55 protein-coding genes and 2 tRNA genes (1 of these 57 running past the window's edge) are annotated in these 56,810 nt (G+C 64.3%); 23 read left to right on the forward strand and 34 right to left on the reverse strand.

The window, feature by feature from the left end; translation table 11 throughout:
* A partial coding sequence (locus tag KBA48_RS11215; protein ID WP_292906262.1) for a hypothetical protein occupies positions 1 to 195 on the forward strand: 195 nt, incomplete at its 5' end.
* An 8-nt stretch (positions 196 to 203) separates the two neighbouring features.
* On the opposite strand, the gene KBA48_RS11220 is transcribed toward KBA48_RS11215, so the two are convergent.
* The 4 genes from KBA48_RS11220 to KBA48_RS11235 all read right to left on the reverse strand — a co-directional run bounded on the left by KBA48_RS11220 (position 204) and on the right by KBA48_RS11235 (position 3,208).
* Positions 204 to 1,016: an ABC transporter substrate-binding protein gene (locus tag KBA48_RS11220; protein WP_292906264.1), complete on the reverse strand. Its 813-nt coding sequence runs from the start codon at positions 1,014 to 1,016 to the stop codon at positions 204 to 206.
* A gap of 293 nt (positions 1,017 to 1,309) precedes the next feature.
* A complete protein-coding gene (locus tag KBA48_RS11225) occupies positions 1,310 to 1,450 on the reverse strand; it encodes a hypothetical protein (RefSeq protein WP_292906266.1) in 141 nt (46 codons plus the stop codon).
* 192 nt (positions 1,451 to 1,642) lie between these two features.
* The gene (locus tag KBA48_RS11230; RefSeq protein WP_292906268.1) at positions 1,643 to 1,894 is read right to left on the reverse strand and encodes a hypothetical protein; all 252 of its coding nucleotides are present in this window, start codon (positions 1,892 to 1,894) and stop codon (positions 1,643 to 1,645) included.
* Between the two features lie 60 nt (positions 1,895 to 1,954).
* Positions 1,955 to 3,208, reverse strand: coding sequence for a bifunctional alpha/beta hydrolase/OsmC family protein (locus KBA48_RS11235; protein WP_292906270.1), 1,254 nt, complete (start codon positions 3,206 to 3,208; stop codon positions 1,955 to 1,957).
* Between the two features lie 77 nt (positions 3,209 to 3,285).
* On the opposite strand from KBA48_RS11235, the gene KBA48_RS11240 reads away from it, so the two are divergent.
* The 9 genes from KBA48_RS11240 (at position 3,286) to KBA48_RS11280 (ending at position 9,968) form a co-directional block, all read left to right on the forward strand.
* Positions 3,286 to 3,927, forward strand: coding sequence for an NUDIX domain-containing protein (locus KBA48_RS11240; protein ID WP_292906271.1), 642 nt, complete (start codon positions 3,286 to 3,288; stop codon positions 3,925 to 3,927).
* Positions 3,928 to 4,049: 122 nt separating this feature from the next.
* Complete coding sequence (locus KBA48_RS11245) at positions 4,050 to 5,051, forward strand: cysteine synthase A (protein ID WP_292906272.1); 1,002 nt, start codon at positions 4,050 to 4,052, stop codon at positions 5,049 to 5,051.
* A 16-nt stretch (positions 5,052 to 5,067) separates the two neighbouring features.
* Positions 5,068 to 5,796, forward strand: a complete 729-nt coding sequence (locus tag KBA48_RS11250) for an alanyl-tRNA editing protein (RefSeq protein ID WP_292906273.1) — start codon at positions 5,068 to 5,070, stop codon at positions 5,794 to 5,796.
* A gap of 16 nt (positions 5,797 to 5,812) precedes the next feature.
* The gene (locus tag KBA48_RS11255; protein WP_292906274.1) at positions 5,813 to 6,220 is read left to right on the forward strand and encodes a DUF1801 domain-containing protein; all 408 of its coding nucleotides are present in this window, start codon (positions 5,813 to 5,815) and stop codon (positions 6,218 to 6,220) included.
* Positions 6,221 to 6,247: 27 nt separating this feature from the next.
* Positions 6,248 to 7,102 (forward strand): 3-mercaptopyruvate sulfurtransferase, encoded by an 855-nt coding sequence (gene sseA, locus KBA48_RS11260; RefSeq protein ID WP_292906275.1) that lies wholly within the window; start codon positions 6,248 to 6,250, stop codon positions 7,100 to 7,102.
* Positions 7,103 to 7,230: 128 nt separating this feature from the next.
* Positions 7,231 to 7,857 (forward strand): N-acetyltransferase, encoded by a 627-nt coding sequence (locus KBA48_RS11265; protein WP_292906276.1) that lies wholly within the window; start codon positions 7,231 to 7,233, stop codon positions 7,855 to 7,857.
* A complete protein-coding gene (gene metC, locus KBA48_RS11270; protein WP_292906277.1) occupies positions 7,854 to 9,059 on the forward strand; it encodes a cystathionine beta-lyase in 1,206 nt (401 codons plus the stop codon). Before KBA48_RS11265 ends, metC begins: the two co-directional genes overlap by 4 nt.
* Positions 9,056 to 9,490: a phosphoribosyl-AMP cyclohydrolase gene (gene hisI, locus KBA48_RS11275; RefSeq protein ID WP_292906278.1), complete on the forward strand. Its 435-nt coding sequence runs from the start codon at positions 9,056 to 9,058 to the stop codon at positions 9,488 to 9,490. Before metC ends, hisI begins: the two co-directional genes overlap by 4 nt.
* A 106-nt stretch (positions 9,491 to 9,596) precedes the next feature.
* Positions 9,597 to 9,968: a hypothetical protein gene (locus tag KBA48_RS11280; protein ID WP_292906279.1), complete on the forward strand. Its 372-nt coding sequence runs from the start codon at positions 9,597 to 9,599 to the stop codon at positions 9,966 to 9,968.
* Positions 9,969 to 10,019: 51 nt separating this feature from the next.
* On the opposite strand, the gene KBA48_RS11285 is transcribed toward KBA48_RS11280, so the two are convergent.
* From KBA48_RS11285 to KBA48_RS11315, 7 genes are all read right to left on the reverse strand, one after another.
* Complete coding sequence (locus KBA48_RS11285) at positions 10,020 to 10,274, reverse strand: hypothetical protein (RefSeq protein WP_292906280.1); 255 nt, start codon at positions 10,272 to 10,274, stop codon at positions 10,020 to 10,022.
* Between the two features lie 167 nt (positions 10,275 to 10,441).
* Complete coding sequence (locus tag KBA48_RS11290; protein ID WP_292906281.1) at positions 10,442 to 12,328, reverse strand: flagellin; 1,887 nt, start codon at positions 12,326 to 12,328, stop codon at positions 10,442 to 10,444.
* A gap of 568 nt (positions 12,329 to 12,896) precedes the next feature.
* Positions 12,897 to 12,973 (reverse strand) — tRNA-Arg (locus KBA48_RS11295).
* A 15-nt stretch (positions 12,974 to 12,988) separates the two neighbouring features.
* Positions 12,989 to 13,294 (reverse strand): ETC complex I subunit, encoded by a 306-nt coding sequence (locus KBA48_RS11300; RefSeq protein WP_292906282.1) that lies wholly within the window; start codon positions 13,292 to 13,294, stop codon positions 12,989 to 12,991.
* Positions 13,295 to 13,332: 38 nt separating this feature from the next.
* A tRNA-Pro gene (locus tag KBA48_RS11305) sits at positions 13,333 to 13,409 on the reverse strand.
* Between the two features lie 79 nt (positions 13,410 to 13,488).
* Positions 13,489 to 14,394: an EamA family transporter gene (locus KBA48_RS11310; protein ID WP_292906283.1), complete on the reverse strand. Its 906-nt coding sequence runs from the start codon at positions 14,392 to 14,394 to the stop codon at positions 13,489 to 13,491.
* A 127-nt stretch (positions 14,395 to 14,521) separates the two neighbouring features.
* The gene (locus tag KBA48_RS11315) at positions 14,522 to 18,334 is read right to left on the reverse strand and encodes a LamG-like jellyroll fold domain-containing protein (RefSeq protein ID WP_292906284.1); all 3,813 of its coding nucleotides are present in this window, start codon (positions 18,332 to 18,334) and stop codon (positions 14,522 to 14,524) included.
* A gap of 253 nt (positions 18,335 to 18,587) precedes the next feature.
* Here KBA48_RS11315 and KBA48_RS11320 point away from each other — a divergent pair, with 253 nt between their 5' ends.
* Entirely contained in the window at positions 18,588 to 21,455 is a 2,868-nt protein-coding gene (locus KBA48_RS11320; protein ID WP_292906285.1) for a TonB-dependent receptor, read from the forward strand.
* Between the two features lie 80 nt (positions 21,456 to 21,535).
* Positions 21,536 to 22,669: an aldose epimerase family protein gene (locus KBA48_RS11325; RefSeq protein ID WP_292906286.1), complete on the forward strand. Its 1,134-nt coding sequence runs from the start codon at positions 21,536 to 21,538 to the stop codon at positions 22,667 to 22,669.
* Here KBA48_RS11325 and KBA48_RS11330 read toward each other — a convergent pair whose 3' ends face one another.
* Together KBA48_RS11330 and KBA48_RS11335 are read right to left on the reverse strand one after the other, a co-directional pair.
* Entirely contained in the window at positions 22,670 to 24,163 is a 1,494-nt protein-coding gene (locus KBA48_RS11330; protein WP_292906287.1) for a CYTH and CHAD domain-containing protein, read from the reverse strand.
* Between the two features lie 134 nt (positions 24,164 to 24,297).
* On the reverse strand, positions 24,298 to 24,834 hold the full coding sequence (locus KBA48_RS11335; RefSeq protein WP_292906288.1) for a histidine phosphatase family protein: 537 nt from the start codon (positions 24,832 to 24,834) through the stop codon (positions 24,298 to 24,300).
* 136 nt (positions 24,835 to 24,970) lie between these two features.
* Between KBA48_RS11335 and KBA48_RS11340 the strand changes: the two genes are divergently transcribed.
* Positions 24,971 to 27,169, forward strand: coding sequence for an RNA degradosome polyphosphate kinase (locus KBA48_RS11340; protein ID WP_292906289.1), 2,199 nt, complete (start codon positions 24,971 to 24,973; stop codon positions 27,167 to 27,169).
* 46 nt (positions 27,170 to 27,215) lie between these two features.
* Positions 27,216 to 28,715: a Ppx/GppA family phosphatase gene (locus tag KBA48_RS11345; protein WP_292906290.1), complete on the forward strand. Its 1,500-nt coding sequence runs from the start codon at positions 27,216 to 27,218 to the stop codon at positions 28,713 to 28,715.
* A 30-nt stretch (positions 28,716 to 28,745) separates the two neighbouring features.
* Here KBA48_RS11345 and KBA48_RS11350 read toward each other — a convergent pair whose 3' ends face one another.
* The 7 genes from KBA48_RS11350 to flgB all read right to left on the reverse strand — a co-directional run bounded on the left by KBA48_RS11350 (position 28,746) and on the right by flgB (position 34,384).
* Entirely contained in the window at positions 28,746 to 30,926 is a 2,181-nt protein-coding gene (locus tag KBA48_RS11350; RefSeq protein WP_292906291.1) for a response regulator, read from the reverse strand.
* Between the two features lie 80 nt (positions 30,927 to 31,006).
* A complete protein-coding gene (gene flhB, locus KBA48_RS11355; RefSeq protein WP_292906293.1) occupies positions 31,007 to 32,086 on the reverse strand; it encodes a flagellar biosynthesis protein FlhB in 1,080 nt (359 codons plus the stop codon).
* A 15-nt stretch (positions 32,087 to 32,101) separates the two neighbouring features.
* Positions 32,102 to 32,866 (reverse strand): flagellar biosynthetic protein FliR, encoded by a 765-nt coding sequence (fliR, locus tag KBA48_RS11360; RefSeq protein WP_292906295.1) that lies wholly within the window; start codon positions 32,864 to 32,866, stop codon positions 32,102 to 32,104.
* Complete coding sequence (fliQ, locus tag KBA48_RS11365; protein ID WP_292906297.1) at positions 32,866 to 33,168, reverse strand: flagellar biosynthesis protein FliQ; 303 nt, start codon at positions 33,166 to 33,168, stop codon at positions 32,866 to 32,868. The genes fliR and fliQ overlap by 1 nt, the downstream gene beginning before the upstream one ends.
* Before the next feature lie 22 nt (positions 33,169 to 33,190).
* The gene (gene fliE, locus KBA48_RS11370) at positions 33,191 to 33,499 is read right to left on the reverse strand and encodes a flagellar hook-basal body complex protein FliE (RefSeq protein ID WP_292906299.1); all 309 of its coding nucleotides are present in this window, start codon (positions 33,497 to 33,499) and stop codon (positions 33,191 to 33,193) included.
* Between the two features lie 34 nt (positions 33,500 to 33,533).
* The gene (flgC, locus tag KBA48_RS11375; RefSeq protein ID WP_292906301.1) at positions 33,534 to 33,947 is read right to left on the reverse strand and encodes a flagellar basal body rod protein FlgC; all 414 of its coding nucleotides are present in this window, start codon (positions 33,945 to 33,947) and stop codon (positions 33,534 to 33,536) included.
* Positions 33,948 to 33,979: 32 nt separating this feature from the next.
* The gene (gene flgB, locus KBA48_RS11380; RefSeq protein WP_292906303.1) at positions 33,980 to 34,384 is read right to left on the reverse strand and encodes a flagellar basal body rod protein FlgB; all 405 of its coding nucleotides are present in this window, start codon (positions 34,382 to 34,384) and stop codon (positions 33,980 to 33,982) included.
* 421 nt (positions 34,385 to 34,805) lie between these two features.
* Here flgB and KBA48_RS11385 point away from each other — a divergent pair, with 421 nt between their 5' ends.
* Genes KBA48_RS11385 through fliP form a run of 4 tightly spaced genes read left to right on the forward strand, consistent with a single transcriptional unit; the run spans position 34,806 to position 36,471 of the window.
* Positions 34,806 to 35,054 carry an EscU/YscU/HrcU family type III secretion system export apparatus switch protein gene (locus KBA48_RS11385; RefSeq protein WP_367273832.1) on the forward strand — a complete coding sequence of 83 codons (249 nt, stop codon included), beginning with the start codon at positions 34,806 to 34,808 and terminating at the stop codon, positions 35,052 to 35,054.
* On the forward strand, positions 35,051 to 35,398 hold the full coding sequence (locus KBA48_RS11390; RefSeq protein WP_292906307.1) for a hypothetical protein: 348 nt from the start codon (positions 35,051 to 35,053) through the stop codon (positions 35,396 to 35,398). The genes KBA48_RS11385 and KBA48_RS11390 overlap by 4 nt, the downstream gene beginning before the upstream one ends.
* Positions 35,399 to 35,719 carry a flagellar biosynthetic protein FliO gene (locus KBA48_RS11395; protein WP_292906309.1) on the forward strand — a complete coding sequence of 107 codons (321 nt, stop codon included), beginning with the start codon at positions 35,399 to 35,401 and terminating at the stop codon, positions 35,717 to 35,719.
* Positions 35,716 to 36,471: a flagellar type III secretion system pore protein FliP gene (gene fliP, locus KBA48_RS11400; protein WP_292906311.1), complete on the forward strand. Its 756-nt coding sequence runs from the start codon at positions 35,716 to 35,718 to the stop codon at positions 36,469 to 36,471. Before KBA48_RS11395 ends, fliP begins: the two co-directional genes overlap by 4 nt.
* A 52-nt stretch (positions 36,472 to 36,523) precedes the next feature.
* On the opposite strand, the gene KBA48_RS11405 is transcribed toward fliP, so the two are convergent.
* Positions 36,524 to 37,372: a MoxR family ATPase gene (locus tag KBA48_RS11405; RefSeq protein ID WP_292906313.1), complete on the reverse strand. Its 849-nt coding sequence runs from the start codon at positions 37,370 to 37,372 to the stop codon at positions 36,524 to 36,526.
* Between the two features lie 99 nt (positions 37,373 to 37,471).
* Between KBA48_RS11405 and KBA48_RS11410 the strand changes: the two genes are divergently transcribed.
* A complete protein-coding gene (locus KBA48_RS11410; protein WP_292906314.1) occupies positions 37,472 to 37,657 on the forward strand; it encodes a hypothetical protein in 186 nt (61 codons plus the stop codon).
* Positions 37,658 to 37,659: 2 nt separating this feature from the next.
* Here KBA48_RS11410 and KBA48_RS11415 read toward each other — a convergent pair whose 3' ends face one another.
* The 11 genes from KBA48_RS11415 to KBA48_RS11465 all read right to left on the reverse strand — a co-directional run bounded on the left by KBA48_RS11415 (position 37,660) and on the right by KBA48_RS11465 (position 49,780).
* A complete protein-coding gene (locus KBA48_RS11415) occupies positions 37,660 to 37,887 on the reverse strand; it encodes a DUF2283 domain-containing protein (protein WP_292906315.1) in 228 nt (75 codons plus the stop codon).
* Positions 37,888 to 38,165: 278 nt separating this feature from the next.
* On the reverse strand, positions 38,166 to 40,829 hold the full coding sequence (gene alaS / locus KBA48_RS11420) for an alanine--tRNA ligase (RefSeq protein ID WP_292906316.1): 2,664 nt from the start codon (positions 40,827 to 40,829) through the stop codon (positions 38,166 to 38,168).
* Between the two features lie 116 nt (positions 40,830 to 40,945).
* Entirely contained in the window at positions 40,946 to 41,815 is an 870-nt protein-coding gene (locus KBA48_RS11425) for an alpha/beta fold hydrolase (RefSeq protein ID WP_292906318.1), read from the reverse strand.
* A 33-nt stretch (positions 41,816 to 41,848) separates the two neighbouring features.
* The gene (locus tag KBA48_RS11430) at positions 41,849 to 42,781 is read right to left on the reverse strand and encodes a YdiY family protein (protein ID WP_292906320.1); all 933 of its coding nucleotides are present in this window, start codon (positions 42,779 to 42,781) and stop codon (positions 41,849 to 41,851) included.
* Positions 42,782 to 42,799: 18 nt separating this feature from the next.
* A complete protein-coding gene (locus KBA48_RS11435; RefSeq protein WP_292906322.1) occupies positions 42,800 to 43,279 on the reverse strand; it encodes a Dps family protein in 480 nt (159 codons plus the stop codon).
* A 235-nt stretch (positions 43,280 to 43,514) separates the two neighbouring features.
* Positions 43,515 to 44,117, reverse strand: a complete 603-nt coding sequence (locus KBA48_RS11440; RefSeq protein WP_292906324.1) for an EF-hand domain-containing protein — start codon at positions 44,115 to 44,117, stop codon at positions 43,515 to 43,517.
* A gap of 92 nt (positions 44,118 to 44,209) precedes the next feature.
* Positions 44,210 to 44,965, reverse strand: a complete 756-nt coding sequence (locus KBA48_RS11445; protein WP_292906326.1) for a 5'-methylthioadenosine/adenosylhomocysteine nucleosidase — start codon at positions 44,963 to 44,965, stop codon at positions 44,210 to 44,212.
* The gene (locus KBA48_RS11450) at positions 44,962 to 45,393 is read right to left on the reverse strand and encodes a response regulator (protein ID WP_292906328.1); all 432 of its coding nucleotides are present in this window, start codon (positions 45,391 to 45,393) and stop codon (positions 44,962 to 44,964) included. Before KBA48_RS11450 ends, KBA48_RS11445 begins: the two co-directional genes overlap by 4 nt.
* On the reverse strand, positions 45,390 to 48,044 hold the full coding sequence (locus KBA48_RS11455) for a PAS-domain containing protein (protein ID WP_292906330.1): 2,655 nt from the start codon (positions 48,042 to 48,044) through the stop codon (positions 45,390 to 45,392). Before KBA48_RS11455 ends, KBA48_RS11450 begins: the two co-directional genes overlap by 4 nt.
* 57 nt (positions 48,045 to 48,101) lie before the next feature.
* Positions 48,102 to 49,442: a tetratricopeptide repeat protein gene (locus KBA48_RS11460; RefSeq protein ID WP_292906332.1), complete on the reverse strand. Its 1,341-nt coding sequence runs from the start codon at positions 49,440 to 49,442 to the stop codon at positions 48,102 to 48,104.
* The gene (locus KBA48_RS11465; protein WP_292906334.1) at positions 49,436 to 49,780 is read right to left on the reverse strand and encodes a hypothetical protein; all 345 of its coding nucleotides are present in this window, start codon (positions 49,778 to 49,780) and stop codon (positions 49,436 to 49,438) included. The genes KBA48_RS11460 and KBA48_RS11465 overlap by 7 nt, the downstream gene beginning before the upstream one ends.
* Positions 49,781 to 50,043: 263 nt before the next feature.
* On the opposite strand from KBA48_RS11465, the gene recA reads away from it, so the two are divergent.
* Entirely contained in the window at positions 50,044 to 51,084 is a 1,041-nt protein-coding gene (gene recA, locus KBA48_RS11470; RefSeq protein WP_292906336.1) for a recombinase RecA, read from the forward strand.
* Between the two features lie 52 nt (positions 51,085 to 51,136).
* On the opposite strand, the gene KBA48_RS11475 is transcribed toward recA, so the two are convergent.
* Positions 51,137 to 51,982, reverse strand: coding sequence for a phytoene/squalene synthase family protein (locus KBA48_RS11475; protein WP_292906338.1), 846 nt, complete (start codon positions 51,980 to 51,982; stop codon positions 51,137 to 51,139).
* A 206-nt stretch (positions 51,983 to 52,188) separates the two neighbouring features.
* Between KBA48_RS11475 and KBA48_RS11480 the strand changes: the two genes are divergently transcribed.
* From KBA48_RS11480 to hpnE, 3 genes are all read left to right on the forward strand, one after another.
* Entirely contained in the window at positions 52,189 to 52,815 is a 627-nt protein-coding gene (locus tag KBA48_RS11480; protein ID WP_292906340.1) for a superoxide dismutase, read from the forward strand.
* A 167-nt stretch (positions 52,816 to 52,982) separates the two neighbouring features.
* Entirely contained in the window at positions 52,983 to 54,737 is a 1,755-nt protein-coding gene (locus KBA48_RS11485; RefSeq protein ID WP_292906342.1) for a squalene/phytoene synthase family protein, read from the forward strand.
* Positions 54,738 to 54,745: 8 nt separating this feature from the next.
* Positions 54,746 to 55,990 (forward strand): hydroxysqualene dehydroxylase HpnE, encoded by a 1,245-nt coding sequence (hpnE, locus tag KBA48_RS11490; RefSeq protein ID WP_292906344.1) that lies wholly within the window; start codon positions 54,746 to 54,748, stop codon positions 55,988 to 55,990.
* Between the two features lie 4 nt (positions 55,991 to 55,994).
* Here hpnE and KBA48_RS11495 read toward each other — a convergent pair whose 3' ends face one another.
* Positions 55,995 to 56,810, reverse strand: the 3' portion of a protein-coding gene (locus KBA48_RS11495) for an amidohydrolase family protein (RefSeq protein WP_292906346.1). It continues 480 nt past the right edge of the window; only the last 816 of its 1,296 coding nucleotides appear in the window; the start codon falls outside the window, past its right edge; the stop codon is at positions 55,995 to 55,997.

A 56,810-nucleotide genomic window follows, 5' to 3' on the forward strand; every position in this document is an offset into this window, starting at 1 on the left:
TCGGTCGCGCATGCTAATCATCCTGGACACTACGGATATCAATGTTCACGACGTGCCTGGATGTGCCAGAATCCCAACGTCGTTTACGTCCCTTACACAGCCAAAACCGCTCCGGGTATTTCCATAATCCATATTATCGATCTTTCCATTGTAGGCGCGGTGGATTCAATTTTGGAGTGCGGCTTTCCTCTGTGATCGATGGGTCAGGGATTGGGCCGGCGATCAAGGCCCCAGCCACCCCAACTGCCGGGCGTGCTGTATCGCCGTTCCACGGCACCGGCACGGCCATCGGCGATGATGGCATCCAACGCCTTCTGCATGCGGGTCACCATGGCGGCGGGTACTTTTTTGTTACAGGCCAGAGCACCGGTGGACCGGGTCAGGCGCATCACCATGCGGACCGGCATATCGACCTGACGCGCCTGATACGGGGCCGCCCAGGCGCCACCCGCATAAAGATCAGCCCTGCCATTGAAGATGTTGCCAATTTCTGCCGCCCCTTCCGCCGTGACCAGGGTCACGTTGGGCACGTCGCGCGTTATCTCCCGCAGGTGTTTTTCCAGGGCGCCTCCGGCCTGCACAGCGATCCGCAGGCCGGTCAGATCGGCCGGCCCGCTGATCCGTCGCTGAAAGCCAAGCGGGGCGAACAAGGCCCAGCCCCCTTCCATCAGCGGTGCCACCCATTGGTAATTGGGCCGTCTTTCATCGGTCAGGTTCATCAGAAATATGCAGGCATCGGGACGCTGGTCCACGGCGGCAACGGCGTCCGGCCATGGCATGATGCTGATGTCATGGGAAATGCCGGCATCCTGCATGATCAGCCGCACCTTGTCAGTCGCCAGACCGATCAACTGGCCGTTCAGCGGGTCGAGGAAATTCACCGGCGGGTTCGGTTCAGTCACCAGGAACAGGGTGGGCTCCCCCTTCCGGCCTTCCGCCAGGGCCAGGGTCGGCGCGACCAAACACAGCGCTGTCGCCGTCAGTCCCGTTGCCAACCGCCCTGACAGACCGCGCACCGAAGCCAAATCTCTATACCCTTTCCGACATGCACAGGCGATAACGCCGCCCGCATGGAAATAGTACGCCTCAACCTGCGTTCTTACGCAATGGTGAAGTCACGACCTATGACGGGCTTCATATAGCGAATTATATACAGACAATCGTGTGCAGACTACCCACAACAGCTCTATCTGTGGCGCGAAACATGGACTCATTCCCCCTCCCCTGTTAAGCAGCAGGAGTGTGCGATACATCCATATATTAGTTAGTCCTGATACGTCATAATCCAGAATGTCAGGCGACGGTACCTTCACCGATCATCGTAAATCGTTGATGTACCGGGCATATCCGGTTCCGGCACCTCGCGCACGCCCGTATTGCGCTGCCATTCCCCGCACCAATCGGTGAAATTGGTGATGGGTGTGGCACCCGACGGGAAACGATCGGTCACCACGGGCGGGTACCGCCGGCAAGAACCCTTCGGTCCCCGTTCACGCACCCCATGCCCCACCCAGAACCGGCAGCTATAGCAATTGTCACTGCGCCGCAAGATCGCCCTCACCCTTCCGCCTCAGGACCCGCATTCTAGTCCCTGTTGACCAGGTTGCATAGCATGGGCCGGGCTTGAAGCCTGGGCGCTGCCTCAATCAGGCTTGCGGTGTGTGCCATCGGGATCGGCCGGTGTATAGGGCGGATCGGGAACACCGGCTTCCGGCAGGGGCTGGTCCTGCGGCTTGCCCGGACGCAGATCCTGCCGGTGCTGCTGGTAATAGGTCTGGATATCGGCGTTCAGGCTGTCGCGGCGGGCGGCACTATCCGATCCCGCCGGGGCGGCGCGCAGCCGCTGATATTCCTGAACCGCGGCTTCCAGTTCATCGTCACTGCGGATCGCCATTTGGGGCCTGCCTTTGTTTCCATCACCGGGAAAACGCAGGCGGACGGGTTTTGGTTCCCGTCAGACCAGATGGCTGTCGATGCTGGCCCGGCTGCGCAGGGTGCGGTGGACGGGGCAATTGCCGGCGATTTCCAGCAGGCGCTGGCGCTGGCCCGCGTCAAGATCGCCTTCCAGCGTGATGGAGCGGGTGAAATGATCGACCTTGCCGCCAGCATTCTCCGTAACCTCCCCCTCCACCGGGTCCCGCTTTTCATGGGTGACGGTGACGGAGACACGGGTCAGCGGCAGATTCTTACGGTTGGCATACATGCGGATGGTCATGGAGGTGCAGGCCCCCAAGGCGGCCTGTAAAAGCTCATAGGGGTTGGGTCCCAGCCCGGTGCCGCCGACATCCGTCGGCTCGTCCGCCGTGAAACGGATGCCGGCCGCGCTCACCAGATTGTTAAAGGCCCCCTCCCCCGTTTCGGATACGGTCACCGGCCCTTCATGCGCGGCGCCCACCGGCTTTGGCGCGTTGGCTGCGTCCAGACGCAGCGCGCGTCGCGCCCATCCGTCGATCAGCCCGGCCACGAAGGCGGTATTCCGCTGATCCGCCACCAGATGCCCGGCCCCATCCAGGGCCACAAAGCTTTTCGGATGCTGGGCCAGGGAGATGATGCGGTCCGCTTCCGCCAGCGGCACCACGGGATCCTTGGGATCATGCAGCACCAGCAATGGGCGCCCGAGGCCCCCGATCACCGACGCCATGTCATGGCGGGCCACGTCGGCCACGAAGTCGGCCGTGATGGGCATTTCCCGGTCGCCGACATTCAACTGCACCCGACCATCCCGCTGCATCTCCGCATCGCGTCCCGCGATCTTGGCCAGCAGTGTGTGGGGACCGGAAGGTGAATTGACGGTCACGACGGCGCCGACCGAGGGCAGATCGGCCGCGGCCCGCATCACGGCCGCGCCGCCCAGGCTGTGCCCGATCAGCAGCCGGGGGGCCGCGATTTCCACCGTCAGGGCGGCGGCGGCCGACAGCAGGTCCGCCACATTGGTGGAAAAATTCGTCTCGTCAAAGGCGCCGGCACTGCCGCCCAGGCCGGTGAAATCGAAGCGCAGAACCGCCCAGCCGCGTTCGGCCAGACCCCGGCTGATTCGGGCCGAGGCGTGGTAATCCTTGTTGCAGGTGAAGCAATGGGCAAAGATCGCGGTGGCCACGGGATGGCCGTCCGGCAGGTCGATGCGCCCGGAAAGGGTGACGCCCGTCGAACCGGCGAAGTTGAATTCCTGTGTCACGCGCGCCATCGTGGCCCCCGTCTGCCTTGGCATGATTGCCCTGTCCGGTTCCTAAGCTGGACCGGTGCCGGGTGCGGACGCAAGAGATTTACCCGTGAACGGACCCCACCATGCGCCTTCCCATCCATCCGCCCCTGCCCGGCCAGGACAGCCCCACCCAGGTGGAGGTCGCCGATCACACCTTCCTTCATCAGGGTTTCATGCAGTTTTCCGTGATGAAGCTGCGGCATGAGAAATTTGCCGGCGGCATGACCCCCGTCATCGAACGCGACATCTGTCACCGTGGCCATGCCGTGGTCATCGTGCTGTACGATCCGCGCGCCGACCTGCTGGTGATGGTGGAACAGTTTCGCATCGGCGCCTATGCGGCGGGCGTCAATCCCTGGATGCTGGAATTTGTGGCCGGCATGGTGAAACCGGGTGAGGACCCGGCGGAAGTGGCGATCCGGGAGGCGGCGGAGGAAGCCGGCTGCGTGCCCAGCGACGTTCACCAGGTCTATTCCATGATGCCCAGTCCGGGCGGCTGTACCGAATTGGTGGAGTTTTTCACCGGTCTGGTGGACAGCACCGGCATCGGTGGCATCCACGGGCTGGAGGAAGAGGTGGAGGATATCCGCGTGCATCTGGTTCCGGCGGAAACGGCCATCGCGGAGCTGGATGAAAACCGGGTGCCCAGTGGCCTGACCCTGCTGGGCCTGTCCTGGTTTGCGCGCCATCGCGACCGGCTTCGTACAAGCGCAGGTGTGGATTAAGGAATTCTACACCCGGAATGCATCAAGCGATAACCAGCGGTGCGGAACCGGGCACTGGTAATTGCACAGGCGTGCGGTCATATTGACGCCAAGGTTTCACACAACAACCAAGGTCAATTGCCGTGGACGTGCGCAACGGATTTCTGGACAGTATCGGCCGTACCCCCCTGATCCGCCTGCAGGGCCCGTCAGCGCTGACGGGTTGCGATATCTATGGCAAGGCCGAATTCCTGAATCCCGGTGGGTCGGTGAAGGACCGTGCCGCGCTGGCCATTGTGCAGGACGCGATCGAGCGCGGGCAACTGCGTCCCGGCGGCACCATCGTTGAAGGCACGGCGGGCAATACCGGCATCGGGCTGGCGCTGGTGGCCAATGCCCTGGGCTTCCGCACCGTTATCGTGATGCCGGATACGCAGAGCCAGGAAAAGAAGGACATGCTGCGCCTGTGCGGCGCCGATCTGCGCCTGGTGCCGGCCGTGCCGTTCAAGGACCCCGGCAATTATGTACATGTCTCCCACCGGATTGCCGAGGAACTGGCCGCAACGGAGCCAAACGGCGCCATCTGGGCCAACCAGTTCGACAATCTGGCCAATCGTGAGGGCCACCGCCGCACTACGGGGCCGGAGATTTTCGAGCAACTGGACGGCAGCATCGATGCCTTCACCTGCGCCACCGGCACCGGCGGCACGCTGGCCGGCATCGCGCTGGCCCTGAAGGAACGCAAGCCGGATGTGAGGATCGTGCTGGCCGACCCGATGGGATCGGCCCTGTTCAACTGGAAAAAGACCGGTGAATTGAAGTCCGAGGGGACATCCATCACCGAAGGCATCGGCCAGGGCCGAGTCACGGCCAATCTGGTCGATGCGCCCATCGATGACGCCGTGCAGGTGACGGACGAGGAGGCGTTGCCCATCGTTTTTGATCTGCTGAAGAACGAGGGCCTTGTGCTGGGCGGGTCCAGCGGCATCAATGTCGGGGCGGCGATCAAGGTCGCCCAGGCGATGGGACCGGGCCACACGATCGTGACCATCCTGTGCGACGGCGGGTCGCGTTATCAATCGAAGCTGTTCAATCCGTCCTTCCTGCGCGAAAAAGGTCTTCCGGTGCCGAACTGGCTCGCATGAAACGAAGGTGGATGCCATGACCCTGCTCTTCCGTGACGATCCGTATCAGGTTGAAGCAGAGGCTCTGGTCGTGGCGGCGGGGCCGGAGGGCATCATTCTGGACCGCACCTTGTTCTATCCCAATGGCGGCGGACAGCCGGGGGACAGTGGCAGCCTGAGCTGGGATGGCGGCACCACCACCATCATCGATGCCCGCAAGGCTGAGGCGTTGGTGGAACGGGGGGAGCAGGTGCTGCACATCCCGGCACCCGACGCGGCACTGCCGCCGGTCGGCGCAACGGTCACGCAGAAGATCGACTGGGAGCGGCGCCACCGGCATATGCGTATGCACACGACGCTCCACCTGCTGTGCGCCGTGGTGCCGGGTGCCGTGACGGGGGGACAGGTGGGGGCCGACCGGTCGCGCCTGGATTTCGATGTGCCATCGGCCAGCCTGGACAAGGATCAGATCGAAACGGCGGTGAATGAACTGATCGCCGCCGACCACCCCGTGCGGGAACGCACCATCACGGATGCCGAACTGGACGCCACCCCCGATCTGGTTCGCACCATGTCGGTGAAGCCGCCGACGGGGTCCGGTTCCGTGCGCCTGCTGCAGATCGGCACCGACGATGCCATCATCGACCTGCAGCCTTGCGGCGGCACCCATGTCGCCCGCACCGGTGAAATCGGCGGTATCACGATCGTGAAGATCGAGAACAAGGGCAAACAGAACCGCCGCGTGCAACTGGCGCTGCGCGACTGACGGAGGGGTGCCCCGCATGGCCGACGAAAACGCCCCCGCCCGCCAGATCGATGCGCGTATCGCGGAGTTGGATGACTGGCGCGGTGAAACCCTGGCGCGGATGCGAGCCTTGATCCACGAAGCGCTGCCCGACATCGTGGAAACGGTAAAGTGGGGTGGTGTGCCGGTATGGGAGCGCAACGGCATCATCTGTACGGGGGAGACCTACAAGGACAAGGTCAAGCTGACCTTTGCCAAGGGGGCGTCGGTTGACGACCCGGCCGGCCTTTTCAATGCCAGCCTGGACGGCAATGCCCGCCGTGCCATCGACCTTTTCCGGGACAGCGGCATCGACGCTATGGCCTTCAAATCCCTGATCATCGCGGCGGCGGCATTGAACAAAACCAAGGCGCGCGCTACCAAGGGCCGTGTGGCGCCAGATTGACATCGTTCCAGGATCGGAGAGTACGCGATGACGGACCCGTTGGTTTCCCCGCTGTGGCTGGAAACGGAACTGAATAATCCGAACCTGCGGATTCTGGATGCTTCCTGGCATATGCCGGCGGCCAAGCGTGATCCCAGGGCCGAATTCCAGGCCAAGCGCATACCGGGTGCGCAGTTCTTCGACATAGACGGGATTTCCGATCCCGACAGCCCCCTGCCCCACATGCTGCCCACGCCTGAAAGCTTCAAGGCTTCGGTCGAAGCGCTGGGGATCGGGTCCGACAGCATCGTCGTGGTCTATGACGTGACCGGCCTGTCCAGTGCGGCGCGTGCCTGGTGGATGTTCCGCGTCTTCGGACATGACAAGGTGTTCGTTCTGGATGGTGGTCTGCCCGGTTGGCAGAATATCGGCGGGCCGGTGCAGGATGGGCCGGTGCCCGCCCCTGCGCCCGGCCATTTCACGCCGGATTACCGCGCGCGTCTGGTCCGGTCGGTGGAAGAGATGCGGGCCAATCTGGAAACCGGGGCCGAACAGGTGCTGGATGCCCGCGCCGCCGGCCGGTTTGAAGGGACCACACCGGAGCCGCGGCCCGGCCTGCGCGGAGGCCATATTCCCGGTGCCCGCAACCTTCCCTTCGGCGATCTGCTGGACCCGGAAACCAAGCTGATGCTGACTGGTGACGCCCTGGGCGACCGGTTCATCCGGGCCGGGATCGACCTGTCGAAACCCATCACCACCTCCTGCGGCAGCGGCGTGACGGCGGCGGTCCTGACGCTGGGCTTGCATCGGCTGGGTGTGGACAATGTCGCGCTTTATGACGGGTCCTGGACGGAATGGGGTGGGCGCGAAGACCTGCCCGTCGCCACGGGGGCGGCCGCGTAACCTTGTGTCAACCCCTTGGACCGTATGGGTGGGCCTGATAGACGCGGGGTCGATCCGGGCGGCGTAGCCGCTATTGTGGGCACATCATGCATGGACGGGTTTCACGCCCGTCCCAGGAGACACGGGTCATGACCGACAGCAGCCCCAACCCGCCAGCGGGCCATATCAAGGTCACCGTCACCTATCTGGAAATGACGACACGGCCCGTGCGCCGGCAGCGGCCGCATCCGCAGGGGCTGTCGCTGCTGCGGGCGGAGAACTGCACCCTCTCCTTCTATCGCTATCTCTATGATACGGTGGGTGAGGAATGGCTGTGGTGGTTCCGCCGCGCCATGCCGGCGGACCAGTTGCGTTCCATCCTGGCTGATGCAAAAACCGAGATCTATGTCGCCTATGTCGCGGGGGTTCCGGCCGGCTATGTCGAGTTGAGCCGTGCCAGGCCGGGCGAATGTGAGTTGCAGTATCTGGGTCTGATCCCGGAATTCATCGGCCGCGGCATCGGCGGCTGGCTGCTGGACTGGGCCATCGAAGCGGCGTGGAATGGCGCAGGCGTGGAGAAAATCGCCGTCAATACCTGTGACCTGGACCATCCGCGTGCGCTGATGACCTATCAGAAGGCGGGATTCCGGCCCGTGGGCCAGGAGGTACGGTTCGATCCCGACCCCCGGCTGGCCGGCCTGATCCCCATGACCGCCGGATCGCACATCCCCTTGCCCGATCAGCCCCTGCCCGCGCCCGAGGCCACGCCAGAATGAGCACAAACGACAAGAACGGCCCGTTCGCCGAGGATACGCGCCTGATCCATGCCGGCCGTGCGCCGGAAAAATTCGGCGGGGCGGTGAACATCCCGCCCTTCCGCGCCTCCACTGTCCTGTTCCCGACCCTGGCCGCGCTGGATGCCTATGACCCCGCGCTGCGGACCGTGCGGTATGGCCGGACAGGCAACCCGTCCAGCCATGCCTTCGAAGCCGCGATGACGGAACTGGAGGAAGGGCATGACGCCGTTTCCTTCGCGTCGGGCCTGCAGGCCATCACCAGCAGCCTGCTGGCCTTCGCCCGCCATGGCGACCATGTGCTGATCGCCGACACGGCCTATGGTCCCACACGCAGCTTTGCCAATGGCATTCTGAGCCGGGCCGGTGTCACCGTCGAATATTTCGATCCTGCCATCGGGGCCGGTATCACCGGGCTGCTGCGCCCGACCACCCGCATCGTATTCCTGGAATCGCCGGGGTCCCTGACCTTTGAGGTACAGGACGTGCCCGCCATCAGCGCGGCCGTGGCCACGGTCAATCCCTACATTGTGGTCATGATCGACAATACCTGGGCGGCGGGCCTGCTGTTCAAGCCGCTGAAATATGGGGTCCATATCTCCATCCAGTCAGCCACCAAATATGTCGGCGGCCATTCGGATGCCAGCCTGGGCGTGGCCGTCTGCGCGCATCAGGACCATTGGATGCGTGTGAAGAAGGCGGCGATCGAACTGGGCGCCTGTGCCTCGGCCGATGAGTTGTTCCTGGGGCTGCGGGGCTTGCGCAGCCTGCCGGTTCGTATGCGCCGACACCATCAATCAGGCCTGAGGGTCGCCCAATGGCTGGCGACGCGGGCGGAGGTGACGCGGGTGCGCCACCCCGCCCTGCCCTCCTGCCCCGGCCATGATCTGTGGAAGCGCGACTTCACCGGCGCCTGCGGCCTGTTCGCGTTCGAGATGGAGCCGGTTCCCCGCCCTGCCCTGGCCGCCATGGTCGATGGCATGGCGCATTTCGGCATGGGCTATAGCTGGGGCGGCTTTGAAAGCCTGATCCTGCCGTCCAACCCCACCCCCATCCGCACCGCCGCCCCCTGGACCGGTGGCGAGCTGATCCGGCTGCATATCGGGCTGGAGGATGCGGACGACCTGATTGCCGATCTGGAGGCTGGTTTCGCCCGCCTGAATGCCGCCCTGGAGGCGAAATGATCTCCTATCCCCTGCCCGACGCCGCCATCGAAGCCGCCCTCAATGCCGTCAAGTATGACGCGGACGGTCTGGTCCCGGCCATCGCCCAGCAGCATGACAGCGGCGAGGTGTTGATGATGGCCTGGATGAACCGCGACAGCATCGCCGAAACCCTGCGCACAGGTCGTGTCTGCTACTGGTCGCGGTCCCGGCAGGCCTTCTGGCGCAAGGGGGAAAGCTCCGGCCAGGTCCAGATGCTGGTGGAATGGCGGGTCGATTGTGATGGCGACACGCTGCTGCTGCGTGTGGATCAGCAGGGACCGGCATGCCATACCGGCCGCCGCTCCTGCTTCTATCGCCGGGCGGAGGCAGAGGGGCTGATCGTCACGGATCCTGTGCTGCTATCGCCCGAAGCGCTGTATGGGTCGAAGAACCAGTCCCCCAGTTTCTGAATGGCTTCAATGCCAGAACCATCCATAAGGTCATAGCTTGCGCTCTGTGACATACGATCGGATGGGCGTAAGGTGGCAACGTCGTAATGCCACCGGACGTTGTCAAATGAAGGAACTGCGCTGCATTCTGTTCAAGGACCGTGAGGTCCTGTCAGCGATTCTGGACCGCAAGCGCCGCCTGAAGGAAGAACTGCCGGCGGGGCAGATCACGGGCCTGCGCCTGACCAATGCCGATGACAGCGTGTCCTGCACCATCGTCTATGATAACGGACAGCAACTCCTGACCGTGCCGGAGACGGAGCTGCAGGCGGCCCTTCTGGCCCATTGCATGGCGCGCAAGGTGCCGTTGCCCGTGGATGCGGACAAGAATGTCCATTTGATCCGTGGCCGCGCCACCTTGATGATCACCATGAATTTCAACCGCGCTGCCCGTCTGGTGCATGTGGCGGCGGCGGAAAAACGCGCACTGCCGAACTGACAAATCTGCCGAGGGGGTCGACCCTTGACCGATTGCAGAAGATAATCGCTGTTAACCGGGCCGGTTGCTGCCCGGTCTCCGGCGTATCAGCCGCAGCACCAGCAGGATGGCGGCAATCGGGACGACGATGATCGCCCCCTGCCGGACATAGGGCCAGGCCCAGCCGAAAATATCGGCCAGCCATTCGGGAACCTGTTCCAGCAGGTCTAGAACATGGTGCAGCAATTCGCCGGGCGTCCAGCCCAGCCAGGCCAGCACCAAACCCACCAGAAGAGACCAGATCAGGAGTTGGATCACGAAGCGCATGTGATCGGCTCTACCCCATCGCGGATCACAGTGCAATGGCATCACGATGCCGGCCAGTAGATAAAATTTAGTTATAAATGGTTTGTATAATGCATTTTGAATTGCAAATCAAAAAGAAAGGGCGGCGACCTTGCGGCCGCCGCCCTGTTTCACCCGGGTATCGCCTCTTAGAAGAGACGCAGGATCGCCTGCTGAGCCTGGTTGGCCAGCGAGAGGGAGATCGTGCCGAGCTGCTGGCGGGTCTGCAACAGCAGCAGGTTTGCACCTTCCTCGTTCTGATCGGCCTGGACCAGCTTGTTCGACCCTTCTGTCAGCACGTTCGAGAATTCGCTCGTGAAGCTTTCGCGGGTCTGGATGACGTTCAGGTTGGTCGACAGTGACTGAGACGTGGACCGGAGTCTCGACGTTGCGAAGTCCAGGCTGGACACGGCCTTGTCGATGTCGGCACGATCCAGGAAATTGTTCTGCGCATAGTCGAGACGCAGTCCCTGGCCATCGGTCTGAACGTTCTGCGAGGACACCGCGATGGTCGAGGTATTGGCCTCGTTGAACTGCACGGCCAGATCATTCTCGGTATTGGCGTCGGTGCGCTGAACCGTGATCAGGTTGTTCGACAGGTTGGCCGAGGCCGCCTGCTTCAGTACCGAGCTGTCCACTTCGAAGCGAACGGTACCGCTATCGAAGGCCAGGGAGTTCTCGCCATCCGACAGCTTACCAGCGCCGCGGGCATTCGTGCCCGACCGTTCGATGGTGACACCGTTCAGGTTCGTCGCGGAAACCGTGAGATCGACATTCTTCTCGATGGTCGAGGTGCCGTTGGCCGCCGTACCGCGGTTTTCCAGCGCCGTGCGGTCCACCGTGAAGGTCACGACCGTGCCGGACGAGAAGCTGATCGACACTGCCTTTTCAAGGGTGTTGGTGGCTGTGGCACCGATCGCGAAACTGACACCCGTACCGATCGTCTCGTTCGAGGTGATGGTGAAGCCTTCGATGTTGGCCGCGTCGCTATCCTCGTTCAGCTCGGCGATCGTGAAGCGACCCGTTGCCCCCGTGCCGTCGCCAACCGCGTTGTTGACGGTTTCCATCAGCTTCTGGGCGATGACAGCCCGGCGTTCCGCCGGGTCCGCCGAGGTGACGTCATCCGCCGTGGCCTTGTAGCTGAAGGACTGGCCGTTCACCGTGGCGGTGAAGGTGTCGCCTTCTTCGACGGCGCCGCTGATGGTCACCTTCGACACCTGCGCCTGACCGGACCGGCCGGCGGTCACATTGGCGGCCGTGGCGGACTGGGTATTGTCGAAGAACTTGACCGTGCGGCTTTCGCCGTTTTCCGTCACGACCAGTGTACGCTCACGCCCGGCATTGCCGCGCATTTCGATGCTGATATCGGAGAAGTTGCCGGCGGTGGCCGAAATCGACCCCGACACCTTCAAGGAGGTGATGCCACGGGCGTCTTCGGCCTTGGCGATATCCTCCAGATCGGCGCTGATGGCACCGGTACCCGACACGCGGATGGAGTAGGTATCGGCGCTGACGACGTTGGTCACGCGGCTGTTGGACAGACCATTGATGGAGTTGACGTTTGCGCGGCTTTCCGCCGTGCTGTCCATGGTCAGTCCGTTACCAACCAGCAGGTTCTTGCCCTGGTAGCCGCTGTCACGGGCGATCTTGTCGATCTGGTCCTTGATGCGGTTGAACTGCTCGGACAGCGACTTGCGGGTTGCGATGGAGGCCGCATCCGTGCCCAGATTGCCATATGCCGTGGTCGTCAGGCCCTTGGCCTGTTCGATCAGGCTTTCGATAGCAGTGATACCCTTGTCGCCAGCCTGGATCGTGCTGATCGACTGGCCCATGCTTTCCTTCAGCTTGGACAGGTCGTTGGCACGGACGCTGAGGCCCTTGGCCGCAAAGAAGTTGGTAGGACCGTCAAGGGCCGAATTGACCTTGTTGCCGGTGGCAAGACGGTTCTGGATGCCTTCAACCTGCTTGTTGGTCTTCTGGAGCAGCAGCAGGTTGTTTCGCATGCCTGCGGTCAACTGAACGTCACTGGTCGACATGGTATATCTCCTTTTGAGCCGTGAGAGGGGCCGTTTCGGCCCAAAATCGATCTCGTGGACTGGTCAGGAAGGACGTCGCCGTAACCCGTGGAAGACGCCGGGTGCGTTGCATGACCGGCAGTTTCTTTTCGGATCGGGCAATCCGTTTTGCTGATCGCGGTATCAGGCTTGCTTGGCTTACGCCTTGAAGGCTGGTCTGCACCGCTACTCGCTCAACGCCTTGTCCAGAGCTTCGGTCTCTTCCTCCTGAGGGTGAACACGATGGGGTTCGCCAGGGGATAAGCAGGAAGCGTGCCAAGTCATCGCAGCGCGCCAGACCTGTACTAAAGAGGTATATTTAGACCCCGAAAGCGCGGGAGACGGCGCTTTCTTCCGGGTGGGTACAGGCTGCGGCGGGGGTGGGGCGGCGAATTTTGCCTAGGCAGGCATTTCCTGCCGGGTGCGGGAAACGCCCCGCAAGGGCATGATGCGGCGGCTTTTGCCGGATCGGGACTGCGCCAGTGGCCGTGCAGGAAACGCAAAAAGGGCCGCCCGTCCATTCGACAGGCGGCCCTTTCGGCCAGGATGATGGCGACCCCAGCAGGATTCGAACCTGCGACCGCTCGCTTAGAAGGCGAGTGCTCTATCCAGCTGAGCTATGGGGCCGGATAGGGGACCGGGTCAGAACCGCCCGATACGCGGACGGTCGGTACGGAAGTTATCCGCGTAATTCTTGGGGATCACGCGGCGTTCATGCCATTCGGCAATGTCCGCGTCCCATCCCTTCTTCGACACGAAGGCCAGGGCGGCCTCCTTGGTCGGAAATTTCAGGCGCACCTGATTGAGGGTATCGCCGGAGCTGGTCCATCCCATCATCGGCTCGGGACGGCGCGGGGTCACGGGCTCATACTCCAACACCCAGTCGCCGACCTTACCGCGGCCGGACTGCATGGTGGTCTTGGACGGCTGATAAATCCGGACCTTCATGGCGAACCCTGTGACCTGATGGTTGAACCAAAGGGAGATGGTCGGAGCGAGAGGATTCGAACCTCCGGCCTGCTGGACCCAAACCAGCCGCGCTACCAGGCTGCGCTACGCTCCGCCATTCGAGGGCTGGGAATACACCACCGGAAGCATGGGGGCAAGCATGCCAACACGTGCGACGCTCGCATGCCCGTCCTTCATGCCGGCTGGCGGCGCCGCAACCTGCCCAGCGATGCCGGCGCCATGACAAGAAAATTGCCCAGGATGGCCAGCAGCAGCCCGGCAATGCCGGCGGACGTCCAATGGTAATCCTCGAACAGGGTGGAAATGACCAGCGCCACCACGGGCGTCATGATGGCCACATAGCCCGCCCGCCCCGGCCCGATGCGCCCCAACAGCGTGAAATAGCACAAGAATGCCGCGATCGATCCGAACAGCGCCAGATAAGCCAGGGACAGGAAATAAGGAACGGACGGCACCACCACGAAGCTGGCGCCCTGCCCGGCCGCCACCCCGGCCATGATGACGGCGCCCACCAGCATCGACCATGCCGTCGTGCCGATCAACGGCATCTCCGCCTTGCGTGTCTTCGACACCACCATGTTGCCGAGGGAGGCGGAGTAGTTCGACACCATCATCAGGCCGAATCCGGCCAGCGCGCCGCCTGTCAGCGTCTTTCCGTCAAGCTCCGGCGTGAACAGCAGCAGCACCCCCGCAACCCCCATGAGGCCGCCGACCAGGACCGGCGGGCGTATGGGCTGGCCCAGGAACAGACGGGCATTGACGACATTCATCAAGGACATGACGGAACCCGCCACGGCCACCAGACCGGACGGCAGCAATGCTGTCGCCTTGTACACCATGAAATAATTGATGGAGAAGTTCAGCAACCCTGCCGCTGCGATCAGCACCAAACCTTCCCGCCGGGGCAGGATGGGTTGGCGCCGGATTGCCAGCCAGCACAGCAGCGCCACACCCGCCAGCAAAAACCGGAAAGCCACAGACACGGCCGGATGTGTCGCACCCAACTGAAACGTGATGGCGTACCAGGTAGAGCCCCAGATCAGGACGGATGCAAAGAACAAGGCGATATTGACGGGCATAAAGGCACCGGTGACGGCAATCCAGGCACAAGCCTATAGACCCTCCGCCTTCCCCCACCAATGCCATTGTTGTGAGGGTGACAAGCCGTGCGCGGGGAGCGGCCTGCCCCCCCGCGCACGGCTTGTCTCAGCGAATCGATACCTTGTTATTGTCCGATCTGGCCTCCACCGCGCCGCCATCCAGGACGACATCGACGGAAACCGCACCATCCACGGCCTTCATCGCAACCGTCGCCGTTTTCGGCTTCAGGTCCAGGGGGGCCGCGATGGCGGGCAATGCCGTTTCCGACAACACCGATCCATCGGCGGACAGCAGCCGGACACGCCCTGTCGGCGCAGACGCGGAACCGATATTATGAACGGTGACCTCCACCCGTCCCTTCGCCCGGACCACGTCGCGCTTCGCAATGGCGATGTCGGGTCGGACGGTCAAATCCTGTTCAGGACCGGCCAGGGCAAAATCCATCACGATCGTCTGACCGGGTGCCAGGGTTACGGGAACGCGCTGCCCCTCGCCAAAGCTGACGGTCCGGGAAGCGATCACGCTGTCGGCCTTGTCATCGCCGTCGGCATCCACGCCTTCCGTCACGGTCCAGTCGCCAGCGGCGACGTCCGCCCCGATGATACCGGCCGTCACCGGCTTGTCCGACAGGTTATGGGCCAGGATCCGGAAGCCGGTGCGTGTCGGTTCCTTCACCAGCACGGCCACCTTCTCCGCCCCGTCAACATCGTCGAAATCCCAGGCGATGCGGTTGCCGCGCACAATGGCGTTGCGGTACAGCGCAACACCGCCCAGACGCTGTCGCTGCAATTCCTGGGTCGGCAGTTCGACGCGGTCGGTCCACCAATGATCGACCGTCTGCATGTCCATGCGCAGGGAAGCGAACTGGCGCTGTGCGTCATACTGTTTCACCAGCCATTGCTTGTCGCCCGTGGCGACCCAGGCCGTGTGATAGATGAAGGGGCCGGCATAGCGGTCGGATTTCGCCTGCGCCAGCACCGCATTCCGCAGATCAGGCCGGTTCAGGTCCAGGGCCAGATCACCGCTGACGATGCCCGACAGAGCGGCAAACCCGCCCTTGCGCAGAACCTGTTCGATGGGGCGCAGGTATCGGGCGTCACCCGTCCAGCGGTAGGCCGCCCACATCAGCAGGTTGGTCTGTTCCGGACCGGCCGTGCCGCGCGTGGCCCCATCCGGCCAGTTGATCTCCGACGGGAAGGTCCATGTTCCATCCGCATCCTGCTTGCCATGGGCCAGATAGCCGTCAGCCAGTTCCAGCAGCAGCTTGCGTGTGCCCGGATCGCCATTGATCTCCACCAGCCGGATGCCGGAATGGAAAATCAGATAGGAATAGGGCTTGGACCATTGCCAGGGCGCTTCCGTGACGATGTGCCCCGCACCAAAATAGTTGGAGGTCAGCAGCCGGTGGCCCTTCGGGTTCACCGCCGTCAGGTCGGCATAATTCGCCGCCGTCTCCATCAGACGTTCCACCGTCTGCGGGTCGCCCGGTGTCAAAAGGGCCATCTGCGCCTGGGCGTTGATCCCCTCTTCATAGACGTGAAGCTCGTCCGTGACGATGGTGCCCAGGCCGTTGGTCAGCATGCCGTTGGCGTGGATCGCCTCGATCATGTCGGACAGGGACTTGGTCAGCTTCTCCCGGTCGACACCCATCAGGGCCAGTCCAGGCCATTGATTGGTCAGGTCGGTATCGTCGGACAGGCCACCGCCGAATTCACCCCCCACCTGGCGATGGTCGATCCACCAGTTCACGAACTGCCGGACCTGCGCCAGATACCGTGTCTGTCCCCAGGCCCAGGCCGGCGTGCCCGGCGGCGGCGGGTCCAGTTCAACGGGTGGCAAGGGTTGCTGCGGGTTCCATTCCGACCAATAGGCGTTGGCGACCTTGTTATCGGGGTCGATGCGGAGAAGATCGGTGATGTCATCATAGAAGCGCTGGAACAGGCCCAGGTTTCGGCTGCTCTGCCGCTCCTCCACCAGGAACCCGTAATTGTCCTGGATCTGGCGCTCGCGGTCAAAGACATGGTCGGCCTTCGCGTCGGCCTTGGATTTGAAGACCAGCCGCAGGGCGGCCCCGTCCAGCTTGTCCACGGAAAATTCCGGGGCAGAGGCGGCAATAGTCAGATAGAGCGGCCGATCCGACGGCAGGATACGGTCGCGGGTATCCAGCCACAAGGTCCGCGCTTCCCCGGGCTTGACGGCGACATTTACATCCATCAGGTCCCGTTCGGGGGTCAGCGGGTCCTTGACCCGAATGTTCAGCGCGACCAGTCCCCCCTTGTGGGTGGGTTTCACATTCAGCGCCGGTACGGTCAGTTCGATCCCATCCAGGCCGCCGAAATTCTCGAACCCCTGGACGGCACCCCGATACAGCGCCATTCCCGGTTCCTGCCGGCGGTAATCCATGGGAATGGCGATATGCGCCACGGGACGGCCAGTCTCCGGCGGCGTGATACGTTTGCGGGTGGGCACGCCGGCATCAGGAATGGCGACGATCAGGCCGCGTTCGCTTTCCGGGTAACGGCCGTCGATGAAGCGGCGCAGCGGCAGGATGCCGGTAAAGTCCGGCTCGACACCCAGACGCAGGGTGAAGCGGAAATCGCCCAGCCCCTCCGGCGCCGTGCCGGGGCCGACATGATAGGCGCCGATCTCCTGGATCGGGGTTTCCTGCACCTCATTGACGAAGCGCAGCGCGCCACCGGTCGCATCCTGCTTCAGACGCGTGGTGCTGCGCTCGGTCCCCTGCCGCCGCCGGCTCAGAAGGCTGCCATCATCCGTGACCTGAGCATTGCCGGGGGGAACCGTCGCCCCCTTGATCCAGCCCAGCTTGCCAAAGGCCGCGCCCTGTATCTCCACCTGATTGAACGGTTCATCCGGCAGGAACCAGGTGCCGGACTTGCCTCCCATCGAATAGACGTTCCAGTCGGGCAGCGTGAAATAATCATGCCGGCCCGGCAGGGTGGAGCGGTTATAGACGCCCGGCCAGGTCGTTTCACGGATGCCGTCATTGCCCTTCCACATACGCTGGGCGATATCGCGCTGTTCGGTGAATTCCACCTTGCGGATACGGGTAGCGGCATCGGCCAGATAGGGGGGCGGGTCATCGGGCCGGTCAAAGCCGTTGCGATGAGACCAGGATGCCCAGCCGTCAGGCGTCGCGGGCAATGACACCGGTTCCCTATGCTGCGCCAGCGTCTTGATGGCGGCGGCATCCAGCGCGCGGTCATGGATGCGGATTTCATCAATGTCGCCGCCGCGCAGAAAATTATAGCGGCTTTGCACCTGGATCGGGCTGATGATCCGGCTGTGCGGACCGAACTGATCAAGGCTTGCGTCCAGCGATGCCGGCTGATCCTTGCGCGCTACCAGTTCGCCATTCACATAAAGCTGAACGCCCGTCGCCTCGTCCCAGGCAAAGGCGATATGGGACCAAGCGTCCGGGGCCGGCGGGGTTGGCATCGTCCATGAAACACGCACCCGCGCCAGATTCGTATCGGTCACGAAACCGTCGAATCCCTTGCCGTTCCAGTCCAGCCGCAGGAAGACCATGTCCCAACTGCTATGGTTGGAATAGGCGACCCTGAACAGGGGAAATTGATTGGAACCAACGGGATAGCGGGAACGCCAGAAGAAGCTGAGCGTGCCGCGCTGGGCCCGGATGTTCCCCGGCGCGGCCCAGGCCAGGACCTGATCATCGGCGGCCTGAAGATAGGCGCCCGGCGCCCCGCCCTGCGGTATGACCGCCACCTTGTCGGCGAAGGTGGGACGTGCGTCCCCGACGGCCCGGTCGGCGACCAGCCCCTTGTCGCCGGTAACCCGGAACAAAAGTCCGTCGGGCGCGTCGACCGCCCCTGCGGGCAAGGCGCCTGTCAACAGGGCCAGCAGCGCCGCCCCCGTCCGCAACCGTTTCGCATGTGCCATTCTGGTGTCCTTCCCTGGCCATGGCGGCGGTTCATCTGCCCGCGCCGTTTTTCCCGGCCGCCGGATCACATCTGCGCAACAGGGGCAAAGTTTATTCGCTTTCCTGTTTCCACCGCTTGCGTTCCGGTTCAAACCATGCATAGTTTCTTATGACACCGGTGACAATTCGCAAGCAAAATCGCCGGCCGCCGATCGAAAAATGGGGACAAACGGCGCGACCAAGCGCCGAGGCCCTGTACAGGAGGAGGAACCCATGTCCCTTATGAACCGCGGCATCTGCCGCGCAATCCCTTATGGCGTCTCGGCATTGGCGCTTTCCCTGGCTTTTGGCACAGGTGCCGCCGTTGCCCAGCAGACAGCCGCTGAATCCGGCAGCGAGGCGCTGGAAGAAATTGTTGTCACCGGTTTCCGCGCCAGTCTGGCCAATTCGCTGAACATCAAGCGCAATGAAGCCGGCGTGGTTGATGCGATCAGCGCCGAGGACATCGCCGACTTCCCCGACACCAACCTGGCCGAGTCCATCCAGCGTATTCCCGGCGTTTCGATCGACCGCGATGCGGGCGAGGGAAGGTCGCTGACGGTGCGCGGCCTGTCGTCTGAATTCACCCGCACCCGCATCAATGGTATCGAGGCGCAGGCCACGACGGGCGCCACCGACAGTTCGGGCGGCACCAATCGCGGCCGTGGTTTCGACTTCAATGTCTTCGCGTCCGAACTGTTCAACAATATCACGGTGCGCAAGACCGCCTCGGCCGAGGTCGAGGAGGGATCGCTGGGCGCCACCGTCGATCTGAAAACGTCCCGTCCCTTCGATTTCAACGGTTTCACGGCCGCCGCCTCTGCCCAGGCCGGCTATAATGACCTGTCGGAGAAGGTGAATCCGCGCGGCGCCGTGCTGCTGTCCAACACCTGGCTGGATGACCAGATCGGCGCCCTGCTGTCGGTCGCCTATTCGGAGCGTGATCTGCTGGAAGAAGGCTTCAGTTCCGTGCGCTGGGGCCCCGCCAATGGCGATAACGGCTTTCAGAACCCGGCCGCCCTGCCCGGCGGTGCCTCTTCCGCCGGCGGTGTGTTCCATCCGCGCATCCCGCGCTATGGCCGGCTGGTCCATAATCAGGAACGCACCGGCGCCACCCTGTCCTTGCAGGCCCGCCCGGCGGAAGGCAACACGACCGTCAGCTTCGACGTGCTGTATTCCAAGCTGGACAGCACGCGTCAGGAAAACTTCCTGGAAGCCTGGTCGCTGAGCCGCAACGCCTCCCAGGGTGGCAAGCCGGAAGTGGATATCGTCCAGACCGTGGTCGATCCCCAGACGGGTGAAATGGTCTATGCCCGCCTGGACGACATGGACATCCGTTCCGAACAGCGTTACGACGTGCTGAAGACCGAATTCACGCAATATACCCTGAGCGTGGATCACGAATTCAGTGAAAGCGTCCGCGCTACGCTGACCGGCGGGCGTGCGGAATCGAAGTTCGACAACCCCGTGCAGACCACCGTCCTGATGGATCGGCAGAACACGGATGGGTATAGCTGGGATTTCCGCGACAACAGCAACCTGCCGCTGATCGATTACGGCTTCGATGTCACGGACCCGACCAAATGGGTCATCACCGGCACGACCGGCGCCAATCCCCGGTCGGAAATCCGCATGAACCCGACCTTCCAGACCAACACCTATGACACGGCGCAGGGTGATCTGGCCTGGGACATCAATGATACGTTCAGCGCCAAGGGCGGCGTGAACTGGAAGCGGTTCAAGTCCGAGGCCCAGGCCTTTGCCCGTCCGTCGGCCACCAGCAATGTCGGCCCCGCGCTGCCGACCGGCACGACGCTGGCCAGCATGACCAAGCTGCTGACCGGCTTCGGCAAGGGCCTGAACCTGCCTGACGGGTCGGTGACCAGTTGGCTGGTCCCTGATCTGGCCGCGTTCGAGCGCGTGTTCAACATCAACTGCAACTGTGACACGGGCATCGCCGGTGGTGATTTCCGCAGCCTCGGGCTGGAAAACAGCGCCACCCTGGCCAACTGGCGCAATGTGAAGGAAGAATCGCTGGGCTTCTGGGCGCAGGTCGACTGGAACACCGAACTGGGCGACATGCCGTTCCGTGGCAATGTCGGCGTGCGTCAGGTGAAGACGGACGTGACGGCCACCGGTTATTCCTTCATCAACAGCGCTACCCGCCCCGTCACCGGCAAGAACAGCTACAAGGACACGCTGCCTTCGCTGAACATGTCGCTGGAGCCGGTGGACGATGTGATCCTGCGCGCCGCCGCCGCCAAGGTGCTGTCGCGGCCGCCGGTCACCAACCTGACGCCGGTCTTCACCCTGTCGGCGCTGAACGCCCCGAACCCCAGCGCGTCGCTGGGCAATGTCACGCTGGAGCCGTACCGTGCGGACACGGTGGACCTGTCGCTTGAATGGTACTTCGCGCCGGAATCGCTGATCTCCTTCGCCTGGTTCTACAAGGACATCTCCACCTTCGTGCAGACCACCCAGCAGACGCTGACCTATGCGCAGTTGACGGCCATGAACCCGGAAGCATTCCCGGCTGGCGGCGGGCGTGACCCGAACCTGAGCTATGTGTTCAGCACGCCGACCAACACGCCGGGCGGCCCGCTGAAGGGCTTCGAAGTCAGCTTCCAGGCGCCGTTCAGCTTCCTGCCGGAAGGGTTCAACAATCTGGGTGTCCAGGCCAACTATACGCATGTGTCGTCGAAGATCGATTATTGCTCGACCTCGGCCTGCAATGCCTATGTCACGGCCAATCTGGTCAATCTGTCGCCCGACGCATGGAACGGCACGCTTTATTATGATGACGGGGAGAAGTTCAACGCCCGCGTCTCCGTCGCCTATCGTTCCGGCTATTACCAGCAGGTCCCGGCTGCCAATGCCGGTACGCGCGGCATCGTAGCCATCGGCAAGTCGGCCACGACCACGTTCGACGCTTCGGCCTCCTATAACGTGACCGAGAATTTCTCCGTCTCGTTCGAAGCGCTGAACCTGACCGACGAGGCCAACCGCCAGTACCATGGCGAGTTGGATGGCGTCCGTAACTCCACCTACGTCTATCATCACACGGGTCGCCAGTTCTATCTGGGTGCCCGTTACAAGCTGTAAGCTGGAAGTCTGATGGGGGGCCGGGATGCGATCCGCTTCCCGGCCCCTTTTATTTGGCCCCTTGGGAAATGTTGCGACCCATGACCGTGATCCTGTCCCGCCGCGCCCTGCTTTCCTCCCTCGCCGCCCTGCCGCTGGCCGGTTGCGCCGCTCGAGTGTCGGGACGGTCCGGCGTGACCGAACAACTGTTCGGCCAGATGCCGGACGGGGCGCCCGTCACGCTTTACACTCTGTCCAACGGAACGGGCGCCAGCCTGCGCGTGATGACCTATGGGGCCACCGTCACCAACCTTGTCATGCCGGACCGGGCGGGGAACTTCGCTGATGTGGTCCTGGGTCTGGACGATTTCGAAAGCTACCGCACAAAGTCCCGCAATTTCGGGACCCTGGTCGGCCGCTATGCCGGGCGCATCGGTAATGGCCGCTTTGCACTGGATGGTCGGGAGGTGGTGCTGGACACGGGCGGGTCGAAACATTCCTCCCATGGCGGGCCGGTCGGCTTTGCCAAGCGCAACTGGCACGGCGCGATACTGGACGGTGCCGCCGTGCGCATGACCCTGCTGTCGGCCGACGGGGATCAGGGATTCCCCGGTGAACTGGGCATCAGCGTCACCTACAGCCTGACCCCGGATAACCGCTTCTGTCTGGACATCGAGGCGTTGACCACCCGGCCCACGGTCCTGAACCCCACGCATCACGGTTATTTCAACCTGTCGGGTGTGCCCGGATCGCTGATCCACGATCATCTGCTGACACTGGATGCCGACGGCTTCACGGCCTTCGGGTCTGACAAGATGGTGACGGGTGAAATTCGCCCGGTGGAGGGCACTGCCCTGGATTTCCGTAGCCCCAAGCCCATCGGCCGCGACATCGCCTCAACAGAGGAACAGATGCGCATCGGCAATGGTTATGATCATAGCTTCGTCATCCGGGGGCCCCATGGCGGACGCCCACGCAAGGCCGCCCGACTGGACCATCCCGGCAGCGGCCGGAGCCTGGAACTCTGGACCAGCGAACCCGGCGTGCATGTTTTTACGGCCAACGCCGTGGATATGGTCGGTCGTGGTGGCGCCATATACAAGCCGCATTGCGGCGTCTGCCTGGAACCCCAGCATTTCCAGAACAGTCCCAACCAGCCGGGTTTTCCCGGCACGGTGCTGCGCCCGGGACAGCGGTTCCGGTCGCGCAGCGAGTATCGGTTCGGGGTGGCTTGATCACGCCGCCACGGCCACCACATCCGCGGCCAGGAACGCCGTCCACAGGGCCGGCAACGGTTTCAGCGCGGCGGCAGCGCGCTTGCGCAGGGTGTCGGCGGCGGTGGACTGGTCGATCTTGTCCAGCAAAGCGGCGGCATTCATGTCGTCGGCCGCCTGTTTCAGGGGCGTGCGGAGGCCATCGACGGCCCGTTGCAGCGGCGCCACCCGTTCGGGGGGCCAGACGGCGCGGCAGAAATCCAGGTCATAGCGCAGCTTGCGCAGCCGTTTATGGGCCTTGATGGCCGCGGCCACATCCGTAGGCTGGCCCAGCGCGCGCAGATTGTCCAGGCGCTGGCGCAACATGTCACCCGCGATTTCCGACAAGGTTGTCCCGAACGGACAGCCATGCGGCTGCCGCGCCCAGTCGCCCGCCTCCAGCCAGGCCGCGAATTCCAGTTGCCAACCGGTCCATTCAGGCGAGGCCAGCAGGCGTATCGCCTTGTCCAGCGCCCTGGCCCGCGCGGCGGACACTGGCCCGACGGCGCCCTTGCGCGCATCCTGCGGCAGTTCGGTCAGCGCCATGGCCAGCTTCTGCCAGTCGCGCGCCCTTTCCAGCTTGCGGCCCAGCGCCTTCAACTGATCGCGCAACGCATCGCCCTGGTCGGTATGGATAAGATCAGCGAACAAGCCATAGGCGGTAATCAGGCGACGCACGGCCGATGCCATTTCACGCAGAGCCGCCGGATCACCCATGGCTTCGGTAAACGCCGGCTGGTTGTCCAGAAGATGGGCCAGACCGTTGCGCCCGATATGGCGGAACGCCTCCATCACCGTAGTAATGGGGGAGATGCCCAGGGGCCGTACGGGATGGGCGCGCGGCTGTGCCCCGGTCAGCAGGGCCAGCCCCAGATCGGCCTTGCTGCGCGTGGACAGGCGCAGGGGCACGCGGGCATGGATATCGGCGGCCAGCCGGAACAGGTCCGCCACCTCCCCCTGTTTCAGTTCCAATTCCACTTCGCTGATCGTGTGGCGGGCCGATGGCTGCCCATCGGGTGACATGACCAGAGCCTGGCCCAGGTCGAGCGCCAGTTCCACCCGCCCTTCATCCCCGGCACGCAGCAACAGGATGGTGCGCTGCACATCGGTGGTGAACAAAGGCGACAGACTATCCAGCGCGTCGGGCGGGATCAGTTCGGACAGGTCACCCTGGCGCAGAAGGCTGGTATCCAGCCCGTCACCCACCACGGCCCAGCGCCATTCCCGGCGAACGGCGATGCCCGCACCATCGCCCCCCTCGCCCGACGACATGGTCTTCACCGACTGTTCGCGCTTCACCCCCTGCCGCCGCAGGCGCAGCGCAAGGCCGCGCTTGGCCAGCGCCAGACCAGGCGTATCGAAATAAGCCGTGTGCTGGCGCACGGGATCGGCCTGCGTCACCAACCGCTCACGCACCAGGGCAAGCGCCGCGATGCGGGGCAGGTCCGCCGGATCGGCCAGCAATTTGATTTCCACCTCCCGTTCCGGGCGGGGAGTGCGGGGGGCCTTGGGCTTTGCGTTCAAGGGGGCTCGCGCGTCGGTTCCGTCAGGGAAGTACCCCCTTCACATACCGCAGTGCGACATGGGACGGAAGGGGCAATGACCCCCGGTTACCGTTCTTCCAGATCGCGCGGCCGTGTGAAGCCGGCCAGCGTGCAGCTTCCCCAGCCCAGATCCCGCCAGGACAGCCCGTCCGGCACGGTGATTTCGACAAAGGAACAGGTGGGCAGCTTGGTCGCCAGCGACTGGCGCAAGGCGGCATCCCCCCGGCCGCACAGGTCGCGGGCCAGAAGCTGGAAATCGGGATTATGGCCCACAAAAAGGGCTGCCCCCACCTGCTCCGGCAGGGCCGTGACCCGGTCCAGCAGCAATTCCTCCCCGCACAGATAGATGGAGCGGTCGAAACTGGTGGGCGGCAGGTCGGTGCCCCAGGCGGCCGCCACGATCTCCAGCGTGGCACGGGCGCGCACCGCCGTCGAACAGACGACAAGGTCCGGACGTGGCGGCCCGCCCTTGCGCGCGGCCCAATAATTCGCCATCGTCGCGGCGGCGCGATGGCCCCGCGCGCTCAACGGCCGGTCATGATCGGCCAGGCGGGGATCATCCCAGTCCGATTTGGCGTGCCGCAGCAGATAGAGTGTCTTCATGACAACCACAGGCAGGGGAAGCGGAACCGGAACAGCAGGGCAGCGTCGCCGCCCGCGCGGGACCCATGTACCCAAAACCGTCACAGAAGCAACATATACTTCCCCGGCCCGTGAGGACCAGAAGGACGAGATCATCGTGACCGCCGCCCCCGACATGCTGCCCACCGACGCACCCGCCCCTGCCGTGCCGCCCGACGCGCCGACAGGACCCAAGGCCGGCATCGCGCCCGACAGCCCGGAACGGTTCATCAACCGCGAACTGTCCTGGCTGGCCTTTAATCAGCGTGTTCTGGAAGAGGCGTACAATAATCAGCATCCGCTGCTGGAACGGCTGCGCTTCCTGTCCATTTCGGCCAGCAATCTGGATGAATTCTACACCGTCCGCGTCGCCGGCCTGAAGGCGCAGGTGGCCGCCAAGGTCACGACTCCATCGGATGACAACCTGACCCCGGCCCAGCAACTGGCCGCCATCAATTACCGGGTGACGGAGGTGATGCGCGATCAGCAGGTGTGCTGGCTGATGCTGCGCAAGCTGCTGCGCGCCAACGGCATCGCCGTCGTCGAGCCCGAGGAACTGACGGCGTCGGAGCATGACTGGCTGGAAGCCCGCTTCATTGACGAGATTTTCCCCGTCCTGACCCCCATCGCCGTTGATCCGGCCCACCCGTTCCCCTTCCTGCCCTCCAGCGGCTTTGCGCTGGCCCTGCAGCTTTTCGACCCGCAGAAGGGGGCGAACCTCGACGCGCTGGTCCTGCTGCCGCAGCAGTTGGAGCGGTTCATTCGCCTGCCTGGCAATGAGACGCGCTATGTCCTGCTGGAACAGGTGGTGCTGACCTTCATTTCCCGTCTGTTCCCGCCCTTCGTGCTGAAGGGGCACGGCGTGTTCCGCGTGCTGCGCGACAGCGAAATGGAAATCGAGGAAGAGGCGGAAGATCTGGTCCGCACGTTTGAATCCGCCCTGAAGCGGCGCAAGCGCGGCAGTGTGATCCGGCTGGCGGTCAATGCCGGCATGTCGAAGGAATTGCGCGCCTTCCTGGTCGATGAACTGAACGTTTCCAACGATGATGTGTTCGTGCTGGATGGCCTGATCGGGCTGGCCGATACCAAACAGATCATCGGTGATGAACGGCCCGACCTGCTGTTCCCGCCTTATAATGCCCGATTCCCCGAACGTATCCGCGATTTCGGCGGCGATTGCTTCGCCGCCATCCGGCAGAAGGATATCGTCGTCCACCATCCGTTCGAAAGCTTTGACGTGGTGGTGCAGTTCCTGCGTCAGGCCGCCGCCGATCCCAACGTGCTGGCCATCAAGCAGACCCTGTACCGCACCTCCAAGAACAGCCCCATCGTGGCGGCCCTGATCGATGCGGCCGAACAGGGCAAGTCGGTGACGGCGCTGGTGGAACTGAAGGCGCGGTTCGATGAAGAGGCCAATATCCGCTGGGCCCGCGACATGGAACGCGCCGGCGTGCAGGTGGTCTATGGCTTCGTGGACCTGAAGACCCATGCCAAGGTGTCGCTGGTGGTCCGGCGCGAAAGCCAGGGCCTGCGCACCTATGTGCATTTCGGCACCGGCAACTACCACCCGATCACGGCCAAGGTTTACACCGACCTGTCCTTCTTCACCTGCGATGTGGCGCTGGGCCATGATGCGGCCCACATGTTCAATTACATGACCGGCTATGCCACGCCCAAGGCTCTGGAAAAGATCGCCATCGCCCCCATCACCCTGCGCCAGCGTCTGGTCGATCTGATCGATGCCGAAATCGCGCATGCCCATGCCGGCCGCCCGGCCCAGATCTGGGTGAAGCTGAACAGCCTTGTCGATGCCAAGCTGATCGACAAGCTGTATGAGGCGTCACAGAACGGGGTGAAGATCGAACTGGTGATCCGCGGCATCTGCTGCCTGCGGCCCGGTGTTCCGGGGCTGTCGGAGAATATCCATGTGAAATCGATCGTCGGCCGCTTCCTGGAACATGGCCGCGTCATCTGTTTCGGCAACGGTCATGGCCTGCCGTCACGTCAGGCCAAGATTTACATCTCGTCGGCCGACTGGATGCCCCGCAACCTGGACCGGCGTATCGAGACGCTGGTGCCCATCGAAAACCCGACAGTGCATCAGCAGGTGCTGGACCAGATCATGGTCGCCAACCTCAAGGACAATACGCAGAGCTGGGTCCTGCAACCCGACGCGACATACCGCCGCGTGGAACCTTGCCTCGAAAGCTTTAACGCCCATACCTATTTTATGACCAACCCCAGCCTTTCGGGCCGGGGCAGTGCCACGACGGAGGCGAGGTTGCCGCCGAAACTGGTGTTGAGCAATTTCCCGTAACCCGGCATTCTCACCGATGTTGTCACTGAAAGCGGATCACCCGAACGTGGATCACGCCCAAGCCGACGATCGCCTGGCGGTCATCGATGTCGGTTCCAATTCGATGCGCTGCGTCGTCTATGAGAAGCTGACCCGATCGCCCGTCGCCCTTTTCAATGAAAAGGTTCTGCCCAGCCTGGGCAAGACGGTCGAAAGAACCGGGAAGCTGAATCCGGACGGCGTCGTGCTGGCCCTGGATAACCTTGTCCGCTTCCGCCGTCTGCTGGAAGGCATGCAGGTCCGCCGCATCGACGTCCTGGCCACGGCCGCCGTGCGTGACGCCGCCGACGGCGCCGATTTCGTGGCGGAGATCACGCGCCGCACCGGCTTTCACGTCGATGTTCTGTCCGGTGAGGAAGAGGCACGGCTGGCGGCGCTGGGCGTTCTGTCGGGTTCCCCCAATGCCGAGGGGCTGGCCGGCGACCTGGGCGGCGGCAGCCTGGAACTGGTGTTGCTGGAAAAGGGAGAGATCGGGGCGCAGGTGACCACGCCGCTGGGTCCGCTGCGCCTGCTGGAAGCGACCGACGGCAAGCCCGGCCCCGCCGCCAAGCTGATCGACCAGCATCTTTCCAAGCTGGACTGGCTGTCGCGCGGCAAGGGCCGCACCTATTACCCGGTTGGTGGCGCCTGGCGCGCGCTGGCCAAGATGCATCTGGAGCAGGTGAACCACCCGCTGCACATCATCCACCAGTACAGCGTGGATGGTGCGACCATGGCGGAGTTTGCCGGAACCGTCGCCCGCACCGGGCGCAGCAATCTGGAAAAGATGCAGGGCGTGTCAAAGCGCCGCCTGGACACCCTGCCCCTGGCCGCCCTGGTCATGGAACGGGTGTTGAAGGCGGTGCAGCCGTCGCGCGTCACCTTCTCCGCTTATGGCCTGCGCGAAGGGCATCTTTACGATCTGCTGGACGCCTCTGAAAAGCGGCAGGACCCGTTGATCACCGCCTGCGAGGATGTAGCGGAACGGATCGGCCGGTTCGGCCATGCCGAAATCCTGACCGGCTGGACGGCCCCCTTGTTTGTGGGGGAGGACCCGATGGCCCGGCGCCTGCGCCATGCTGCCTGCCTTCTGTCGGACCTGGGCTGGGCCGAACACCCCGATTACCGCGCCGAACACGCTTTTCTGCGTATCCTGCGCATGCCGTTCGCCGGCGTGGACCATGCCGAACGCGCCTTCCTGGCGACATCCGTCCATGTCCGTTATGCCGGCACCATGGAAAGCCCGATCCTGGCGCCCGCACGCGGGCTGTTGAAGGAAGGGGCGTTGATGCGGGCCTATATCGTGGGGCTGGCGCTGCGCCTTGCCCATACCCTGACGGGTGGTGCGGCGACCCTGCTGCAACGAACCCTGCTGCGCCTGGGTGACCAGAAGCTGACGCTGGTCCTGCCGGAGGATGCAGCCATGCTGACCGGCGACAGTGTGCAACGGCGCCTGGACGCCCTGGCCAAGGCGCTGAACCGGACGGGGGAAATCAGCGTGCAGTCGGGGCCAAAGCTGGCGCGGTGACGGCGATTGGTAATGATCAGGTGACCGCCCCTACTCCTCTCCCATCACTTCCTTCACCTTTGTCGCCAATTGCTTCAGGCTGAATGGCTTGGCCAGGAACTCCACGGCGTCACCGCCGCCGACGGCACTGCGGAACCGTTCCTCGGCATAGCCGGAAATGAAGATCACCTTCACGTCCGGCATGAATTCGCGCACCGTGCGGATCATGGCCGGACCGTCGAGTTGCGGCATCACCACATCGGTGATGATCAGATCCACATCGGGACGGTCGGGGCCGCGCAGCAGTTCCAGCGCGTGTTCCCCGCTTTTCGCCTCCACCACCTCGTACCCCTTGTTCCGAAGCGCGCGGGCCGAGAAGACACGAACGGCATCCTCATCCTCCACCAGCAGAATGCGGCCAGTGCCGGTCAGGTCGGCGCCACTCTTCTCTCCCTTGTCCAACTGGGTGGCCTGGGCGCCATTTTCCTGGTAACGCGGCAGGTAGATGGAGAATTTCGCCCCGTCGCCCGGCGCGCTGTCGACAAAGACGAAGCCCCCCGTCTGGCGCACGATGCCATAGACGGTGGACAGGCCCAGCCCCGTGCCGGAACCCAGCTCCTTAGTGGAGAAGAACGGCTCGAAAATGCGCTGCAGATTTTCCGTGGGAATGCCGACACCGGTATCGATCACCTCCACCAGTACATAATCACCGGGCGGCATGGTCTCCGTCGCGCGTTGCATCGGGTCGGTGACATGCAGGTTGGAGGTGACAATGGTCAACCGCCCGCCCGTTTCCGCCATCGCGTCGCGGGCATTGACGCACAGATTGATGATCACCTGCTCCAACTGGCCCTGATCCACCTTGACCAGACCCAGGTCGCGGCCATGCAGCATCTTCAATTCGATATTCTCGCCGATCAGGCGACGCAGCAGGTTGGACAGTTCGGCCAGAACGTCGGTGACGGACAGGACGCGGGGTTGCAATGTCTGCTGCCGGGAAAAGGCCAGAAGCTGACGCACCAGATTGGCGGCGCGGTTGGCATTCTGCTTGATCTGCATGATGTCGGTGAAGGAATGGTCCCCCGGCTTGTGCCGCAGCAGCAGCAGGTCGCAGAAGCCGATCATGGCGGTCAGCAGATTGTTGAAATCATGCGCCACGCCGCCCGCCAACTGACCGATGGCCTGCATCTTCTGCGACTGGACGAACTGTGCTTCCAGGTTCTTCTGGTTGGTCATGTCCACCAGATGCAGAACCACGCCGGCCGCCGGCGCCCCGTCATCTCGGCGGGCATAGAGATGGACGATGGGGCCATGGGCGCCGCGCAACTGCGCCTCATGCGCGGGGCAGCCATCGGCGCCGTCGCGGATGGCGATCAGGCGCTGTTGAATGGTGCTGCGCTGGTCCCGCTTGAACAGGTTGATCACCGGCCGTCCCTGGGCATCGTCACGCGACAGGCCGGACAGGGCCAGGACGGTATCATTGCATTCGGCCAGACGCAGGTCGCTGTCGACCAGGGCGATACCGATGGGGGCATAGTCGAAGAAGCGCCGGAACCGTTCCTCGATCCGGGCCAGATCATGCCGAAGCCGGTCCATATCGCCCTGTTCGGGCGGCGGCGTGATGGGGGGCGCGGGCTGGGCCGGCGCTGCCGGCCGCTCCACCTTTTCAACCTGCCAGACGGAATAACCGGCCGCCCCGTCCAGTGGCCGGGCCGACAGACGGAATTCCCGTCCATCGGCGAAGTCCAGAGCCGTATCCACCGCGATACCCCGTTCCACCGCCGCCAGCAGCCGCTTGATTTCCAGTGGCGCCAGACTGGTACCGGCCGCCTGCCCCAGGGCTGTCAGGGGTTGCTGTGCGCCGGGCTGTGCCAGATCACGGAAGGCGGGGTTGTAATGCATGGCGCGCCCATCCGGACCCACGATCACCATGGGCACGGACGCGGCCTCCAACCCGCGGGCCAGCAGATGACGGCGTTCCTCCACCGCGCCGGCGCGTGCCGAAACGGTGCGGACCAACAGGATGGCGGCAAAGGCAAGGACACCGCCGGCCAGCCAGACAACGATGCCGCCGCGCAAACCCGCCGGCCATTCGGCGGGGGGTGGCCCCTCAATGCGGGCCAGATGCACCATGGCGGCGATGGCGACAACCACCAGGATCAGCACCCAAAGACCGGCGACACGCGCGGTGGGGTTCAGGCCGGGACGGGCAACGGGGCTGCTCTTGCGCATGGTTCACCGGTCGTAAAGGTCGGCGGTCGGGACAATCTACAACAAGCGGAAGGACAGGCGCGACAGGGACACGGCCCGGGTCACCGCGGAATCGGCTTTCGTTTCATCTTGAACACGTAGGAGATGATCTCGGCCACGGCCTTGTAATGGTCGGCCGGAATTTCCTCGTTCACTTCGGCGGATGCATAAAGCGCACGGGCCAGGGCCGGGTTCGCGATCAGGGGAACTTCATTCTCCTCCGCGATTTCACGGATGCGCATGGCCAGATGGTCCACGCCCTTGGCCACCACGGTGGGGGCCCCCATGACCGCCGGATCGTATTTCAGCGCAACGGCGTAATGGGTCGGGTTGGTGACCACGACATCGGCCGTCGGGATATTGCCCATCATGCGGTTGCGGGCACGTTCCATGCGCAACTGACGGATCTTGCCCTTGATCAGGGGGTCGCCTTCCGCCTGCTTGAATTCGTCCTTCACCTCCTGCTTGGTCATGCGCATCTGTTGCATGAAGGTGTAGCGCTGATACAGATAATCGGCGCCACCCAGGACCAGAAGCACCAGCAGAACCGCGAATATGATCTTGGCGGCGAGGCTCTGGGTTTCCTTGACGATGTCGATGATCGACATGGCGATGAAATGATCGACGGACCCCCACAGGGGACGTAGCATCACATAGATGACAATCCCGACAATGACCAGCTTGGCCAGCGATTTCAGAAATTCCACCAGATTCTTCATGGAGAATTTCTGCGCCAGCGCGGGCAGCGGGTTCAGACGGGAGAGCTCGAACTTGAGTACCTTTTCGGTGGTGACCAGGAAACCAACCTGCACCACCGACGCCACCACGCCGGCCACCACCAGCAGGATCAACGGTACCGCCATGGCGGTGATGACGCTGAGCCCCAGATCGCCAAAGACGCTTTCCAGCGCACCGCCTTCCATCTGGATGGCATGCGGCTGTTCGATGAAGGGCAGCAGGCTGACCGATATCCGCCCGAACGACCAGGGCAGGATCAGCAGGATCATGACCAGCGAGGCACCCAGAACAAAGATATGGCTGAATTCCTGCGACTTTGGGACCTGACCTTTCTCGCGCGCGTCCGCAAGCCGTTTTCCGGTAGGGTCTTCTGTTTTGCTGTCATCATCCTGGTCTTCAGCCATTCGGTGTCCCCTCCCTCATAGCTGCAGGATATTGACGAGCTGCCCCTCGAACCGGGCCAGCCAGAAGGTCATTAGCGCGGTCAGGCTGAGCCCGAGAAGCATCAATCCGAAAATGATCTGGATGGGCACGCCCACAAAGAACACCTGGATCTGCGGTACCAGCCGGGCGATCAGCCCCAGGCCCAGATAGAAGAGCAGGCCGATCACGGTGAAGGGGGCCGCCAACTGCATCCCGATCAGGAAACTGTCGGCCATCACGCGGGTCAGATGCTGGGCGACATCGCCGATGGGCAGCCATTGGCCCGGCGTGAACAGGCTGTAGCTGTCCACGATGGCCATCAGCAGCAGATGATGCATATCCGTCGCAAAGATCAGCATCAGCGCCAGCATGCCCAGGATGGCTGAAATCGGGTTACCCGGCGACGACATGGCCGGGTTGAACGCCTGTGCCGCCGAAAGCCCCACCTGATTGGCGATCAGCATGCCCGCCGTTTCCAGGGCCGCCATCAACATCCGGGTGATGGTGCCCAGGAAAATGCCGATCAGCGCCTCGGCGATGATCAGCAAGGTCAGATCAGCCGGGCTGGCCGGCGCCTTCGGCATGGTGGGCAGCAGGATCGGCATCAGCAGGAACGACACGGCCAGGGCAAACAGCAACCGGATTCGCGGCGACACGAACTGTTCGCCATAGCCCGGCATGATCAGGAAGGCCGAACCAAGGCGCACAAAGATCATCAGGAACGCATAGACGGACCCGCCAAGCAGCGCATCCAGCGACATCAGCCACCACCACCCGGATCCTGGCTGTCGACACCCGTACCCACGGCCACGATCCGATCCATGATCCGCTCGGTAAAGGTCCTCAGATGGCCGTTCATGAAGGGCAGCAGGAAGACCATGGCCGTGAACATGATCAGGATCTTGGGCACAAACGTCAGGGTCTGTTCCTGCAACTGGGTCAGCGCCTGGAACAGCGAGATCGCAAGCCCCACCACCAGCGCGATCAGCATCAGCGGCAGGCTGACGATGATCGTCGTGAACAGCGCGTCACGCACGATCTCGATGGCTTCGGCTTCGTTCATGATCCAGTACCGGCCGCCGCCATCACATCGGCATGCGCAGGATTTCCTGATAGGCTGAAATCACCTTGTCGCGGACATTCACCACCGCCTGCAGGGTTACCTCGGCATTGGTGACGGCATTCACCACATCCGCCAGATCGGCCTTGCCCAGAACACCCTTGGCCGTCATCTCCTCACCCTTGTGCATGGTCTGGATGGACTGGCCGACGGCGCTTTCCAGCATGTCGCCAAAGGATGGCCCCTCCGTCGGTGCCGGCTTGGAAGGTGCGGTAAGGCCGCGCGTGGCGGCGCTGGCATAGGCGGCGGCGGCACCGCTGAAGGGAATGGCCATGGCTCTGTCTCTCCTGTCCGGGACGGCGTATCAATCAGTTGGAACGCAGCAGATCGACCGTGCGCATGATCATCTGGCGGGTGGCATCCAGCGTATTCAGGTTCGCCTCATACGACCGCTGTGCCTCGCGCATGTCCATGCTTTCGTACAGCGAGTTCACATTGGGCAGCAGCACATAGCCATCAGCGCCGGCCGAGGGATGGCCAGGATCATAGCGGCGCAGGAAGTCGCTGCGGTCCACATCGATCTTCCGCACCTTCACCAGATCGGTCTGCATCTCCTTGTCCAGGGCGTTCTGGAACATCACCACCTTGCGGCGGTAAGGCAGATCGCCGGGTGAGGGCGCGGTGGAATTGGCGTTGGCCAGGTTTTCGGCGATGACGCGCAGGCGGGTGCCCTGCACCTTCATGCCCGCGGCGGATGCCGCCATCGAATTCATCAGATCCATATCCGGTTCCCCCTATGCCTGTCCCGTTTGCCTTAACGCGGCGGCGTCATCGCGGTCTTCAGCAAACCGACCTGCTTGCGGTACAGGTTGGTGACGGTCTGGTACTCCATCGAATTCTGGCCGACCTTCATCATCTGCTCTTCCAGCACAACGGCGTTACCGGCCGGAGCGGTTTCATAGGGGCTGCGTTCCTCCCCATCCTTGAAACCGGTCTTGGATACGATCGTGCCCTGCAGGTGACCGGACGCGGAGCCGGACAGCGGCATGCGTGCCGTCTCACGCAGTTGCTTCTTGAAGTCGAATTCCACCAGATCATGGGGACGGTATTTCGGCGTATCAGCATTGGAGATGTTCTGGGACAGAACCTCCTGCCGCTGATTGTGCCAGGCCATCTTGTCCGACATCAGGCGGAAAACGCCGCTATCCTTCAGATCCATGGCAAAAACCCTTCCATCCTAGACCACAAGCATGCCCGGCAGAACATGCCCTCCAGACCCAAAATCATGCAATTTCCGCGCCATTAGGCGGCATTCCGGGTGAGTTACAACCACCCGCCCCGCCTTTTGCGGGGCACGACCGCAGGGGCCGGGGGAACGGCCCAGCGGTTTTCATTCCCAACATAGCGCAATCGACGCGCCAAGGAACGCGAAATCGCATCCACGAAGCCGGCTCGCGCCAGGCAATCGCATCTGCTAGGATGCTTTTTGCCGCAAGGGTGGTTTCGCGCCCGGAACGGCGCTTCCGACAAGGGCCACGCCGTTGCAACCACCCCCCGACAGCCCTCCGCCTCCGCCCGCCCGCCGACAGGTGGCGGTGGCCCTGCGGCATGAACGGGGTGACCCGAATCTACCGCGCATTGTGGCCAGCGGGCATGGCGCTGTGGCCGAACAGATCCTGGAACTGGCCTTTGCCCACGGGGTGAAGGTGCGCACCGATGCCGACCTTGCGGAAATTCTTGCCGCCGTCGATGTGGAAAGCGAAATTCCCATCGAAGCCATCGCCGCCGTGGCGGAAATCCTTGCCCATGTTTACCGTGCGAACGGCACGTGGAACGAGCGGGCTGGCGAACTGGACCTGAAGCCTGTGGATCGGCCGACGACACCATGACAGAAAACAGCACTATTCCCACCCTGGCCGCCCCGGCCGATATCGACCAGACGCTGGACAGCCTTCTGACCCTGCTGACGCAAGGGGCGGAGACACTGGCCGGTGGAGACATGGTGGATCTCTATGGGCTGGAGCGGGAGATCAAGCCGATCCTCGACGCCGTCCTGGCGCTTCCCGCCCCACAGGCCCACGCCCTCCTGCCCAAGCTGGAACAGGTATTGGCGGCGTTGGACGAGGTGGCGGGCACCCTGGAACGGGTACATGGCGACAAGCTGGGCGGGCGCGAAACCCATGCCACCCGCATCCGGGCCACCCAGGCCTATCGCTCCGGCAAGGATGTCTGAATGGATGCCGCCAATTATCTGCGCCTGATCCTGGCGTTGGGGCTGGTGTTGGCACTGATCGGGCTTTTCGCCCTGCTTCTGCGCCGCTATGGTCCCGCCGCCGGTCTGGCCGTGCGTCGCAAGGGCGACAAAAGGCTGGGCGTGGTAGAGGTGATGCCGCTGGACGCGCGCCGCCGGCTCGTCCTGGTCCGGCGCGACGGGGTGGAACATCTGCTGCTGCTGGGGATCGGGGAGGACCGGGTGATCGAAACGGGTATCTCTCCGCCGGGGGATTTCAGGACGGCGCTGGATCGTCAGGAAAAGGCGGGGACGGCATCATGAGGGCGCTTCTGCTCAACGGTCTTGCCCGCTTCCTGCCGGCACTGATGGCCTGTCTGCTGCTGGCGGAACCGGCAGCGGCGCAAAGCCTGTCGCTGGATCTGGGTGACCAGGGGGCCAGCGGCACCGGCCGCATCATCCAGTTCGTGATGCTGCTGACGGTGCTGTCGCTGGCGCCCAGCATCCTGATCATGATGACCTGTTTTGTGCGCATCACCATTGTGCTGAGCTTCCTGCGTTCCGCCATGGGAACGATGCAGGTGCCGCCCAATCAGGTGCTGGTCAGCCTGGCCATGTTCTTGACCTTCTTCATCATGGCGCCCACCCTGCAGACCTCCTACGAACGCGGCATCCGCCCGCTGATCAATGAGGAGGTGGACGAGATCACGGCCTTCAAACGGGCCGTAGAGCCGTTCCACGCCTTCATGATGCGCCATGTCCGGGAACGCGACCTGCAGCTTTTCATGGACATGTCCAAGACGGCTCCCGTGGCGGAACCGAAGGACATTCCCATCCATGTCCTGATCCCCGCCTTCATGCTGTCGGAACTGAAGCGGTCGTTCGAGATCGGCTTTCTGGTCTTTGTGCCGTTCCTGGTGATTGACATGGTCGTGTCGTCGGTGCTGATGGCCATGGGCATGATGATGCTGCCGCCAGCGATGATCTCACTGCCGTTCAAGCTGATCTTTTTTGTGCTGATCGACGGCTGGTATCTGATCGTCGGATCGCTGGTACAGAGTTTCGGGGAGATATAGCGCCCCGCCCGCCGCCCGCGCACAACGGTGCGGGCGCGGGCGGGTGACACCCTCACCCGTTGTTTCGGCGCGCCAGGAAGGCCAGGCGTTCGAACAGGTGGACATCCTGTTCGTTCTTCAGCAGGGCCCCATGCAGCGGCGGGATCATCTTCTTGGGATCGCGCTGGCGCAGCGTCTCCGGCGACACATCCTCCACCAGCAGCAGGCGGATCCAGTCCAGCAGTTCCGACGTGCTGGGCTTCTTCTTCAGGCCCGGCACGTCGCGCACCTCATAGAACAGGGTCAGCGCGTCGCGCAGCAGTTCGGCCTTCAGGTCGGGGAAATGCACCTCCACGATGCGGGCCATCGTGTCGGCATCGGGGAAGCGGATATAATGGAAGAAGCAGCGGCGCAGGAAGGCGTCGGGCAGCTCCTTCTCATTGTTCGACGTGATAATCACGACCGGACGCTTGGCCGCCTTGATGGTCTCCCCCGTCTCGTAGACGAAGAATTCCATACGGTCGAGTTCCTGCAACAGGTCGTTGGGGAACTCGATATCCGCCTTGTCGATCTCATCGATCAGCAGAACGGGCGGCTCCTCCGCCTCGAACGCGTTCCACAGCGGGCCCTTGCGGATGTAGTTCTTGATCTCCTTGACGCGCGGGTCACCCAACTGGCTGTCACGCAGGCGGGAGACGGCATCATATTCATACAGCCCTTGCTGTGCCTTGGTGGTTGATTTGACATGCCAGGACAGCAGCGGCCGGCCCAGCGCCTTCGCCACCTCCTGCGCCAGCACGGTCTTGCCGGTACCCGGCTCCCCCTTCACCAGCAGCGGGCGCTGCAGGGTGATGGCCGCATTGACGGCGACGCGAAGGTCATCGGTGGCGACATAATCCTGGGTGCCTTGAAAACGGGTCATGATCTCTGCTGGGGCTGTGGCAATGGGTCCGCGCGGCATCATTGCCGGAACGGCCGGGAATGGCTACCCTGAAAACATCGTCACACGGAGGTCCTGGACATGCGGCAGGTACTGAACGACGTCACCCCCGAGGAATTGCCTGGGATTTTACAGCGGCTTGGCGTGAAGCCGGGCCAACGCCTGCGCATCACCCTGGAGACGCTGGACGAGGATGTGACGCTGCCGGGGGACGAGGAAGAGGTCGCGGCGTTCGATTGGGCGCTGGAAGAGGTGGAGCGGGCGTAGGCTCAGGCCGCCACACGCGAATAGTTCTGTAGCAACGCCAGCGCCTCGGCAATCACGTCGGCGTGCTGGCTGGCGAACTGAATGTCATAGCCAACAGGCTCGCCATCGGCGCCCAAATCGATGATCACATCCCTTGCATCATCATAACGCTGACGAACCGAGGCGCCCGGACGGATTTTGACATAGAGGCTGTCGGTCGACTGATCATAGGAGACGGCATTGCTGCTCATGGCCTGAACTCCTCATCAACATAGTAGGTGTGGACGGTGCGACCATCACCCAGCGTTATGACGCTGAGATAGCCACCCAGTTCCCGTACCATTCCCCAATATCGCACACGGCCATTGGGTTGCGCCAGTCTGCGCACCGGTCGATGGAGTACCGATACGACCATGTCGGGCGTAATGGCGCGCCGTTCAGCACGGGCCATAACCTCGAACGCACAGTAGCGCGTGCGCCAGAAGGGTGGCGGTGGAAAGCTCTCTGGTTCCACCGCCACCACCTTTCCTCAACCCGCCAGCGCCGCTTCCACCGCCGCGATGGCGTCGGCCGCCTTGTCCCCATTCGGGCCGCCGGCCTGCGCCATGTCGGGGCGGCCACCGCCGCCCTTGCCGCCCAGGGCCGCGGCCGCGACGCGGACCAGATCAACGGCGCTGGCCTTGCCCACCGCATCCTCGGTAACGCCGACGACCACCGACGCCTTGCCATCGGCAACCGCGATGGCGACGACGACGCCGGTGCCCACCTGCTTCTTCAGTTCATCGGCAAAGGGCTTCAGATCCTTGGCCGGCAGGTCGGCAACGACGCGGCCGATGAAGCCCAGGCCGTTGATCTGCTTCACTTCCGAGGCACCACCGGAACCGCCGCCACCCAGCGCCACCTGACGGCGCAGGTCGGCCAGTTCCTTTTCCATCTTCCGGCGTTCGTCCAGCAGGCTGGTGACCTTGGCCACCACGTCGCCCGCCGGCACCTTCAGCGCCTGGGCGGTGTCCAGCAGGCGGCCTTCCTGCTGTTCCAGATAGGCCAGTGCGCCGGCACCGGTCAGCGCCTCGATCCGGCGGATGCCGGCGGCGACGGCCCCTTCGGACACGATCTTGAACAGGCCGATATCGCCCGTCCGGCGGACATGGGTACCGCCGCACAGTTCGACGGAGAATTCCTTGTTCCCGGCCTCGTCCACGCCACCCATGGAGACGACACGCACCTCCTCGCCATACTTTTCCCCGAACAGGGCCATGGCGCCGACGGCGATGGCGGCATCGGGGGTCATCAGGCGGGTGGTAACCTCGCTATTGCCACGGATGCGGGCATTCACCGCCGCCTCGACATCGGCCACGTCATTGGCGGCCAGCGGCGTGGGCTGGGAAATGTCGAAACGCAGACGGTCGGCGGACACCAGCGAGCCCTTCTGCGTGACATGGTCACCCAGACGGCGGCGCAGCGCCTCATGCAGCAGATGGGTGGCGCTGTGGTTGGCGCGGATGGCGCCCCGGCGGCTGCCATCCACCTTCAATTCCACGGCATCGCCAACCGCCAGCGTGCCCTTGGTGACCGTGCCGACATGGGCGAAGACCGCGCCCAGCTTCTTCTGCACGTCGCGGATGGTGACTTCGGCACCCTTGGCGGAGATCATGGCGCCGGCATCGCCGACCTGACCGCCGCTTTCGCCATAGAACGGCGTCTGGTTGACGATGACCAGCACTTCCGTGCCCTCAGCCGCACTGGTCACGCGGTTGCCTTCCTTATCCAGGATGGCGGTGACCGCACCCTCGGCAGCCTCGGTGTCGTAGCCCAAGAACTCGGTCGCCCCTAGCTCGTCCTTCAGTTCGAACCAGACACGTTCCGTCGCGGCCTCGCCCGAGCCGGCCCAGGCGGCGCGCGCCTTCTTGCGCTGCTCGTCCATGGCGGCGTTGAAGCCGTCCACATCGACCGGACGGTTGCGGGTGCGCAGCACGTCCTGGGTCAAGTCCAGCGGGAAGCCATAGGTGTCATACAGCGTAAAGGCGACATTGCCCGGCAGCGCCTGACCTGCGGCCAGGGGTGCTTCCGCCTCGTCCAGCAGCTTCAACCCACGGTCCAGCGTTTGCTTGAAGCGGGTTTCTTCCAGGCGCAGCGTTTCGGTGATCAGCGCCTGGGCGCGGACCAGTTCGGCATAATGGCCGCCCATTTCGCGCACCAGCGCCGGAACCAGACGGTGCATCACCGGGTCCTTGGCGCCCAGCATGTGCGCGTGACGCATGGCGCGACGCATAATGCGACGCAGAACGTAACCACGCCCTTCGTTCGACGGCATGACGCCATCGGCGATCAGGAAGGAGCAGGAGCGCAAATGGTCCGCGATGACGCGGTGCGAGGTGGCCTGCGGCCCCTTCAACGACGCGCCCGTCGCCTCGGCCGAGGCTTCCAGCAGGCCCTGGAACAGGTCGATATCGTAATTGTCGTGGACGCCCTGCATGACGGCGGCCAGGCGTTCCATGCCCATGCCGGTATCGATGGACGGCTTCGGAAGGGCCACACGCTCGCCGCCGGGAAGCTGTTCATACTGCATGAACACGAGATTCCAGATCTCGATGAAGCGGTCGCCATCCTGGTCCGGGCTGCCCGGCGGGCCGCCGGGGATCTTGTCACCGTGATCGTAGAAGATTTCCGAGCAGGGGCCGCAGGGGCCTGTATCGCCCATCATCCAGAAATTGTCCGACGTCGGGATGCGGATGATGCGGTCGTCGGGCAGGCCGGCGATCTTTTTCCACAGGTCGAACGCCTCGTCATCATTATGAAAGACGGTGGTGGTCAGCTTGTCCGCCGAAATGCCGAATTCCTTGGTGATCAGGTTCCAGGCCAGTTCGATCGCGTCGGCCTTGAAATAATCGCCAAAGGAGAAGTTCCCCAGCATTTCAAAGAAGGTGTGGTGACGGGCCGTGAAGCCGACATTGTCCAGGTCGTTATGCTTGCCGCCGGCGCGCACGCATTTCTGCGAGGTGGTGGCGCGGCTATAGGGGCGCAGTTCCTGGCCGGTGAAGACGTTCTTGAACTGCACCATGCCGGCATTCGTGAACATCAGCGTCGGGTCGTTGCGCGGAACCAGCGGCGAGCTGTCGACAATGGCGTGGCCGTTCTTCCCGAAATAGTCGAGGAACGTGGAACGGATTTCGTTGACGGTCTTCTTTGACATGGGATGACGGCCTGAAGCTGCTGGATCGCGACAATATGGGGTGTGGGTTTTACCGTGGCGAGGGACACCCTGTCCATGCCCGGTGCAGGGATGCGGCCATGAACCCGCCGATTTCGTCAATCGCGGATCATCAGGGCACGGCCCCGGCCGGGTTTTTCGTGATCCAGGGTCGGACCGCGTGGACCCGGCATGGCGGATTCCAGAAAGGATAACAGCGCTTCGTCCCCACCCCTGGACAGCAGATCCGCCGCCGCGATACCCGCCGGACGGAAGCTTTGCGGCGGCTGGGCACAGTGCCGGTCCAACCGGGTCCCCAGCGTCACCGGCACCTCCCTGTCCCCGCCAGCGTGCAGGATCAGTATGGGGGCCTGGACCTGGGCCAGGGCCGGCGCGATCTCGAACCGGTGGCGCAACAGTGATCGTAACGGCAGCAATGGCCAGCGGCGGTCCAGCAATTCCGCCATGCTGGTGAACGGCGCTTCCAGTACCAGCCGCGCCACGGCCCGTTCCGCCGCCAGCCCCGCCGCCAGGAACGCACCGGTATCCCGGCCATACACAACAAGACGCCCCCCGGATATGCCCTGCTGAACCAGATAATCGGCCCAGGCGCGGCTATCGTCGATCCAGCCCGCCTGTCCCGCCGTCCCCGGATTGCCCCCCTGCCCGCGCAGCCCGGCCAGCAGCACCCCGAAACCGGCATCGGCCAGCAAGCGCGCCAGGGGGCCACAGGCCCCCGGATGCCGGTTCCGTCCGTTCAGGATCAGGACGGTCGGCTTGGTGAATCCGTCGGCGGGGCGGCACCAACCCTCCAGCGACAGGCCATCGCCGGCCGGCACCCAGACATTCTGGAAATCGGGCAGGCCGGCATCGGCCAGAACCATGGGCCGGCGGTCGGGCGGAAACAGGATGCGTTCCTGTCTTCGCCGGAACCAGACGGCATAGGCGATCCAGACCAGCAGCGGGAACAGGATCAGCTTCAGCATCATCCACACCGCCCCTGCCCCGGATCGACCCCTTTCCTAGAACGTATAGACCAGCGTCGCCCGGCTCAAGGTATCGGTGGGCTTGCGGTCGTCGGGCGGGTCGGTTTCATGCCGGACGGTGAAGGCGACGCGGGCGGAGAACAGGGCATTGATGCGCGCGGTCAGGCTGCTGGTCGCCTCCAGCGTCGTGTTGTTGGCACCGATCAGGCTTTTCGCCGTCTGCGCAAACTTCGTGCTGTCGGAAATCTCCTGGCTGAAATCGGCGGCGGCCCGGAAAACGAATTCATTCTTCACCGACCGCTCTCCCGGCATGTCGGCCAGAAAACTGTGCCGCGCACCCGGGCCGCCCTCCACCGACAGCCGGCGCCCGTCGCCATCCAGCACCACATAACCGGCACCCACCGTCTCGGTCAGGCGGTGGCGATATCCCGCGAAGACATCGCGTTCCCAGCCCATTTCGGCGGCGGCATAGAAGCGCGGATCGATGAAGTAATTGGCTTCATACCCGGCCTCGAACCGCTCCTTGGAGTTCTCTCCGTCGGCGCGCTGGAAGTCGGCCCCGGCGGTGACCTGATGTCGCCACTTCACCGTTTCCTTCACAAGATCGATGCGCAGGGACAGGGTCTTGTCATCGCTGTTGCCGGTGGACAGGGCGCCACCGGCTTCGGCATCGCCAGACCATCCGGCAAAGACATTGGCCGCCGCGCGCCGCTTCTGGGCCCGCTCCGCTTCCGCGCGGTCCTTGCGCAGGCTGCCCGCCAGGGTCGCGATCGCTTCGCCCTGATCGGGAAAGGCGTCGCGGGCCAGGGACTCGGCAAGGTCGAGCGCCGCGCCATCGCGACCGGCCGCCTTGCGCAGCATCGCCTCCACACCGGCCGGAAGGACAGCCTCCTGTGCCAAAACAGGAACGGTGGCAGATGAAAAAAGAATCAGCGCCGCGGTGAGCGGCGCTGCCTTGTAGATCGACATTGTTACTTCGGTCTCCGACTATTCCAGCAGGGAGCGCAGCATCCAGGCCGTCTTTTCATGCACCTGCATACGCTGAGTCAAGAGATCGGCGGTCGGTTCGTCGCCGGCTTCCTCCACCAGGGGGAAGATGGAGCGGGCGGTACGGGCCACGGTCTCGTGCCCTTCCACCAGTTGACGGATCATGTCCTGGGCCTTGGGAACGCCCGTCTCTTCCGCCACGGTCGCCAGCTTGGCGAACTGGCTATAGCTGCCGGGGGCGAAGAAGCCCAGGGCGCGGATACGTTCCGCCACCTCGTCCACCGCCGTGAACAGTTCATTGTACTGCGCCATGAACATGGCATGCAGCGTGTTGAACATCGGGCCGGTGACGTTCCAGTGGAAGTTATGCGTCTTCAGATACAGCGTATAGCTGTCGGCCAGCAGGCGCGACAGACCGTCGGCGATGCGGGCACGGTTCTCGTCGGAAATACCGATATTGATGGCGGGTGCGCTGGCCATGTCTTTGCCTCTCTGGTTGCCTCGTCACGGGGAACAGATGGTCAGTCTGACGACAAAGGCAAGGGGAAGCAAGGGGCGGATCGATCTATAACCTTTTGAAAAATATGGGGGAGGCCGAAAGGCCGCAGCGAAGCGGCCAAGGCCCTCCCCCAAAGTGGCGGAGGCGTTACCACCTCCGGATGGCCCGGCTGAAGGCATGCGAATTCCCAGCCGGACCAAACCTGTCAGCGCCCGGTCAGGCGGCCTGGCTGGTCGTGTTGCTGGAACTGTTCGTATTGTTCTTCTGCGAATAGCTGCTGATGGCGCTCTGAAGCTGGCTGATCAGCGTGCTGATGGTGTCATCTTCACTGCTGTCGCTGCTGCTGGAGGACAAGAGGCTTGCAATGTCGGTGCTGCTGCCACCGCCGGACGTGGCGTTGGCGGCATCCTCCCCTTCACCGCCCGGCGGCGGGCTGCCCGGGGGCGGGCCACCGGCGCCGCCCGGCGGAGGACCGGGGGGACGACCGCGGGCACCTTGTGTACCGGACGCGTCCTCCTGGGCGGCCAGCAAGGCACCCTTCGTCTCGGACCGCATGCTCTGGAACGCGGTTTCCATCTCCGATTGGGTCAGGGAACCGTCGCCGTCGCTGTCCATCTTGGCGAACATGTCCTCGGCGCTGGGGCGGTTGCCCGCCCGCCCGGCCTTGTCCGCCTCCTTCGATCCGGCCGCCTGGAATTCCTCCAGCGACAGCCCACCGGACTTGTCGGCGTCGGCCGCTTCAAACCGTTCCTGCGCCCGCTGCTGACGGCTGACGCCGGCCGAAGCATAGGCATTGCTGCTGATGCTGCTGATACTCATGATCGCTCCTTGACGGGTTTTGCCGGACCCATTGCTTCAACGGGCAGATGCGGCAAGACCTGTCGCGGTGCGGCGCCTTTTTTTGCCGTCCGTCAGAAAATGGGCACGATGCGCCGCACGATGCCGGCCGCGTTCACCGCCGCCGTGCGGGCGAAGGTCGGGAAATCCAGATGGCTGTCACTGCCCGCAAGGTCGGACAGCGCACGCACCACCACCAGCGGCACAGCGAATCTGGCCGCCACCTGGGCCAGTGCCGCCCCCTCCATCTCCACCGCCTGGGCGTTGAACCGGGCGTGCAGGTCCCGGCGCGTATCGGCGCAGTTCAGGAAATGATCCCCCGTCAGGACCGTGCCGAAACGCCAGACCGGCGCCCGCCTCGTGCCCGGCATGCCAGCCAGGATGACACCATCCAGGGCCGCGGCGATGCGCGGCGCCATCCCGTCGGCCAGGGCATAGCCATGCGTGTCATCGAACCCCGGCAGCGGCGGCACACCCGGTTGATAGGGCTTCAACCGCCCGCCCGACAGGGCACCGTAATCATGCTGGATCAAGCGGTCGGCGATCACGACATCGCCCACATCCAGGCCCGGGTCCAAACCACCCGCCACGCCAGAGAATAGCAGGCCTTCCACCCTGAAATGATGCAGCAGCAGGGTGCCGACCAGGGCCGCGTTCACCTTGCCAATCCCGGCTTCCACCAGCACCACCGGGCGGCCGTCCAACTGACCGGTGATGAAGGCGAAACCGGCAATTTCCTGCCGATCCGCGCCCTGGAAATGTCCGGCCAGGGCCGCCGTCTCTTCCGGAATGGCACAGATCAGACCCAAGGGTCCCAAAGTCAGACTCATTGGCTTCTTCCTGTGCGCGGCCGGATATTCTTGACCAGGGTGCGGATGCGCACCTCCAGTTGGGCGGCGCTGTAGGGCTTGACGATGAAGGCATCCACGCCCTGGGCACGGGCGGCCAGGACATGATCCTTGGTGCCGTGCCCCGTTTCCATGATGAAGGGCAGGTTAGGCCGTATGGTGCGGACCGATGCCAGAAGATCCATGCCGTTCATGCGCGGCATGGCCCAGTCGCAGATGATCAGGTCCACCGCGTCGGGATCACGATACAGAATGTCCATAGCCTCGGCCCCGTCATTGGCCGTCATCACCTCGCGCACACCCATCTGTTTCAACACGTCGATGATCCAGACGCGGGTCTGCTGCTGATCCTCCACCACCAGGATGCGCAAGGACTTGATCGGGTCCTCCGGCATATACATTGCACTCATGCGCTTCTCCGCTTGGCCAAGGCCTCGGCCACGGCCCGGCACAGGGTCTCCGGCTCTACCGGTTTGTAAAGCACAGGGATGTCTGGTGGCAAATCCTCAACCTCCACATGCCCGCGTCCGGGATATCCCGTCATGAACAGGACCGTGACGGACGGGTCCAGTTCCGTCACCAGATGCGCCAGCCGTACACCGCCCAGGGCGGGCATGACCAGATCGGTCAGCAGCAGATCGATGCCCCCCTCCTCGAACCGCTCCAGCGCCTCCACCCCGTCGGCGGCGCGACGCACGGCATGGCCTTCGCGCTCCAGGAAGCCCGCGACCAGGGTCAGCAGTTCCGGCTCATCCTCGGCGACAAGGATGGTAGCGGGGCGGGTCGTGGCGGCGGCAATCATTGGCGCGTCCGCCCGCCCTTCCTCCGCCGGGGGTGGAGACAAGGGCAGCCACAGCGTGAAACAGGTGCCCCGGCCCGGCTGACTGTCCACCAGGATCACACCGCCCGCCTGTTTCACCGTGCCATAGACCATGGCCAGTCCCAGCCCCGTGCCCTGACCCGGCGGCTTGGTGGTGAAGAACGGGTCGAAGATGCGGTCCAGCAATTCCGGCGGCATGCCGGTTCCCCGGTCGGTGACCGACAACAGGGCGTAATCCCCTGTCTCCAGCCCCGGTGGTGCCGGTTCGGCCGCCAGTCCCAGCCGCACGATCAATGGCCCGCCGCCCGGCATGGCGTCGCGGGCATTGATGGCCAGGTTCAGCAGCGCCTGGGCGATCATGTCGGGATCGACGGCCACCCAGACCGGGGCGTCCGGCACCAGCAGGGACAGGTCGATGGTGGCCCCCAGCAGCGGTTTCAGCAGGAATTCCTGCCCGCGCAGCACATCGCCCAGGTCGATCACTTCCGTGCGCGCCACCTTCTGCCGGGAGAAGGTCAGCAATTCGCGCGTCAGCGCCGCCGCCCGTTCCACCCCCTGCCCGATCTTGGCCAGATAACCCGCCTGCGGCGCGTCCTTGGGCACGCCCTGCTTCGCCATGCTGGCATAGCCGCCGATGACCGACAGGATGTTGTTGAAATCATGCGCGATGCCGCCGGCCAGTTGTCCCAGCGCCTCCATCTTCTGGGCCTGCAGCAACTGGCTTTCCAGCTTCTTCTGTTCCGTCACATCGGCGAAAAGTACGACGAATCCGCCGCCCGGCATGGGGAAATGCCGGACCTGCAGCCAGGTACCGTTGGGGCGCTGACGCTCGTTGAAACAGATGCCGTCATGCCGGATACGGTCATAATCGGTCAGGCTTTCCTCCACGCTCTCGCCCGGATATTCCCCCTGCTGGGCCAGCAGGCGGACAAGGTCGCGGTCCTTCAGACCCGGTTTCATGAACCCGGCCGGAATATCCAGCAGTTCCGATACCATGCGGTTGGCGACCAGAAGATGGCCGTTGGCGTCATACACCTCGATCCCGATGCCGACATTGTCCATCATGCTGTCCAGGATGCGTGTCTTCTCCCAGATCTCATGCTCCGCCTGCCGGCGGTCGGTAATATCGCGCAGATAGGCTGTGTAGCGCTGGCCCGGCCCCAGCGGCACCGCCGTGATGGCCAGTTCGACGGGAAACAGGCGGCCGTCGCGGCGCAGCGCCTCGATCTCCACCCGCCGGCCCAGCATGGTGCCGCCGCTGCCCAGTTTCATGCGCATGAGGCCGCTGTCATGCCCGCTACGGTGCTGCGGCGGGACGATCAGGTCGCTCATCCGCTGGCCCACCGCCTCGGCCCGCTGCCAGCCGAAGGTGCGCTCCGCCGCCGGGTTGAACTCCAGGATATACCCGTCCTCGTCGATGGAGATGATGCAGTCCAGGGCCGTATCCAGGATGGACCGGGCGCGGGCCTCGCTTTCGCGCAGGCGCAGGCTGGAGGCCGCCTCATGCGTGACGTCGCGGAACAGGCACATGACCAGCCGCTCGCCCCCGCCCTGGAACGGGACCGCTGACAATTCAACCGTGATGTCGCGCCCGTCCATCCGGCGCAGGTCGATACGCATCTGGCGCAGCGGCTCGCCCGACACCACCCGGCGCATCAGCATCTCGGCCAGCGGACGCGTCTCCTCGTTGGTGACGTCCAGCACGTTGAACCGGGCGGCGGGCTCCTCCGCCGCGATGCCCAGGATGGCGCGCCCGGCCCGGTTCACGAACCGGCCGCGCCCCTGGGCATCATGCACGGCAATGCCATCGGGCGACAGATCAACCAGTTGGCGGTAGCGCTGCTCGCTGTCGCGCAGTTCCGACTCGCGGCGTTTCAACTCCGTGATGTCGGTGCGCACACACAGGGTGCCGCCCTGCGGCAGGGCCCGATCCTGCACCCGGATCCAGCGCCCGTCCGACAGCAGGAAATCACCCGGCTGACCTGTAGGATGCCGAAAACCGCGCAGGCGCTCGGCGACATAATCCTCCACGTCGCGGCCCTGCGCATGCAGGTTGTCGCCCGCATCAATGCCGAAGCGCAGCAGCGTCTCGAACGTCACGCCCGGCTGCATCCGGTCGGCCGTGACCGGGAACAGCGCCCTGAAGGCGGGGTTGGCCAGGACCAGCCGTTCCTGCGCATCGAACAGCGCCACCCCATCGGTCAGCATGTCGAAGGCCGTGGTCAGGCTGTCCAGGTCCAAGATGCCCTCCTTGGTCGGCCGTGCAGGGACAGATGGTGCCCTGCCCCCGGTTCCCGATCAAGCCGGCAGCGCCGCCGCGACCCGCGCCACGACCCCGGCCCAGTCGCCGCAGCGCTTCTGGCGGAACAAACGCATGCTGGGGTACCAGCCCGTCTTGGCCGCCCCTTCCAGCCAGCGCCAATCCGTGTCGGTGGCGATCAATGTCCAGACCGGCCGCCCCATGGCCCCGGCCAGATGGGCCAGCGCGCTGTCGGGCGTGATCAGAAGGTCCAGATGCGGCAGGATCGCAGCCGTGTCGGCCCAACTCCCGATCTCCGCCCCCAGGTCGGTGACGGGTGCCGGCAGAGGGCTGTCGCGCAACTGCTCGCGTCCACTGGCCACCTGCAACGCGTACCAGTCAGCCCCCGACCGTTCCAGCAGGGGACGCAGCGCCGCCAGGCCCGGCGTGCGCCAGGCGTCCCCGGGATGCGCCGGATTGCCGGCCCAACTGAACCCGATGCGCGGCCGGTTGCCCTGCCGCGCCAGCCGCTGGCCCCAACCGGCGGTACGCACGGGATCGGACGCGATATAGGGGCCGGGCCAGGGAATGCCCGTGGGTTCCAGCCCCAACAGGCCGGGCAGGTCCAGCAACGGCACGCCCCGATCGACAGGCGGCAGGTCCGTGCCCCGTGCCACCACGGTTCCATGCCTGCCATCGTCGAACAGCGGGACCAGGGCCGCCGGCACCTCCAGCACGATCTGCGCCCCGGCCGCCATCAGGGACCGGACCAGCCGCACACACATGATGGTGTCACCGGCCCCCTGTTCATCCCAGACCAGGATACGTTTGCCGGCCGGGTCCTCCCCCCGCCAGGCCTGTATCTGCTGATGCCGGGGCGGGCGGGCGGAAACCGACCAGCGATGGCGGTACAGGTCGAACCCTTCGCGCCAGCGGCCAAGGCGCAGCAGGGCCAGCGACCGGCCCAGCGACGCGGCACTGTCGCCCGGCGCCAGTTCCAGGCAGCGGTCGAAGGCGGCCAAGGCACCGGCCGGATCCCCCGTCACCCGCCGCAGCAGCCCGATATCGCGCCAGACATAGGCGATGCCGGCCCCCTGTTCCGCAGCCACGGCCAGATGCACCGCCGCCGCATCCACCTCTCCTTGATGCAGCAGCAGGTTGGCCAGGGCGCAGCGGGCCGGTACCAAGGCCGGTGCCGCCGCCACCGCGCGGGACAGCAGGTCGCGCGCCGGCTCCGTCCGCCCTGCGCGCCGTGCGGCATCCCCCAGGGTCAGCAGCGCCACGGCATGGTCGGGATCGGCCGACAGCACCTGTTGCCACAGGGAAAGGGCTGTCCCTTCCTCCCCGCGCGTCATCGCCGCCTGCGCGGCGCGGGCCAGATCGCCGACGCCGCTCACCATTGTTTTTCCGTCAGGGTCGGCTTGCCCTGTACCGTACTGCTGATCACTTCCGGCATGCGGACCAGCCGGTCGCTACGGATCACCGGCAGCGGATCGGGATCGTAAATCTGCTTCAACCGCCGATATTCCTGGAAATGGAATTCCTGCTGTTCCTGGAAATCCGGCTCCCCGTTACGCCGGCCGGTCACAATCACTTCCTGTTCCATGGCCGGCGGTTTCTGCGCCGGCGCGGCGTTCTGCGCCCCCGCCGGAACGGAACAGGCAAGCGCCAGCAGCGTCAGCAGCGTCAGCAGCGGACGGGCGCAGGTAGAAAAGTGATTCCCGCCTGAAATCGACATGTCACGGACCTGCCAGCCTCAATGGAGTAACCATCATAGTCGGTTTAAGGCGCCACCGCACCTGAACTTTGTTCATATTTTTCAGCCTCCCTATCCCCACCTTGGAAACTCGACCGAAAAAAGTGAACGTAATGAGAACATTCCCTCTTGGCGCATGAGAACGAAAAAGGTACAACAGGTTCAGTTGAACGCGCATGCTCATCCGTGCGAGAAGGAAGGGGACAATAATGTCGGCAGCTCCACTCCGTCTGGTTGAAACACCCATGGACAAACAAAAAGCTCTGGACGCCGCCCTGGGCCAGATCGAACGCGCGTTCGGCAAGGGCTCGATCATGAAGCTGGGTGCGAAGGAGGCGTCGCAAGAGACGGAGGTGGTTTCCACCGGCTCTCTCGGCCTCGATATCGCACTGGGCATCGGCGGCTTTCCGCGGGGCCGTATCATCGAAATCTACGGGCCGGAAAGCTCGGGCAAGACCACGCTCGCCCTGCATGCCATCGCCCAGGCACAGAAGAATGGCGGCGTCTGCGCCTTCGTCGATGCCGAACATGCGCTGGACCCGTCCTATGCCCGTAAGCTGGGCGTGGATGTGGACGAACTGCTGATCTCCCAGCCCGATGCCGGCGAACAGGCGCTGGAAATCTCCGACACGCTGGTGCGCTCCGGCGCCATCGACGTGCTGGTGGTGGACTCGGTGGCGGCCCTGGTGCCGCGCGCCGAACTGGAAGGGGAGATGGGCGACAGCCATGTCGGCCTGCACGCCCGGTTGATGAGCCAGGCGCTGCGCAAGCTGACCAGCTCCATCTCCAAGTCGCGCTGTCTGGTGATCTTCATCAACCAGATCCGCTTGAAGATCGGTGTGATGTTCGGCAACCCGGAGACGACGACGGGCGGCAACGCGCTGAAATTCTACGCCTCCGTCCGCCTTGATATCCGCCGCATCGGCGCCATCAAGGACCGGGAGACCGTCACCGGCAACCAGACCCGCGTGAAGGTGGTGAAGAACAAGATGGCGCCGCCATTCCGCGTCGTCGAATTCGACATCATGTATGGCGAGGGTGTATCCAAGGTGGGCGAACTGCTCGATCTGGGCATCCAGGCCGGCGTGGTGGACAAGTCGGGCTCCTGGTTCTCCTATGACGGGCAGCGCATCGGTCAGGGGCGTGAAAATGCCAAGACCTTCCTGCGCAACAACCAGGCCGTGGCCGACAGCATCGAACAGAAGATCCGCGCCAATGCCGGCATCGTGGCCGGTGCCATGATGGGCACGCCGGAAACCGATGGCGACGCATCCACCCCTGAATGATCCTGACCACCGCCCCGGAAGCTTCCTTTCCGGGGCGGTTCAGCTTTGGGGGTCACCAGCGCCCGATGGTGGCCGCCCACCCCACCGCCAGCGGCCGCCCGATGGTGGGGCGCAGCAGGGTGGGTGACATCAGATTATAGCCCGACTTACCGATCCGCCCTAGATAATGGTCGGCCAGGGTGGCCGGCAGCAGGGCTGGCAGGGCCGCCTTCGGCACCTGTCTCCGCAGGGCACGGGCCTGTTTCAGCAAGGATCGCGCCGTGTCGGCGATCGCCTCGGCCACCTGGGCCAATCCCGGTTCGGGCTTGCACTCAAACAGGGCCGGCTCGGTCACCCGGAATTCCGTCATCAGGGTCAGCGGCAGGCGTGAACGGTGCCCGCGCGCCAGGAACGGCGTGGCACGCAGGATACCGGTCAGGGCCCAGGCTGTACCGATCAGACGCGCGGCTTCCATGCTGGCCGGATCGCGGGCGCCCAGAACCTGAGAGGCCAGCCGGACCAGCGGCGCACCCGTCACCTGGGCGTAATTGACCAGGCATTCCATGTCGGCCGGCGCCTCGTCATCCAGGTCGGCCTCACGCCCATCGATCAGCAGATCGAACTGCGCGCGGTCCAGGTCATGGCGGAGAATGGCTGTCGCCAGCGGTTCCACCACCTCATGCCGGCGGGGACGGCCTTCAAAGGCACCCTCGATGCTTTCCCGCCACCATTGCAGACGGATCTGCCCCAGGGTGGGTTCGGTCACCACCTCCCGCGTCTTGGCCACCTCGTGATTGAAGGCATAAAGCGCGAACAGGTCCTCGCGCACCGTTGCGGGCGCGAACAGGGCGGTAAGGAACCGGTCATTGTCATGTTTGCGAACCGCCTCGGCACAGGCGGACAGGGCGGGCGGCGCCATGGGTTTTTCCAATTCAGATCAATGCCGCCTTATAGGCGTTCCGCGACCCGGCGCAAAGCCCAAGCAACCCATATGGTTGATACGACAATTATTCAGGGGTGGATCGGGTTGACCCGGGCCCGGCGCGGTCGTATCTCTCAACCCCGTGTCCGGTCGTCCCCGCGTCAGGGGCGACATCCAACCCCGAGAGAACAGGAGCCATCATCATGGCCTTCACCCTGCCGGCATTGACCTACGACACCGCGGCGCTGGAGCCGCATATCGACGCGCTGACCATGGCCACCCACCATGGCAAGCACCACCAGACCTATATCACCAACCTGAACAATGCCCTGGCTGACCACAGCCAGTTGCACGACCTGTCGCTGGAAGACCTGCTGAAGCGTCTGGGCGAGCTGCCGGAAAGCATCCGCACTGCCGTTCGCAACAATGGCGGCGGTCATGCCAACCATTCCATGTTCTGGTCCATCATGGGCCCGAATGGCGGCGGCGACCCGACCGGCGATGTCGGTGCGGCCATCACTCGCGATTTCGGCAGCTTCGAGGACTTCAAGAAGAAGTTCAACGAAGCCGGTACGAAGCAGTTCGGCTCCGGCTGGGTGTTCGTGACCGCCGACACGGCCGGCAAGCTGGCCATCGTGGCCCAGCCGAACCAGGACACGCCGCTGTTCAATGGCACGCCGATCCTGTTCGGTAACGACGTGTGGGAACACGCCTATTACCTGAAGTACCAGAACCGCCGCGCCGACTACCTGGCCGCCTGGTGGAACACGGTCAACTGGGATGCCGTGAACGCCCGCCTCACCAAGATCAAGGGCGGTGCCGTCATCTGACGGTCAGCGCCTGCCGCGAATCCTTCACAGGTTCATGCAGACCCCGCCGGTCCCACCGGCGGGGTTTGTCATGTCCGGACACCCCTGCCGCATTATCGCCACTTCTATAAGGCACCCCTGTCGTGGCAAACTATCCTCCCGACCGACGACAGAGCCCTGCCCGACCCATGGCCGAATTCCGCCTGTCCACACAGAACCCCGCCCAGCCGGGAGATCCCGCGGCCCGCAAGGGCGCGGCGGCGGAGAATTTTCCGGTTGCGTCGCGGCTGATCCCGGCGCCTTACCGCCCGCATGTGATGGCCTTTTATGCCTTCGCGCGGCTGGCGGATGATATTGCCGACGACCCGCATGTCGAACCCGACATGAAGATCGCGCAGTTGGATGCGCTGGAGCGCGCCCTGGTCAGCGGCATCGGCAACCAGCCCTGGCTGGCCCCGGCCCTGACCCTGAAGGCGACACAGACCGCCACGGGTGTGTCGGGTATCCATGCACGGCAGTTGCTGCAGGCCTTCCGTCGCGACGCGATGGGAAGCCACTGCAAGACCTGGCAGGATCTGGTCCTTTATTGCCGCTATTCCGCCAATCCCGTGGGCCGCTTCCTGCTGGAACTGCATGGGGAGGGCATCAATGCCGCCCCCGCGTCCGACGCCCTGTGTACCGCCTTGCAGATTCTGAACCATATCCAGGATTGCCGGCACGACTGGGTGGAGTTGGGCCGTTGTTATCTCCCGACCGCCTGGTTCAAGGAAGCGGGCGGGTCCGTCGAACATCTGGTGGAGACGGAGGCGACACCGCCGGTGCGCACCGTCATCGACCGGACGCTGGACAATGTCGATTCGCTGTTGCGCCGGGCCAGCGCCCTGCCCCGCCTGATCGCCAACCCCGGCCTGCGCATGGAATCGGCGGTCATCATCGAAATGGCCGTGGCCCTGTCCAGGCAATTGCGCCGGCGCGACCCACTGGCCGGCAAGGTGCAGTTGTCAGCCTTCAGCCGCCTGGGGGCCGTCCTGCTGGGCGTGTTGCGCGGCATGTCGCGCCGGCCGCCGCGCCTGTCCCCGGAAAGTGTGCTGGCCAAGGCCGGCAGTTGCGGCACCTCCACCTTCTACTGGCCGCTGCGCCTGCTGGGCCAGCGCAAGCGCCGCGCCATGTTCGCCATCTATGGTTTCTGCCGCGCGGTGGATGACATCGCCGACGGCACGGAAAATACCGAGGTGAAGCGCGGTGCCCTGACCGACTGGCAGCGGCGGATCGATGCCATGTATGGCATGCCCAGCCCCGGCCGCCACCATGGCCGCCTGCGTGATCTGGCCTCTGCCGTCCGCCGCTACAGCCTGCCCCAGGCCGAATTCCAGGCCGTCATCGACGGCATGATGATGGATGTGGATGGGCCGATCCGTGCCCCGTCGCTGGGCATGCTGGCGCAATATTGCCGGCGCGTGGCCGGCGCCGTTGGCCTTTTGTCTGTCCGGGTCTTCGGCAAGGGCGATGCCAGCGCCGATGCCTTCGCCCTGGCTCTGGGCGAGGCGCTGCAACTGACCAACATCCTGCGGGATGTGGAAGAGGATGCGCGTGACGGCCGCTGCTATCTGCCGGAAGAGATGCTGGAGGATGCCGGCATCGACATCTATGCGGTCCAGTCGGACCCCGTCTCCGTGCTGACCGACCCCGCCCTGCCCCAGGTGTGCGAGGCGCTGGCGGCCCGGGCGGAGGCGGCGTTCGATCAAGCCAACGGCCTGTTGAAGCAACCGCACCGTAAGCTGTGGCCGGCCGCCGCCATGATGGTGCTGTACCACCGTATCCTGGTGCGCCTGCGCCAGCGCGGCTGGTCGCCCGATGCCCTGTCCCGCCGCCCCCGCCTGGGCAAGTGGGAGAAGATCAGCGTCGCGCTGTCCTGCGCCCTGGGCCGTTCGCCGCGCCTGTGACCGGGGCCGTGCATGTGGTCGGGGCGGGCCTGTCGGGCCTTGCCTGCGCCACTGCCCTGGCCGATAGCGGCCATGGCGTCACCCTGTACGAGGCCACGGACCATGCCGGTGGCCGCTGCAGGTCCTGGCATGACGGCCGGCTGGACCGGGTCATCGACAATGGCAACCATCTGATCCTGGGGGCCAACCGGGAATGCCTGTCCTATCTGGACAGGATCGGGGGGCGGGGCGGGCTGCGGACCATCGCCCCCGTGTGTCTCCCCTTTCTGGACCTGCGCAGCGGAGAGCAGTGGGCCTTGCGCCCCGGTCGCGGCCCCCTGCCCCTGTGGCTGGCCGATCCCGCACGCCGGGTGCCCGACAGCCGGCTGGTCGACTATGTCCAGGTCCTGAAACTGGCCTGTGCCGGCCCGGACCAGACAGTGGCCGACCTGCTGCCCGACACGGGCCCGTTGGCGGAACGGCTGTGGAAACCCCTGGCCATCTCCATCCTGAACACACCCTATCATGATGGCTCGGCCCGCCTTCTCTGGTCTGTCTTCCGGCGCACCCTGCTGCGCGGGGCGGAGGCGTGCCGGCCCTATATCGCGGGTCCCGGTGGTTTGTCGGCCGCCCTGGTCGATCCGGCGTTGGCCTTTCTGACGGCACGCGGTGGTGTGGTGCGATTCGGATGGCGGTTGAAGGCGCTGCATCGCGCAACGGATGATCAGGTGACCGCCCTTGATTTCGGGACCGACAGGATCGACCTGCAACCGGGCGATCGCGTTGTGCTGGCCCTGCCGGCAGAGGCAATGGCGGGCCTGCTGCCTCAACTGCCCGTGCCGGACCGGTTCCACAGCATCCTGAACGCCCATTACCGACTGGACAGAACAGTGCGCCTGCCGGGGTGCCTGCCGCTGCTGGGCCTGGTCGGCGGGGTGGCGGAATGGCTGTTCCTGCGGGGCGATACAGTGTCGGTAACGGTCAGCGCCGCCGATAGCTTGATCGACCGGCCCGCCGACGAGCTGCTGCGTCTGCTCTGGCGCGATGTGGCAGCAGCCCTGGGGCTTGATCCCGACCGCCCGGCCCCCGGTCGCATCATCAAGGAGAAACGGGCCGGCTTTGCCGCCACACCGGCACAGGACCGCCAGCGGCCCGGGCCGCGCCTGGCGGATAACCTCTATCTGGCTGGTGACTGGATTGACACCGGCCTGCCCGCCACCATCGAGGGGGCGGTGCAGTCGGGTCATCGGGCCGCGGCGCTGGTGCGGCGATGATAGGTCAGGGCTTGCCCTTCACCAACTCGCCCCCCTTCACAACCACATCCACCTTTTCCAGCAGGCTGACATCGTTCAGCGGATCCCCCTTCACGGCGATCAGGTCGCCATAGCGGCCCACGCTCAGCGCGCCGACATCGACGCTGGCGCCCAGCGCATCGGCCGCGTTCACCGTGGCGGCCTGGATGGCCTGGAGGGGCGTCATGCCGAATTGCACCATGCGGGAGAACTGCTTGCCGTTGTCGCCGTGGGGATAGACGCCGGCATCGGAACCGAACACCATCTTCACCCCGGCCTTTACGGCGCGGGTGAAGCTTTCGCGCTGTGTCTTGCCCACGACCCGTTCCTTGGCCAGGCTTTCGGGCAGGAAGCCGGCCGCCTCCCCCGCCGACAGGATATATTCGGTATTGTAGATATCCATGGCCAGGTACGTGCCGCGTTCCTTCGCCAGCCTGATGCCTTCATCATCGATGAAGCTGGCATGTTCCACGGTATCGACGCCGGCACGGATGGCGGCCTTGATGCCGGCGGTGCCATGGGCATGGGCGGCGACCTTCAGGCCCAGGCGCCGGGCCTCCGCCACGATGGCGTCCATCTCCCCCTGCGCAAGCTGCTGCGCGCCGACCTGCGTACCCTTGGACAGAACGCCGCCGGTGGCGCAGATCTTGATCAGGTCGGCGCCATATTTCTTCACCTCGCGCACCTTCTTGACCACGCCCCAGGGACCGTCGGCGGCCCCCTGGCTGTGCGCGTCATATTCGGGCGGCAGCAGGTTGTTGTCGCAATGCCCGCCGGTGGCACCGATGGAGGGGCCCGAGAC

Source organism: Niveispirillum sp. (genome assembly GCF_017996735.1).
In the GTDB taxonomy this organism is placed as follows: Bacteria; Pseudomonadota; Alphaproteobacteria; order Azospirillales; family Azospirillaceae; genus Niveispirillum.

Excerpts from the sequence above, each read along its gene's own strand:
- fliE (WP_292906299.1), bottom strand. The coding sequence starts at position 33,499 with ATGGCCATTCCCTTCAGCGGTGCCGCCGCCGCCTATGCCAGCGCCGCC.
- KBA48_RS11285 (WP_292906280.1), bottom strand. The coding sequence starts at position 10,274 with ATGCGCTTCGTGATCCAACTCCTGATCTGGTCTCTTCTGGTGGGTTTG.
- KBA48_RS11460 (WP_292906332.1), bottom strand. The coding sequence starts at position 49,442 with ATGGTGAGCGGCGTCGGCGATCTGGCCCGCGCCGCGCAGGCGGCGATG.
- flgC (WP_292906301.1), bottom strand. The coding sequence starts at position 33,947 with ATGGATCTGATGAATTCGATGGCGGCATCCGCCGCGGGCATGAAGGTG.
- KBA48_RS11240 (WP_292906271.1), top strand. The coding sequence starts at position 3,286 with ATGCGCCTTCCCATCCATCCGCCCCTGCCCGGCCAGGACAGCCCCACC.
- KBA48_RS11320 (WP_292906285.1), top strand. The coding sequence starts at position 18,588 with ATGTCCCTTATGAACCGCGGCATCTGCCGCGCAATCCCTTATGGCGTC.
- KBA48_RS11280 (WP_292906279.1), top strand. The coding sequence starts at position 9,597 with ATGAAGGAACTGCGCTGCATTCTGTTCAAGGACCGTGAGGTCCTGTCA.
- flgB (WP_292906303.1), bottom strand. The coding sequence starts at position 34,384 with ATGGATCTGAAGGATAGCGGCGTTTTCCGCCTGATGTCGGACAAGATG.
- KBA48_RS11430 (WP_292906320.1), bottom strand. The coding sequence starts at position 42,781 with ATGTCGATCTACAAGGCAGCGCCGCTCACCGCGGCGCTGATTCTTTTT.
- KBA48_RS11475 (WP_292906338.1), bottom strand. The coding sequence starts at position 51,982 with ATGGCGCCGCCCGCCCTGTCCGCCTGTGCCGAGGCGGTTCGCAAACAT.
- KBA48_RS11325 (WP_292906286.1), top strand. The coding sequence starts at position 21,536 with ATGACCGTGATCCTGTCCCGCCGCGCCCTGCTTTCCTCCCTCGCCGCC.
- KBA48_RS11465 (WP_292906334.1), bottom strand. The coding sequence starts at position 49,780 with ATGTCGATTTCAGGCGGGAATCACTTTTCTACCTGCGCCCGTCCGCTG.
- KBA48_RS11265 (WP_292906276.1), top strand. The coding sequence starts at position 7,231 with ATGACCGACAGCAGCCCCAACCCGCCAGCGGGCCATATCAAGGTCACC.
- KBA48_RS11410 (WP_292906314.1), top strand. The coding sequence starts at position 37,472 with ATGCGGCAGGTACTGAACGACGTCACCCCCGAGGAATTGCCTGGGATT.
- alaS (WP_292906316.1), bottom strand. The coding sequence starts at position 40,829 with ATGTCAAAGAAGACCGTCAACGAAATCCGTTCCACGTTCCTCGACTAT.
- flhB (WP_292906293.1), bottom strand. The coding sequence starts at position 32,086 with ATGGCTGAAGACCAGGATGATGACAGCAAAACAGAAGACCCTACCGGA.
- metC (WP_292906277.1), top strand. The coding sequence starts at position 7,854 with ATGAGCACAAACGACAAGAACGGCCCGTTCGCCGAGGATACGCGCCTG.
- KBA48_RS11450 (WP_292906328.1), bottom strand. The coding sequence starts at position 45,393 with ATGAGTGCAATGTATATGCCGGAGGACCCGATCAAGTCCTTGCGCATC.
- hisI (WP_292906278.1), top strand. The coding sequence starts at position 9,056 with ATGATCTCCTATCCCCTGCCCGACGCCGCCATCGAAGCCGCCCTCAAT.
- KBA48_RS11315 (WP_292906284.1), bottom strand. The coding sequence starts at position 18,334 with ATGGCACATGCGAAACGGTTGCGGACGGGGGCGGCGCTGCTGGCCCTG.
- KBA48_RS11230 (WP_292906268.1), bottom strand. The coding sequence starts at position 1,894 with ATGGCGATCCGCAGTGACGATGAACTGGAAGCCGCGGTTCAGGAATAT.
- fliP (WP_292906311.1), top strand. The coding sequence starts at position 35,716 with ATGAGGGCGCTTCTGCTCAACGGTCTTGCCCGCTTCCTGCCGGCACTG.
- KBA48_RS11290 (WP_292906281.1), bottom strand. The coding sequence starts at position 12,328 with ATGTCGACCAGTGACGTTCAGTTGACCGCAGGCATGCGAAACAACCTG.
- KBA48_RS11480 (WP_292906340.1), top strand. The coding sequence starts at position 52,189 with ATGGCCTTCACCCTGCCGGCATTGACCTACGACACCGCGGCGCTGGAG.
- KBA48_RS11250 (WP_292906273.1), top strand. The coding sequence starts at position 5,068 with ATGACCCTGCTCTTCCGTGACGATCCGTATCAGGTTGAAGCAGAGGCT.
- KBA48_RS11435 (WP_292906322.1), bottom strand. The coding sequence starts at position 43,279 with ATGGCCAGCGCACCCGCCATCAATATCGGTATTTCCGACGAGAACCGT.
- KBA48_RS11440 (WP_292906324.1), bottom strand. The coding sequence starts at position 44,117 with ATGAGTATCAGCAGCATCAGCAGCAATGCCTATGCTTCGGCCGGCGTC.
- recA (WP_292906336.1), top strand. The coding sequence starts at position 50,044 with ATGGACAAACAAAAAGCTCTGGACGCCGCCCTGGGCCAGATCGAACGC.
- KBA48_RS11310 (WP_292906283.1), bottom strand. The coding sequence starts at position 14,394 with ATGCCCGTCAATATCGCCTTGTTCTTTGCATCCGTCCTGATCTGGGGC.
- KBA48_RS11335 (WP_292906288.1), bottom strand. The coding sequence starts at position 24,834 with ATGAAGACACTCTATCTGCTGCGGCACGCCAAATCGGACTGGGATGAT.
- KBA48_RS11300 (WP_292906282.1), bottom strand. The coding sequence starts at position 13,294 with ATGAAGGTCCGGATTTATCAGCCGTCCAAGACCACCATGCAGTCCGGC.
- KBA48_RS11235 (WP_292906270.1), bottom strand. The coding sequence starts at position 3,208 with ATGCCAAGGCAGACGGGGGCCACGATGGCGCGCGTGACACAGGAATTC.
- fliQ (WP_292906297.1), bottom strand. The coding sequence starts at position 33,168 with ATGAACGAAGCCGAAGCCATCGAGATCGTGCGTGACGCGCTGTTCACG.
- KBA48_RS11425 (WP_292906318.1), bottom strand. The coding sequence starts at position 41,815 with ATGATGCTGAAGCTGATCCTGTTCCCGCTGCTGGTCTGGATCGCCTAT.
- KBA48_RS11485 (WP_292906342.1), top strand. The coding sequence starts at position 52,983 with ATGGCCGAATTCCGCCTGTCCACACAGAACCCCGCCCAGCCGGGAGAT.
- KBA48_RS11390 (WP_292906307.1), top strand. The coding sequence starts at position 35,051 with ATGACAGAAAACAGCACTATTCCCACCCTGGCCGCCCCGGCCGATATC.
- fliR (WP_292906295.1), bottom strand. The coding sequence starts at position 32,866 with ATGTCGCTGGATGCGCTGCTTGGCGGGTCCGTCTATGCGTTCCTGATG.
- KBA48_RS11395 (WP_292906309.1), top strand. The coding sequence starts at position 35,399 with ATGGATGCCGCCAATTATCTGCGCCTGATCCTGGCGTTGGGGCTGGTG.
- KBA48_RS11415 (WP_292906315.1), bottom strand. The coding sequence starts at position 37,887 with ATGAGCAGCAATGCCGTCTCCTATGATCAGTCGACCGACAGCCTCTAT.
- sseA (WP_292906275.1), top strand. The coding sequence starts at position 6,248 with ATGACGGACCCGTTGGTTTCCCCGCTGTGGCTGGAAACGGAACTGAAT.
- KBA48_RS11445 (WP_292906326.1), bottom strand. The coding sequence starts at position 44,965 with ATGAGTCTGACTTTGGGACCCTTGGGTCTGATCTGTGCCATTCCGGAA.
- KBA48_RS11350 (WP_292906291.1), bottom strand. The coding sequence starts at position 30,926 with ATGCGCAAGAGCAGCCCCGTTGCCCGTCCCGGCCTGAACCCCACCGCG.
- KBA48_RS11255 (WP_292906274.1), top strand. The coding sequence starts at position 5,813 with ATGGCCGACGAAAACGCCCCCGCCCGCCAGATCGATGCGCGTATCGCG.
- KBA48_RS11405 (WP_292906313.1), bottom strand. The coding sequence starts at position 37,372 with ATGACCCGTTTTCAAGGCACCCAGGATTATGTCGCCACCGATGACCTT.